The 55941-nt window shown below is 64.1% G+C and carries 56 protein-coding genes and 1 riboswitch (2 of these 57 cut by a window edge); of the genes, 30 read left to right on the top strand and 26 right to left on the bottom strand.

Features of this window, described 5'->3' with window-relative positions; genetic code table 11:
• From AOP77_RS02625 to AOP77_RS02610, 4 genes are all read left to right on the top strand, one after another.
• Nucleotides 1–2132: the 3' portion of a VanW family protein gene (locus AOP77_RS02625; RefSeq protein ID WP_062209004.1), read on the top strand. Its footprint begins 184 nt before the window's first position; only the last 2132 of its 2316 coding nucleotides appear in the window; its start codon lies beyond the left edge, outside the window; its stop codon occupies nucleotides 2130–2132.
• A gap of 101 nt (nucleotides 2133–2233) precedes the next feature.
• Nucleotides 2234–2554, top strand: coding sequence for a ferredoxin (gene fdxA, locus AOP77_RS02620; protein ID WP_061963898.1), 321 nt, complete (start codon nucleotides 2234–2236; stop codon nucleotides 2552–2554).
• An 11-nt stretch (nucleotides 2555–2565) separates the two neighbouring features.
• The gene (gene dapC, locus AOP77_RS02615; protein WP_062209002.1) at nucleotides 2566–3687 is read left to right on the top strand and encodes a succinyldiaminopimelate transaminase; all 1122 of its coding nucleotides are present in this window, start codon (nucleotides 2566–2568) and stop codon (nucleotides 3685–3687) included.
• 56 nt (nucleotides 3688–3743) lie between these two features.
• Nucleotides 3744–5036, top strand: a complete 1293-nt coding sequence (locus AOP77_RS02610; protein WP_062208999.1) for a citrate synthase — start codon at nucleotides 3744–3746, stop codon at nucleotides 5034–5036.
• Between the two features lie 252 nt (nucleotides 5037–5288).
• On the opposite strand, the gene AOP77_RS12445 is transcribed toward AOP77_RS02610, so the two are convergent.
• Both AOP77_RS12445 and dapD read right to left on the bottom strand, forming a co-directional pair.
• Entirely contained in the window at nucleotides 5289–6212 is a 924-nt protein-coding gene (locus AOP77_RS12445) for a hypothetical protein (protein WP_174435913.1), read from the bottom strand.
• Nucleotides 6213–6276: 64 nt separating this feature from the next.
• Entirely contained in the window at nucleotides 6277–7224 is a 948-nt protein-coding gene (gene dapD / locus AOP77_RS02600) for a 2,3,4,5-tetrahydropyridine-2,6-dicarboxylate N-succinyltransferase (protein WP_062211366.1), read from the bottom strand.
• Nucleotides 7225–7260: 36 nt separating this feature from the next.
• Here dapD and dapE point away from each other — a divergent pair, with 36 nt between their 5' ends.
• The 3 genes from dapE (at nucleotide 7261) to AOP77_RS12055 (ending at nucleotide 9475) form a co-directional block, all read left to right on the top strand.
• Complete coding sequence (gene dapE / locus AOP77_RS02595; protein WP_062208993.1) at nucleotides 7261–8355, top strand: succinyl-diaminopimelate desuccinylase; 1095 nt, start codon at nucleotides 7261–7263, stop codon at nucleotides 8353–8355.
• A gap of 69 nt (nucleotides 8356–8424) precedes the next feature.
• Entirely contained in the window at nucleotides 8425–9198 is a 774-nt protein-coding gene (locus AOP77_RS02590) for an LOG family protein (RefSeq protein ID WP_062208990.1), read from the top strand.
• 109 nt (nucleotides 9199–9307) lie between these two features.
• The gene (locus AOP77_RS12055) at nucleotides 9308–9475 is read left to right on the top strand and encodes a DUF3117 domain-containing protein (protein ID WP_084622196.1); all 168 of its coding nucleotides are present in this window, start codon (nucleotides 9308–9310) and stop codon (nucleotides 9473–9475) included.
• Between the two features lie 69 nt (nucleotides 9476–9544).
• Here AOP77_RS12055 and AOP77_RS02585 read toward each other — a convergent pair whose 3' ends face one another.
• Nucleotides 9545–9940: a hypothetical protein gene (locus AOP77_RS02585; RefSeq protein WP_062208987.1), complete on the bottom strand. Its 396-nt coding sequence runs from the start codon at nucleotides 9938–9940 to the stop codon at nucleotides 9545–9547.
• Between the two features lie 11 nt (nucleotides 9941–9951).
• Nucleotides 9952–10581 (bottom strand): O-methyltransferase, encoded by a 630-nt coding sequence (locus AOP77_RS02580; protein ID WP_062208984.1) that lies wholly within the window; start codon nucleotides 10579–10581, stop codon nucleotides 9952–9954.
• Nucleotides 10582–10701: 120 nt separating this feature from the next.
• Between AOP77_RS02580 and sigE the strand changes: the two genes are divergently transcribed.
• From sigE to AOP77_RS02550, 6 genes are all read left to right on the top strand, one after another.
• The gene (sigE, locus tag AOP77_RS02575; protein ID WP_062208981.1) at nucleotides 10702–11322 is read left to right on the top strand and encodes an RNA polymerase sigma factor SigE; all 621 of its coding nucleotides are present in this window, start codon (nucleotides 10702–10704) and stop codon (nucleotides 11320–11322) included.
• The gene (locus tag AOP77_RS02570) at nucleotides 11319–12170 is read left to right on the top strand and encodes an anti-sigma factor family protein (RefSeq protein WP_062208978.1); all 852 of its coding nucleotides are present in this window, start codon (nucleotides 11319–11321) and stop codon (nucleotides 12168–12170) included. Before sigE ends, AOP77_RS02570 begins: the two co-directional genes overlap by 4 nt.
• An 18-nt stretch (nucleotides 12171–12188) precedes the next feature.
• Nucleotides 12189–13568, top strand: a complete 1380-nt coding sequence (locus AOP77_RS02565; protein WP_062208975.1) for a S1C family serine protease — start codon at nucleotides 12189–12191, stop codon at nucleotides 13566–13568.
• Between the two features lie 5 nt (nucleotides 13569–13573).
• Nucleotides 13574–13906, top strand: a complete 333-nt coding sequence (locus AOP77_RS02560; RefSeq protein ID WP_062208972.1) for a twin-arginine translocase TatA/TatE family subunit — start codon at nucleotides 13574–13576, stop codon at nucleotides 13904–13906.
• Between the two features lie 77 nt (nucleotides 13907–13983).
• On the top strand, nucleotides 13984–14991 hold the full coding sequence (gene trpS / locus AOP77_RS02555) for a tryptophan--tRNA ligase (protein ID WP_152649741.1): 1008 nt from the start codon (nucleotides 13984–13986) through the stop codon (nucleotides 14989–14991).
• 3 nt (nucleotides 14992–14994) lie between these two features.
• Nucleotides 14995–16041, top strand: a complete 1047-nt coding sequence (locus AOP77_RS02550) for a YihY/virulence factor BrkB family protein (RefSeq protein ID WP_084622194.1) — start codon at nucleotides 14995–14997, stop codon at nucleotides 16039–16041.
• Between the two features lie 26 nt (nucleotides 16042–16067).
• On the opposite strand, the gene AOP77_RS02545 is transcribed toward AOP77_RS02550, so the two are convergent.
• From AOP77_RS02545 to sdhC, 5 genes are read right to left on the bottom strand one after another with little or no spacing between them, the layout of a single operon-like run.
• On the bottom strand, nucleotides 16068–16703 hold the full coding sequence (locus AOP77_RS02545; RefSeq protein ID WP_062208964.1) for a TetR/AcrR family transcriptional regulator: 636 nt from the start codon (nucleotides 16701–16703) through the stop codon (nucleotides 16068–16070).
• A gap of 39 nt (nucleotides 16704–16742) precedes the next feature.
• Entirely contained in the window at nucleotides 16743–17510 is a 768-nt protein-coding gene (locus AOP77_RS02540; protein WP_062208960.1) for a succinate dehydrogenase iron-sulfur subunit, read from the bottom strand.
• 12 nt (nucleotides 17511–17522) lie between these two features.
• Nucleotides 17523–19286, bottom strand: coding sequence for a succinate dehydrogenase flavoprotein subunit (gene sdhA, locus AOP77_RS02535; RefSeq protein ID WP_062208958.1), 1764 nt, complete (start codon nucleotides 19284–19286; stop codon nucleotides 17523–17525).
• Nucleotides 19283–19756, bottom strand: coding sequence for a succinate dehydrogenase hydrophobic membrane anchor subunit (locus AOP77_RS02530; protein ID WP_062208955.1), 474 nt, complete (start codon nucleotides 19754–19756; stop codon nucleotides 19283–19285). Before AOP77_RS02530 ends, sdhA begins: the two co-directional genes overlap by 4 nt.
• Nucleotides 19756–20130 (bottom strand): succinate dehydrogenase, cytochrome b556 subunit, encoded by a 375-nt coding sequence (gene sdhC / locus AOP77_RS02525; RefSeq protein WP_269078414.1) that lies wholly within the window; start codon nucleotides 20128–20130, stop codon nucleotides 19756–19758. The genes AOP77_RS02530 and sdhC overlap by 1 nt, the downstream gene beginning before the upstream one ends.
• Nucleotides 20131–20182: 52 nt before the next feature.
• On the opposite strand from sdhC, the gene AOP77_RS02520 reads away from it, so the two are divergent.
• From AOP77_RS02520 to AOP77_RS02480, 9 genes are all read left to right on the top strand, one after another.
• The gene (locus AOP77_RS02520) at nucleotides 20183–21340 is read left to right on the top strand and encodes a mannose-1-phosphate guanylyltransferase (protein ID WP_084622192.1); all 1158 of its coding nucleotides are present in this window, start codon (nucleotides 20183–20185) and stop codon (nucleotides 21338–21340) included.
• Nucleotides 21341–21487: 147 nt separating this feature from the next.
• Nucleotides 21488–22570, top strand: a complete 1083-nt coding sequence (locus AOP77_RS02515) for a BMP family lipoprotein (RefSeq protein WP_062208949.1) — start codon at nucleotides 21488–21490, stop codon at nucleotides 22568–22570.
• A 111-nt stretch (nucleotides 22571–22681) separates the two neighbouring features.
• Entirely contained in the window at nucleotides 22682–24196 is a 1515-nt protein-coding gene (locus tag AOP77_RS02510; protein WP_062208946.1) for an ABC transporter ATP-binding protein, read from the top strand.
• A complete protein-coding gene (locus tag AOP77_RS02505) occupies nucleotides 24193–25554 on the top strand; it encodes an ABC transporter permease (RefSeq protein ID WP_062208943.1) in 1362 nt (453 codons plus the stop codon). Before AOP77_RS02510 ends, AOP77_RS02505 begins: the two co-directional genes overlap by 4 nt.
• Nucleotides 25551–26855: an ABC transporter permease gene (locus tag AOP77_RS02500; RefSeq protein WP_062208941.1), complete on the top strand. Its 1305-nt coding sequence runs from the start codon at nucleotides 25551–25553 to the stop codon at nucleotides 26853–26855. Before AOP77_RS02505 ends, AOP77_RS02500 begins: the two co-directional genes overlap by 4 nt.
• Nucleotides 26856–26860: 5 nt before the next feature.
• The gene (locus AOP77_RS02495) at nucleotides 26861–27262 is read left to right on the top strand and encodes a cytidine deaminase (RefSeq protein WP_062208938.1); all 402 of its coding nucleotides are present in this window, start codon (nucleotides 26861–26863) and stop codon (nucleotides 27260–27262) included.
• A complete protein-coding gene (locus tag AOP77_RS02490) occupies nucleotides 27255–28580 on the top strand; it encodes a thymidine phosphorylase (protein WP_062208935.1) in 1326 nt (441 codons plus the stop codon). Before AOP77_RS02495 ends, AOP77_RS02490 begins: the two co-directional genes overlap by 8 nt.
• A gap of 263 nt (nucleotides 28581–28843) precedes the next feature.
• Nucleotides 28844–29701, top strand: a complete 858-nt coding sequence (locus AOP77_RS02485) for a hypothetical protein (protein WP_152649740.1) — start codon at nucleotides 28844–28846, stop codon at nucleotides 29699–29701.
• 60 nt (nucleotides 29702–29761) lie between these two features.
• Complete coding sequence (locus AOP77_RS02480; RefSeq protein WP_062208929.1) at nucleotides 29762–30841, top strand: adenosine deaminase; 1080 nt, start codon at nucleotides 29762–29764, stop codon at nucleotides 30839–30841.
• Between the two features lie 117 nt (nucleotides 30842–30958).
• Here the strand turns inward: AOP77_RS02480 and AOP77_RS02475 are convergent, their stop codons facing one another.
• A complete protein-coding gene (locus tag AOP77_RS02475) occupies nucleotides 30959–31273 on the bottom strand; it encodes a DMT family transporter (protein WP_062211360.1) in 315 nt (104 codons plus the stop codon).
• Nucleotides 31274–31284: 11 nt separating this feature from the next.
• Nucleotides 31285–31349, bottom strand: a riboswitch (guanidine-III (ykkC-III) riboswitch).
• A 208-nt stretch (nucleotides 31350–31557) separates the two neighbouring features.
• Here AOP77_RS02475 and deoC point away from each other — a divergent pair.
• Nucleotides 31558–32283, top strand: a complete 726-nt coding sequence (gene deoC / locus AOP77_RS02470; RefSeq protein WP_062208926.1) for a deoxyribose-phosphate aldolase — start codon at nucleotides 31558–31560, stop codon at nucleotides 32281–32283.
• A gap of 12 nt (nucleotides 32284–32295) precedes the next feature.
• Here deoC and AOP77_RS02465 read toward each other — a convergent pair whose 3' ends face one another.
• From AOP77_RS02465 to AOP77_RS02455, 3 genes are all read right to left on the bottom strand, one after another.
• Nucleotides 32296–33825 (bottom strand): HNH endonuclease, encoded by a 1530-nt coding sequence (locus AOP77_RS02465; RefSeq protein ID WP_062208923.1) that lies wholly within the window; start codon nucleotides 33823–33825, stop codon nucleotides 32296–32298.
• 226 nt (nucleotides 33826–34051) lie between these two features.
• Nucleotides 34052–35770 carry a phospho-sugar mutase gene (locus AOP77_RS02460; protein WP_062208921.1) on the bottom strand — a complete coding sequence of 573 codons (1719 nt, stop codon included), beginning with the start codon at nucleotides 35768–35770 and terminating at the stop codon, nucleotides 34052–34054.
• On the bottom strand, nucleotides 35770–36567 hold the full coding sequence (locus tag AOP77_RS02455; RefSeq protein ID WP_062208918.1) for a purine-nucleoside phosphorylase: 798 nt from the start codon (nucleotides 36565–36567) through the stop codon (nucleotides 35770–35772). Before AOP77_RS02455 ends, AOP77_RS02460 begins: the two co-directional genes overlap by 1 nt.
• Nucleotides 36568–36643: 76 nt before the next feature.
• Here AOP77_RS02455 and AOP77_RS02450 point away from each other — a divergent pair, with 76 nt between their 5' ends.
• On the top strand, nucleotides 36644–38050 hold the full coding sequence (locus AOP77_RS02450; RefSeq protein WP_062208915.1) for an NAD(P)H-quinone dehydrogenase: 1407 nt from the start codon (nucleotides 36644–36646) through the stop codon (nucleotides 38048–38050).
• Between the two features lie 87 nt (nucleotides 38051–38137).
• On the opposite strand, the gene efeB is transcribed toward AOP77_RS02450, so the two are convergent.
• The 6 genes from efeB to AOP77_RS02420 all read right to left on the bottom strand — a co-directional run bounded on the left by efeB (nucleotide 38138) and on the right by AOP77_RS02420 (nucleotide 45144).
• Complete coding sequence (efeB, locus tag AOP77_RS02445) at nucleotides 38138–39499, bottom strand: iron uptake transporter deferrochelatase/peroxidase subunit (RefSeq protein WP_084622188.1); 1362 nt, start codon at nucleotides 39497–39499, stop codon at nucleotides 38138–38140.
• A gap of 62 nt (nucleotides 39500–39561) precedes the next feature.
• Nucleotides 39562–40716 carry an iron uptake system protein EfeO gene (gene efeO / locus AOP77_RS02440; RefSeq protein ID WP_062208912.1) on the bottom strand — a complete coding sequence of 385 codons (1155 nt, stop codon included), beginning with the start codon at nucleotides 40714–40716 and terminating at the stop codon, nucleotides 39562–39564.
• Nucleotides 40717–40741: 25 nt separating this feature from the next.
• Entirely contained in the window at nucleotides 40742–41614 is an 873-nt protein-coding gene (gene efeU / locus AOP77_RS02435) for an iron uptake transporter permease EfeU (RefSeq protein WP_062208909.1), read from the bottom strand.
• A gap of 346 nt (nucleotides 41615–41960) precedes the next feature.
• On the bottom strand, nucleotides 41961–43763 hold the full coding sequence (locus tag AOP77_RS02430) for an acetyl/propionyl/methylcrotonyl-CoA carboxylase subunit alpha (protein WP_062211354.1): 1803 nt from the start codon (nucleotides 43761–43763) through the stop codon (nucleotides 41961–41963).
• Between the two features lie 182 nt (nucleotides 43764–43945).
• Nucleotides 43946–44482: a GNAT family N-acetyltransferase gene (locus tag AOP77_RS02425; protein ID WP_062208906.1), complete on the bottom strand. Its 537-nt coding sequence runs from the start codon at nucleotides 44480–44482 to the stop codon at nucleotides 43946–43948.
• A gap of 17 nt (nucleotides 44483–44499) precedes the next feature.
• Nucleotides 44500–45144: a Maf family protein gene (locus tag AOP77_RS02420; RefSeq protein WP_062208903.1), complete on the bottom strand. Its 645-nt coding sequence runs from the start codon at nucleotides 45142–45144 to the stop codon at nucleotides 44500–44502.
• A gap of 74 nt (nucleotides 45145–45218) precedes the next feature.
• Between AOP77_RS02420 and AOP77_RS02415 the strand changes: the two genes are divergently transcribed.
• The gene (locus AOP77_RS02415) at nucleotides 45219–45674 is read left to right on the top strand and encodes a hypothetical protein (RefSeq protein WP_062208900.1); all 456 of its coding nucleotides are present in this window, start codon (nucleotides 45219–45221) and stop codon (nucleotides 45672–45674) included.
• 60 nt (nucleotides 45675–45734) lie between these two features.
• Complete coding sequence (locus AOP77_RS02410; protein WP_062208897.1) at nucleotides 45735–46175, top strand: MarR family winged helix-turn-helix transcriptional regulator; 441 nt, start codon at nucleotides 45735–45737, stop codon at nucleotides 46173–46175.
• Between the two features lie 32 nt (nucleotides 46176–46207).
• On the opposite strand, the gene AOP77_RS02405 is transcribed toward AOP77_RS02410, so the two are convergent.
• From AOP77_RS02405 to AOP77_RS02395, 3 genes are read right to left on the bottom strand one after another with little or no spacing between them, the layout of a single operon-like run.
• The gene (locus AOP77_RS02405; RefSeq protein WP_062208894.1) at nucleotides 46208–46834 is read right to left on the bottom strand and encodes a SanA/YdcF family protein; all 627 of its coding nucleotides are present in this window, start codon (nucleotides 46832–46834) and stop codon (nucleotides 46208–46210) included.
• Nucleotides 46831–47094, bottom strand: a complete 264-nt coding sequence (locus AOP77_RS02400) for an acyl-CoA carboxylase subunit epsilon (RefSeq protein ID WP_236685732.1) — start codon at nucleotides 47092–47094, stop codon at nucleotides 46831–46833. Before AOP77_RS02400 ends, AOP77_RS02405 begins: the two co-directional genes overlap by 4 nt.
• Nucleotides 47091–48680 carry an acyl-CoA carboxylase subunit beta gene (locus AOP77_RS02395; RefSeq protein WP_062208890.1) on the bottom strand — a complete coding sequence of 530 codons (1590 nt, stop codon included), beginning with the start codon at nucleotides 48678–48680 and terminating at the stop codon, nucleotides 47091–47093. The genes AOP77_RS02400 and AOP77_RS02395 overlap by 4 nt, the downstream gene beginning before the upstream one ends.
• A gap of 37 nt (nucleotides 48681–48717) precedes the next feature.
• On the opposite strand from AOP77_RS02395, the gene AOP77_RS02390 reads away from it, so the two are divergent.
• Nucleotides 48718–49578, top strand: coding sequence for a biotin--[acetyl-CoA-carboxylase] ligase (locus tag AOP77_RS02390; RefSeq protein WP_236685731.1), 861 nt, complete (start codon nucleotides 48718–48720; stop codon nucleotides 49576–49578).
• Nucleotides 49579–49709: 131 nt separating this feature from the next.
• Nucleotides 49710–50081 (top strand): hypothetical protein, encoded by a 372-nt coding sequence (locus tag AOP77_RS02385; RefSeq protein ID WP_062208884.1) that lies wholly within the window; start codon nucleotides 49710–49712, stop codon nucleotides 50079–50081.
• A gap of 102 nt (nucleotides 50082–50183) precedes the next feature.
• On the opposite strand, the gene AOP77_RS02380 is transcribed toward AOP77_RS02385, so the two are convergent.
• Complete coding sequence (locus AOP77_RS02380; RefSeq protein ID WP_084622186.1) at nucleotides 50184–51713, bottom strand: DUF2252 domain-containing protein; 1530 nt, start codon at nucleotides 51711–51713, stop codon at nucleotides 50184–50186.
• Nucleotides 51714–51886: 173 nt separating this feature from the next.
• A complete protein-coding gene (locus tag AOP77_RS02375; protein WP_062208881.1) occupies nucleotides 51887–52582 on the bottom strand; it encodes an SOS response-associated peptidase in 696 nt (231 codons plus the stop codon).
• A 217-nt stretch (nucleotides 52583–52799) separates the two neighbouring features.
• Here AOP77_RS02375 and AOP77_RS02370 point away from each other — a divergent pair, with 217 nt between their 5' ends.
• The gene (locus AOP77_RS02370) at nucleotides 52800–53078 is read left to right on the top strand and encodes a hypothetical protein (protein WP_152649739.1); all 279 of its coding nucleotides are present in this window, start codon (nucleotides 52800–52802) and stop codon (nucleotides 53076–53078) included.
• A 912-nt stretch (nucleotides 53079–53990) separates the two neighbouring features.
• On the opposite strand, the gene AOP77_RS02360 is transcribed toward AOP77_RS02370, so the two are convergent.
• Nucleotides 53991–54914: a DUF2599 domain-containing protein gene (locus AOP77_RS02360; RefSeq protein ID WP_160300028.1), complete on the bottom strand. Its 924-nt coding sequence runs from the start codon at nucleotides 54912–54914 to the stop codon at nucleotides 53991–53993.
• A 443-nt stretch (nucleotides 54915–55357) separates the two neighbouring features.
• Here AOP77_RS02360 and AOP77_RS02355 point away from each other — a divergent pair, with 443 nt between their 5' ends.
• A complete protein-coding gene (locus AOP77_RS02355; RefSeq protein WP_062208869.1) occupies nucleotides 55358–55636 on the top strand; it encodes a hypothetical protein in 279 nt (92 codons plus the stop codon).
• A gap of 231 nt (nucleotides 55637–55867) precedes the next feature.
• Here the strand turns inward: AOP77_RS02355 and AOP77_RS02350 are convergent, their stop codons facing one another.
• Nucleotides 55868–55941 carry the 3' end of a hypothetical protein gene (locus AOP77_RS02350; RefSeq protein WP_152649738.1) on the bottom strand. Its footprint extends 745 nt past the window's final position, so the window shows 74 of its 819 coding nt (coding positions 746–819); its start codon lies off the right edge, out of view — the gene reads right to left on this strand; it ends in the stop codon at nucleotides 55868–55870.

Raw genomic sequence — 55941 nt, 5'->3', positions numbered from 1 at the left:
CCGAGGCGCCTACCGACACCGTGGTGTTTGCGCGCGTACCCGAGTTTTTGCGCTCCTCGGAGGAGATCGAAACCGCGGATGGCGAGGGTGAGGGCGATCCCGAGACGGACTCCGGCTCAGAAGCTGATGCCGCAGCGGATGCAGACCAAAATGTTGAGGTCGAAGACGGTTCCGATGACGAGACGGCCGCGGGCATCGCCGCCGCGGCGGTCGCTGCGGACCTCGCTGGAGAACAGATATCCGAAGCGGAACCGATCGACGGCGACGCCGACGCGGATATCGAGTCCGACCCTGTAGCCGAAGCCGAAGCCGAAGCCGAACTGGTCATCGACCGCGAGGACGCCTCGGCATCGGCGCAAGAGACGACGATGGTCATGGAGCCCGTAGGGCTCGATGCCGCTGACCGGTTCGCGGTGCAGGAGGAAACCGTCCTCGAGGCGACCGTGATCGACGAGCCGGTGGAGCCCACACCTAAGAAGCGTCGCAGGTGGCCCTGGATCCTGGTGGTGCTCGTGTTGCTGCTCGCTGCCGCATACTACGGCTTTGCGACGTACTTTGGCGATCGGGTTCCAGCGAACACCGAGGCTCTCGGCGTGGAGATTGGCGAGATGGACGTGGCGACCGCCACGAAGACATTGGACCAAGCGGCGAGTGCGTTGGAGTCTGATCCCATCACGCTGACCGCGGGTGGCGTCGGCACGACAATGATTCCTTCCGAGTCAGGTCTGAGTATCGACACCGGCGCGATGGTCGACGAGGCCACGGGCTTCACGCTCAATCCCCTCACGATCATTGCTCACTTCACCACTGGATCGGAGCTCGACCCGGTCGTGGTGGTCGACGATGACGCGATGGATGCCGCGATGAAGAGCGCTTCCGTGCAACTCGATACCTCCGCCAAGGACGCCACGGTGGTCATCACCGGCACCGTCGCTTCAGCGAACCCCGGTGAGCCGTCGGTCACAGTAGATCACGACGACACCGCGGCTAGGATCGAGAAGGGTTGGCCCGCGCAGGCCAACTTCGACGCCGCTGCGGCCATCGTCGACGCGAACATCTCTGACTATGAGGCGGACCGCATGGTCGAGACTCTCAACGACACGGTTCTCACTACCGCGGTCACCCTCACTGGGCCCAACGGAGATGTGACGCTCGAGCCCGATCAGTTCGCTCCGTTCGTGGCGGCCACGCCATCTGGTTCTCGGTTGGAGATCGTGGCCGATGGTCCTGCGCTGTCCGCAGCCATGCTCGAGGAGGACCCCGATCTTGAGAATGACCCGACCGATGCGACGCTGAAGTTCGACACGAGCCACAAGCTCGTGACCACCGAGAGCAAGAACGGCCGTGCGCTCGATCAGGACGCGATGGGTCCGGTGCTCGTGGACGCGACACTCGCTATTGATCGTGCAGCCCCCATCGCCTACAGCGAGGTCTACCCCAAGGTGTCGTCAACGGACCTGGGTATCGACGACTACAAGGAGGTAGTCTCCTCGTTCTCGACTCCGCTTACCAACGAACCCATCCGTACCAAGAACTTGGTGCGCGCCGCGGAGAAGGTGACGGGCGTGACCATCATGCCGGGCAAGGAATTTAACCTGGCGGACGTGTTGCTGCCCATCACCACCGAAGGTGGCTATTTTCCGGCGCACGTGATCGAGAATGGAATTGTGCAGACGGCGGTAGGTGGAGGTCTATCTCAGATGGCGACCACCACATTCAATGCTGGCTACTTCGCCGGTTATGAGGACATCGATCACCGTCCGCACTCCCAATGGTTCCCACGCTATCCCGCGGGTCGCGAGTCGACCATCTACACGGGCCAGATCAACATGGTGTTCAAGAACAACACTCCATACGCCGCGGTCATGAGCAGTTACGTTAAGGACAACCGGGTGTATGTCCAGGTGTGGTCCACTCCTTACTTCGAGGTGAAGACCAAGGCGTCGCCCAAGACCAACGTGGTGCAGCCCACCACCGTCGAGCTCGACAGCGACGAATGCCAACCGAGTAACGCTGGCGAGGCGGGCTTCACCATTACCAACACACGCACCATCTATCTCGACGGCGACTTAGTGGACACGAACGTCCTCAAGTGGACGTACAAGCCCACCAACAAGATCGTGTGTAAATAGGCGCGGCGGCGCGCCTCGCCCAGTACCAGGCTCCGCACCAAACGGCGCCCTATCGCTTGTATGATGGCGGTGTTCGTACCATCCAAGTAGGAGGAACCAAAGTGACATACGTCATTGCTCTGCCCTGTGTCGACGTCAAGGACAAGGCATGCATCGACGAGTGTCCCGTGGACTGCATCTACGAGGGCGAACGTAGCCTCTACATTCACCCTGACGAATGCGTCGACTGTGGTGCCTGCGAGCCGGTCTGCCCCGTCGAGGCTATCTACTACGAGGATGACACCCCCGACAAGTGGGCCGAGTACTACACGGCAAACGTCGAGTTCTTCTCCGAGATTGGCTCGCCCGGCGGCGCCGCGAAGATGGGTCTGATCGAGCACGATCACGACATCATCAAGGCGCTCCCGCCGCAGAACGGCTAACCGCCACTCACATGGGTCTTCATCCCGGCGCGCTCCCAGACTTCCCTTGGGACTCGCTGACCCCGTACATCACGCGCGCCTCGGCTCACCCCGACGGCATCGTCAACCTCTCCGTGGGTACTCCGGTCGACCCCACTCCCCAGGTGGTGCGCGAGGCCCTTGCCGCGGCGTCCGATGCTCCGGGTTACCCCACCACACACGGCACCCTCGCCCTGCGGGAGGCAGTGGTGGCGTGGTTTGCGCGTAGGCGTGGCGTGTCCGGAATTGATCCCACCGCAGTGCTACCCACGGTGGGTTCCAAAGAGTTCGTTGCCCTGTTGCCGGCGCTCTTGGGCCTCAGTGCGGGCGACATCGTGGTCCACCCCACGGCCGCGTATCCCACGTACGACGTGGGTGCCCGGCTGGCGGGGGCGACACCAATGCCCGCCGATGCGGTGGCCGACTGGGAGGGCAACCTCGCCGTCAAACTCATCTGGGTCAACTCGCCGTCCAACCCCACCGGTGCGGTGGCGAGCCGTGAGTACCTGGCCGATGTCGTGGCCGCCGCCCGCAGCATCGGCGCCGTGGTCGCTTCTGACGAGTGCTACGCAGAACTTCCCTGGGTTGAGCAATACGTGCGTGACGGTGTGGCTTCAATCCTCGACCCCGCCGTGTGCGGGGGCTCGCACCAAGGCCTGCTCGCCGTCTACTCGCTCTCCAAGCAGTCCAACCTCGCCGGATACCGGGCGGCGTTCACTGCCGGCGACCCGCAGCTAATTGCCGGGTTGCTCGAGACTCGCAAGCACGCGGGCATGATCGTGCCCGCGCCGGTGCAAGCGGCCACGGTTGCCGCCCTGTGTGACGATACTCACGTCGAGGTCCAGCGTGAGGTGTATTGGGCGCGTCGGAATGTTCTGAGCGCGGCAATTCGTGAGGCTGGATTCCGGATTGACGCGTCCGACGCGGGGCTTTATCTGTGGGCCACCAGAGATGAAAACTGCTGGCAGACACTGGATTTTCTGGCGGACAACGGCATCGTGGCAGCGCCAGGAGAGTTCTATGGATCAGCCGCCGCGAATCACGTACGTATCGCATTGACGGCGACGGATGAGCGCATCGACGCCGCGGCCCGTCGGCTCGCCAAAGCCAGGTAAACTGAGGCCAAAGCAAACGGACGAAGGCGCCTTTGGCGTGCACCCGGAGGTTGTTAATGGCACAGGTTGTAGACGCTCGGCTGATTGTCGACGGAAATTCACGCGAACTCGGTATCGAGCGCGCGACGATCGGCAATGACGGGCTCGCAATCCCGACCCTGCTGAGTGACACCGGATTGGTCACCATGGACCCGGGGTTCATGAACACCGCCGCGTGCGAAAGCGCGATCACGTACATCGACGGAGACGCGGGGATTCTCAAGTACCGCGGCTATCCGATCGAGCAGATCGCGGGGGGTTCCAACTTCCTAGAGACTGCATACCTGCTGATTCATGGCGAGTTGCCCAATGAGGGCCAGCTCAACGCGCTAGAGAACCGTGTAGCACGGCACATGCATGTTCACGAGGGCATCAAGACGTTCCTGAACGCTTTCCCGCGTGACGCGCACCCCATGGCGGTATTGTCGGGCTCGATTTCCGCACTGTCCACGTTCTACCCCGAGTCGGTGGGACGTGACGAGGAGCAGCTCGAACTGGCGACGGTCTTGCTACTCGCGAAGTCCGCGACCGTGGTGGCCTACCTGCAGCGTCGTGCGATGGGTGAGGACCTCATTGAGCCCCGCAAGGACGGCAACTACGTCGACGAGTTCATGCGCTTGGCGTTTTCACCCGCATCGGGTGAGCTCGACATCGACCCCACCATCCGCAAGGCACTCGACCTGCTGCTGATCCTGCACGCCGACCACGAGCAGAACTGCTCGACGTCCACGGTGCGCATCGTCGGTTCCTCTCAGGCCAACATCTACGCGGCGGTATCCGCAGGCATCGGCGCGCTCTCGGGCCCGCTGCACGGTGGGGCGAACGAGGCCGCGCTCAAGATGTTCGACAACATTAAGGCCTCGGGCGGCTCGGTCGAGCAGTTCGTCTCCGACGTCAAGAATAAGGTCGAGGGCGCGCGACTCATGGGCTTCGGCCACCGCGTGTACAAGTCATATGACCCTCGCGGGGCAGAGGTCAAGAAGGTGGCCGACACGGTTCTGGCTGACCTCGGTGGCAACAACGAGACCTTCGATATGGCCAAGCGCCTCGAGGAGATCGCGCTTAGCGACGAGTACTTCATCGAGCGCAAGTTGTACCCGAACGTCGACTTCTACACCGGGCTGCTGTATTCGGCCATGGGCTTTCCCACGCCGATGTTTACGCCGCTCTTCGCGCTGGGTCGCATGCCCGGGTGGATTGCTCACTACCGCGAGATGTTGAACGACCCGCGCACTAAGATTGGCCGTCCGCGCCAGATTTACACGGGCGAGACGGATCGCAGCTATACCCCGCTCGACCAGCGCGGCTAGACATTTCTCCTTTACCCACTTGGCGCGTCCGTTAGCGCGGCCCGCCTATTCGTTCAGCCCGGCTGAGGGGACGAGGTGACGCCCCACGCGGGTGTTTCACTGGATCGCCCTCCACGACGGGACACCGCGGGATGGTCTGTGGCTCAGTGGGGCGCCAGGTGTATCGGTGAGTCGCCAGGTGGCTCAGTGAGGCGCCATAGGGTTCCCGGCAAAGCCGTCACTCGCAGCGCGGGAGCAGTTCCGCAACCCGCACTAGTGTGGAGCCGTGCGGAGGGTAACGATCGCCCCGTCGTAGCCGGCCACGGGGGAGCCCTCTGCGGTGGGAACCTCCACGAGACCGTCCTCGCGGAGCCAGCCGGCCGCCTCGTAGGAAGACTCGATGACCGACTGTACCGAAGACACCGACACCGCCCACTCGCGCATCGACTGAGCTGAGAGCTGCGGCGTCTGCGCACTTTCACCATCGCCGGGACTTAGTCCCAGCACGGTGGAGTCGGAGTTCACGTCGAGGACCTCGACGGAGTAGGCACCTGGGCCAAAGTCCAGGTCCACGCGCTCGATGAACGCGCGCGCGGTGGTCGGATCCGCGTCGCCGATGTCGCAGTTCACCCGCCCGCCGTTTCCGGTGAGCGCGGACGCCCAGAGGCGGGACTCACCCTCGTGGTCGGCGTACGCATCGGGGAAGCCCGAGCGCTGGACCGCCTGCGCGGCCTCGGTCACCGGCAAGTCCTGCCAGCCCGACACCTTGATGAGTCCGTCGTAGAACTTATTGACCGAGTAATAGGGATCCAGGATCTCCTCGATCTCGCCCCAGCCCTGTGAGGGCCGCTGCTGGAACAGGCCCACGCTGTCTCGGTCGCCCCAGTCGATGTTGCGCAGGCTCGACTCCTGGATGGCGGTGGCGATGCCGATCGTCGCGGCGCGGGCGGGTAGGCCGCGCTCCACGGACACGGCGGCGATCAGCGCGGCGTTGTTGGTCTGCTCGGCGGTCAGGCTCGCGGTCTCATCGCCCACGGTGACGGAGCACCGGGAGGAAAACACGCGGTCGCTGTAGCGGTGCCACAGTTCGGGACCCACGATCACTGCGGTCACGGTAACCGCGGCAATGAGCGCGAGGACCACAAGCCCTCCGCCGCGGCGTCGGTTGCCCGCGCCGTCCCTACCGTGTCGCGCCAAGTCCGCCTCCAATTCCGTCTCTAGTGAACGCTTAGACGGACGCTTTGGTGCCCGCGACGACCGCCTAGTTTGCGTGGAGTGCGGCGTTGAGCTCCACGCCGTTGCCCTGGCGAGCCACGGCCTCGATCACGCCGCTGGTGGAATTGCGGCGAAAGAGGATCCCGTCCTTGCCAGCGAGTTCCTTGGCCTTGACCCATACGGGCTTGCCGTCGTCGTCGCTGACTCCCACCAGAAGCGCCTTGGAGCCCGCCGTCACGTAGAGCCCTGCCTCCACCACGCAGTCGTCGCCCAAGGGGATGCCCAGGCCGGAGTTGGCGCCCAGCAGCGAGCGCTCGCCCACCGTGATGGTCTCCTTGCCTCCGCCGGACAAAGTGCCCATGATCGATGCGCCGCCGCCCACGTCGGAGCCGTCACCCACGACGACGCCGGCAGAGATGCGGCCCTCGACCATCGAGTGGCCGAGCGTACCGGCATTGAAGTTCACGAAGCCCTCGTGCATCACGGTAGTGCCCTCGGCGAGGTGAGCGCCCAGGCGAACGCGGTCAGCATCGGCGACGCGAATTCCGGACGGCACCACGTAGTCGACCATGCGCGGGAACTTGTCTACGCCGTATACAGTCACGTGCTTACCTGCGGCGCGCAGGCGCAGTCGGGCGGACTCGAAGCCGTCAATGGCGCACGGTCCCTCGGACGTCCACACCACGTTGGTGAGCGCGCCGAAAACGCCATCCAGATTGATGCCGTGCGGGCGGACGATGCGGTGGCTGAGCAGGTGCAAGCGCAGGTACGCGTCCTCGACACTTGCGGGTGCGGCGTCGCAGTCGATCTCGGTGAAGACCACGGAGACGGTCACGTCGCGAAGGTGGTCAACGCGGGACGCACCCTCCAGCTCCGCGGGTACGCGGTGGTCAGCGGGCGGTTCGCCCAGGGTGGGCGACGGATACCAGGTGTCGAGCACCGTGCCGTTCGCGTCCGTCGTGGCAAGTCCGTATCCGTAAGCAGTGCGAGTCATGGGCATAAGGATACTGGGCATCGGTAGGGTGGCGGCATGACCTCCCTCGACCTGACCGCGCCCGTGGACGAAATCACGCGGCAACTGATCGATATCCCCTCCGTGAGCGGGGGAGAGGGCGCCATCGCCGATGCCGTGGCGACCGCCCTTGCCGAGTGCGATCACCTGGAAATCACTCGGGACGGCGACGCGATCGTGGCCCGCACCACCCTGGGCCGTGACCAGCGGGTGATCATCGCCGGGCATCTCGACACCGTTCCCATTAAGGGCAACGTGCCGTCGGTGCCGACGCTCGACGGCCTCGGAATCATTGGCCGCGGATCGGTGGATATGAAGGCGGGGGTGGCCGTCATGCTGTCGCTTGCGGTGGACCTCATCGAGCCCACCCGCGACATTACGTGGGTCTTTTATGACCATGAGGAAGTCGAGGAGACCAAGAACGGGTTGGGCCGACTCTCGCGCCGCCATCCGGAATTGATTAAGGGCGACTTCGCCGTGCTGTGCGAGCCCACCCAGGCGCAGATCGAGGGCGGCTGCAACGGCACTCTACGCATGGACATCGTGCTGCCTGGCAAGGCCGCGCACTCGGCGCGCTCATGGAAGGGCGAGAATGCGATCCACGCCGCCGCGCCGGTGCTCGCCGCGCTCGCCAGGTACGAGCCCCGCACTGTCGAGGTCGACGGACTCCAGTACCGCGAAGGCCTCAACGCCGTAGGAGTGACGGGTGGCATCGCCGGCAACGTCATCCCCGACCAGTGCACCGTCACGGTGAATTACCGCTTCGCGCCATCCCTGACCACGGACGAAGCCGTGCAGCACGTACGCGACGTCATCGCGGCATCGGGCGTGGGCGAGTGTGAAACCGTGGTGACTGATCGTGCTGACGCCTGCCGGCCGGGTCTCGACGCACCTCTCGCGCAGGGCTTCGTGGACGCGGTGGCGAGCACGGGTGCGCCCGAGCCGCGCGCGAAGTTGGGCTGGACTGATGTCGCGCGCTTCGGTGCGCTCGGCATCCCCGCCGTGAACTATGGTCCGGGTGACCCTGAACTCGCGCACGCGGACTTGGAGTGGTGCGCGATCGACGAGATCAACCAGTGCCGCGCTGGACTCGCGGCCTGGCTGACCAGCTAATCCACAGCATCGGGCGTCCCCGCGCCTGTCAATTAACCAGCGAAACCACAACCCACAGGGAGACGCACCATGAGTGAATATCGCAAGGGACCCGTGCTGCTGCGCGGCAAGCACGTTCCGCAGGACTCCTCGTCCTCGCGACTGCTGGACGACCAAGGGCGGGCCGACTGGCTCCACGGCGACCCCTGGCGGGTGCTGCGCATTCAATCGGAGTTCGTGGAGGGGTTTGGCGCGCTCGCGGAGGTGGGGCCAGCGATCTCGGTGTTCGGCTCCGCGCGCACCAAGCCCGGAACTCGGGATTACGAGATGGGAGAGACGGTAGGAAGGTTGCTCGTTGAGGCGGGATTCTCCGTCATCACGGGCGGCGGACCCGGCGTGATGGAGGCCGCCAACAAGGGTGCCTTCGAGGCAGGTGGAACCTCGGTGGGCCTCGGCATTGAGCTGCCCCATGAGCAGGGAGTCAACGAATACGTGAACCTTGGGGTGAACTTCCGTTACTTCTTTGCCCGCAAAACTATGTTCGTGAAGTACGCGCAGGGCTTCATTGTTCTGCCAGGTGGTTTCGGAACCTTTGACGAGCTGTTCGAGTCGTTGACCTTGGTGCAGACGCGGACCGTGACCCGCTTTCCGATCGTCCTGGTTGGTCACCACTACTGGGACGGGCTGGTGGACTGGCTGCGCAATACCGTGCTCCCCGAAGGCACTATCTCTGAGGCCGATTTCGAGCTCTTCACCGTCACCGATGATCCCGCCGAGGCAGTCGCGATTGTGCAGGACTACTCCGAGAAGCGTGCTCAGGAGCGGGCGGCTGCAGCGGCCGAACAAGAGGGCCAGGGAATGTAGCGGGAGTTCAAAGAATCACACTGATTTTGGAGTGCCCTCGCGTCCGCGTAGAATAGTGGGCAGACGCCGCGAATCCGCGGCGAGCGACTTCCCCAAGGAGACACACACGATGGCTGCAATGAAGCCCCGCACTGGTGACGGCCCCATGGAGGTCGTGAAAGAGGGCCGCAGTTACGTCATGCGCGTCCCGCTTGAAGGTGGCGGACGCCTGGTCGTAGAGATCACGGCTGACGAGGTCAAGGAGCTTGGCGCTGCACTTAACGGTGCGATTGCTTGAGCCTGTTCTTAGTTTGAATGGCACTAACCCGCGCAACCGCAAGGTGCGCGGGTTTTTGCATGCGCGGACCTAGTCGGTCGGCGTGGCCGCGATGAGGTAACTGGTCATCGAGATGACAGGCGCAGCCTTGCCTGCCGAGGCGAAGCGAACCACGTGGCTGAAGTGCGTGCGCGCGCCCGATGCGTGGGTCACCGTTCCAGATGCGCTCGCCGCGGGGCCGTGGGTGAGGAGTGATTCGAAACGAATTTCCGCGGCCACAGCGGCCGACGATGCGCGGGACTTGACGTGGTCGCCGCCCCGGATAGTTTGATCACCTACGAGCGCCCAGATGGCGTCACCGTGCAGGTAGGCATCGAGTACGGACGAGTCGCCGCCCGCAAGGGCCATGACGAGGTCGCGAACAATGGCCTTGCGAGGGGCATTGCCGCAGTCAGGTGGGTTGACGACTCGTATATCGGGGGTCATCGCGGGTGGCGCTAGTCCTTGATGGCGACCAGCAGGCCGTCGCCGGAGGGCAAGAGCGTGGGAGTCAGGCTGTCGTTGTTGCGGATCGCCTTCAGAGTCTCGCGAACGGCGGTGGTGTCAGCGTCGCGTTGTGCCGGGTCTGGCACGCGGCCGTGCCACAGCGCGTTGTCAATCACGAGCATGCCGCCGCTGCGCAGCAGGCGCAGGGCCTGCACAAGGTACGCGGGGTACTCCGACTTGCGGGCGTCGATCAGCACGAGGTCGTAGCCGCCGTCCGTCAGCCGAGGGAGAACCTCGAGTGCCCGCCCGGTGATCATGCGTGCGCGAGAGGGCGCGAACCCGCCCGTGGCAAGCGTCTGCTTGGCGGCTTTATGGTGTTCCGCCTCAACGTCGATGGTGGTGATGACGCCCTGCGGGTGCATGCCCCGCAACAGGTACGTGGTCGACACCCCAGCGCCGGTGCCGATCTCGACAATCGACTTGGCATTCATGGCTCGCGCGAGGATCTGCAATGTGCGTCCGGCGCCTGGCAAAACCGGCACGCATCCCAGCTCGTCCGCTGCGTCGCGCGCGCTCAGTAGAACCCGGTCTTCGTGGATAAAATCCTCGGCATAAGCCCAGTTCGCGGCCTCGTGAGTCATGGCACACCTCCTAGGGACATGATATGGGTCACACTCGACCAATCCCTCTTCCGCCGCGGTGCGAATCATGGGAACATAGAGGTACGTCCAACCGTTGAGCAGATTGTGAGGGAGGAAACCATGACTATTGCAGCCGTGCCAACAGACACCGCTATAAAAGACGCCGTTGTTTCATCCGTCACCGATGCCCCTGAGCTCGCCCCCGAGCTCACGTGGGAGCGCATCGTCGAGGAACACTCGGGTCGCGTATACCGTTTGGCGTATCACCTCACCGGCAACCAGCACGATGCTGAGGACCTCACGCAGGATGTTTTCATCCGCGTGTTCAACTCACTGTCGCAGTTCAAGCCGGGAACTTTTGAGGGCTGGCTCCACCGTATTACGACAAACCTCTTCCTCGATCGCATGCGCCGCAAGAAGCGAATTCGCTTCGATTTCATGGCGGACGACGACGCGGCTGTGTCCACGTCGGACAGTTTCGACCGCCACGAGCGCTCGGGCCAGCCGGAAGACGCGTTTGAGATGTCCCACTTCGGTGACGACATTGTGGCCGCCCTCGCCGACCTGCCCCCCGAATACCGCGCGGCCATTGTGCTGAGCGACATCGAGGGACTGTCGTACGAGGAAATTGCAGCCACACTCGGTATCAAGATGGGTACCGTACGTTCTCGACTGTCTCGCGCCCGCGCGAAGTTGCGTGAGTCTCTCGCGCACCGCGCTCCGGTGCGGGGTGGCGAGTGACGCAAAAGCACCTCGGAGAAAACCTTCACGACCTGCTCGATGGCAGGATGTCTACAGCCGACGCCGCGGAGGCAATGGCGCACCTCGAAGAGTGCGATGACTGCAACGCGCGGTGGACGGAATTACGAGAAGCTCGAGAAGCGCTCAACACGTCCAGTGCCGGCATCGACATGCGCTTTGCGCAGCAGTTGCTTGATCGCGACCGCATGGCGCAGATCGCCCAGGGCGAGTCAAAGCACCGCGCCCGTGCCGCTCGGGCCCGGCCGAGCCGACATCGCTCCGCCACTATTGCTTTCTCGATTCTGATCTTCGCCGCAGTTGGCGTGGGCGCCGCATATTATGCGGGCGGCCCCGATCAGGTTCCTCTTGAATTTGCCGCAGCCTCAGCAGAGGGTACGGCCCCAAATGTCGCGTATATGGGTCCGCAGGACATGCGTTCTGCAGACAATATGCGTGCGTGGGTCCATCCGGACTGGCAGGACAGTGGACTCGTCCCTATCGAAGCGAGGGTGGTGCGCGGCGACAGCGGCGCACACATGCTCGTTGCCTCGCTGCTCGCGGGAATCGACCCTGTGGTCGTGACCGAGCAGCATGGTGATCTGGTGCATGAGCGTGTGGCTGACTTGCCGCGTGCTGACGTGCCGGGCATCGATGTCTACATCGTTCGCCTCGAACCTGCTCAGCTCGTGTGGCAGACAGGTGACGTCGTGGTCTCCGTGTCGTGCAGTTGCGCGATGGTGACCCTCGAAACGGTGGCAGGCACCTTCCCCACAAACACTGAGCCCGGATTCTTAGATCGTGTCCACGCTGGGCTCGGAGCCTTTGCCGGCACACTAACCGGCAACTAGTCCCGAAAGGCCGTCCCCATGACTGACTCACCCTTTGCTCCACCCACTCCTGTGGGCGGTCAATCGCCCCGCCCTGAGGCGGGCGATGACTCGCAGCAGAGCAGCTCCGTTGTCACCGAAGCCTCGACACGCGAGGAGGTCGCTCCTACGGCCGATGCTGGAATGGCTGCTGATGCTGCGGCTGGTTCGCAGTACGGCACCGAGGTCGCGACCGCCCAGCCAGAGACCTTCCCTTGGGAGATGCCTCCCGCTGACGTTCCTCCCGTCGCCCCCAAGGCGCCAGTGGGACGAGTGCGCAAGCGCACCGTAGCCGCGATCTGCGTCGGCGCGCTGGCGCTTGGCATCCTCGGCGGTGCTGGCGGCGCTTGGGCGTACAACGAGTGGGGTCCGTCCTCCTCGTCGGTTGCGCTTCCCGCAGTCAACGGCACGTCCGTCGACCGTCCAGAGGGTTCGGTTGCCTCCATTGCGGCCGCTGTGATGCCGTCCGTGGTCTCGATCGAGACCGCCACGGCTCAGGGATCCGCGACAGGCACCGGCTTTGTGATCCGCGAGGACGGCTACATCCTGACCAACAACCATGTGGTCGACGGCGCAAACAACGACACTGTCAAGGTCCTCAAGTCGGATGGATCAATCGAGGAAGGCAAGGTTATTGGCACCACGCCCGAGTACGACCTCGCCGTCGTGAAGATTGATGAGAAGGGTCTCTCACCGCTCGTGCTCGGAGACTCTGACCAGGTCGTGGTGGGGGACGCGGCAATCGCCGTCGGCTCCCCGCTGGGCCTCGACTCCACGGTGACCACTGGCATCATCTCCGCGTTGCATCGCCCGGTTACCGCCGGGGACGGCACGCAGGCACCCGCCTACATCGACGCAATCCAGACCGACGCCGCGATCAACCCCGGGAACTCGGGCGGGCCGCTCATCAACTCTGCCGGCGAAGTGATCGGCATCAACTCTGCCATCGCGTCACTGGGCGGTTCGGCAACCCAGCAGGCCGGGTCCGTGGGCCTTGGCTTCGCTATCACGTCTAACCAGGCGCGACGCACTGCCGAACAGCTCATCAACGACGGCGAGGCCACATTCCCCGTGATCGGTGTGTTGCTTGACGAACGCTATAACGGCGAGGGCATCAAGGTCGTGGATGATTCCTCCGGAGTTATCGCGGATGGACCATCGGCGGCGGCTGGAATCGAGCCAGGCGACATCATCACCCAGATCGACGGTCGCCCCGTGACTCGTTCCGATGAACTCGTGGTGGCGATTCGCGCCAAGGCACCCGGCGACGATGTCGTGTTGACGGTCAAGCAGGGCGACTCGACAAAGGAAGTCACCGTGACGCTGGGCTCCAACTCTGAGGTCAACGTGGACGAACCGGCTCCCAACCCGTCAGAATAGGGTTCATGTTCTCAATCAACGGCGGGGAGTTGATAGTCCTGCTCCTGATCGCGGTCATCGTGATTGGACCGGAGCGGCTCCCCGAGTACTCGCGGCAGTTGCGTGCCTGGATCATTAAGGGACGCGACCTGCTTCGCGACGGGCGTGAGACGCTCGAGCGCGAGGTCGGCGGGGACGTCGATTGGGAGAAGCTAGACCCAAGACAATATGACCCGCGCACCATAGTGCGCGAGGCGCTGTACGAGCCGGCGTCCAAGCCGGCTCCGGTCGCGCGACCTGCCGCGAGTGTTCCGCTCGCGGCAGGGACGCCCGCTCCTTTTGACGAGGACGCCACGTAACCTAAGCATCGGCCGATGGTTTTGCGCCGTAGGCGATGCAGGGTGTCACCTCCCGCAGAACCTGGAAGAATGGCCGCATGACTTCACGCGTTTTCTCGGGCATGCAGCCCACTTCCGATTCCCTCCAGCTAGGCAATTACTTGGGCGCGCTCGCCCAGTGGGTCAAGCTGCAGGACACGCACGACGCGATCTACAGTGTGGTCGACCTGCATGCGCTGACCGTCTCTCCGGATCCCGAGGCGCTGCGCCGCCGCACCCGCGCTACCGCCGCCCAGTATCTGGCCGCGGGAGTCGACCCCAGCAGATCGCTTATTTTTGTGCAGTCACACGTCCACCAGCACGCCGAGCTCGCCTGGTTGCTCAGCACGTTCACCGCCTTTGGCGAGGCCGGACGCATGACCCAGTTCAAGGACAAGTCCGCGAAGCAGGGCGACGCGGGCACTACGGTAGGGCTCTTCACGTACCCAGTGCTGATGGCCGCTGACATCCTGCTCTACGACACGAATGTGGTCCCCGTAGGCGAGGATCAGCGCCAGCATCTCGAGTTGTCGCGCGACTTGGCGCAGCGCCTTAACTCGCGCTTTGGCGAGGGCACGGCCGTGGTGCCGGAGCCACATATCGTCAAGGACACCGCCAAGATCTACGACCTGCAGGAACCCACTGCCAAGATGTCCAAGACCAGCCCGAATGGCGTGATCGACCTTCTCGACGAGCCCAAGGTGGTCGCCAAGCGAATCAAGTCTGCGGCGACCGACAGCGACACCGTGATCGCGTTCGACAGGGCCAACAAGCCGGGTGTGTCCAACCTGCTCACTATCTACTCAGCGCTCGACGGGCGCAGCGTTGAACAGCTGGTCGCCGACTACGAGGGCAAGATGTACGGCCACCTGAAGGTGGACCTTGCCGAGGTCGCTGTGAACTTCCTGACTCCGATCCGTGACGCGACTCTCGATTGGATCGAGTCTCCCGACAAGTTAGACGCCGTGCTCGCCGATGGTGCTGAGAAGGCCACCACCCTCGCGGAGCCCATGCTCGCCCGCCTCTACGACCGCGTGGGCCTGCTCGCGCCCGCGCGACGCAGGTAGTTCATGAGGCAGCGCAGCTATATCCCGGGCAAGATGAAGCGCACCGTCGCGCTCGAGGAGGCGTCGGCGGTCGAGAAAGGCAAGGCCGCGCTCAAGGAGGCCAAGTCCCGCAAAGAGTGGTTCGACCGCACGCACCCAGGACGGATGCTCAAGCGCATCAGTGAGGGCAACGGCAACATCATTGCCGGCGGAATTGCTTACCTGTCGCTGACGTCTCTTGCGGCGGCCCTTGTCATCGGTGTGACAATCTCGACGTACCTCGTTCACTTCAATGCGAATTGGAACGAGGCCTTCTATGGCTTCATTGACGACACCATTCCAGGGGTGATCAAGCCAGACGGCCCCGATAGCGCTGGCCTGGTCGACCCCAACTCTCTCGAGCCGCAAACCCTGACTGGGATCGTCGGAATCGTGACGTTTCTCATTTTGATCAATACCGCCTCCCGCTACCTGAGCGCCATGCGCATCGGCTCTATCGCGATGCTGGACACTCAGGCGGGTTCGCCGGTCAAGGGCAAGTTGCGAGACTTTGGCGCGCTACTGGCGTTGTTGTTTTTGGTTCTCCTCGGTGCCCTTTTGCAGGTGGCCGCGTCACAGTTCTCTACCGTGATAGCGGGATGGGTGTCGGATCAGCAGTTGTCGGACTGGATCATTCGAGGCCCAGCCTTCGCCGTCGGTGTCCTGGTGGACATGGCTTTCGTGGCGCTAGCAATTGTGGTGCTGGGGCGCTATCGCGGCCCGCGGGTGCCACTGTTTTGGACTCTGCTTGCCGCCGCCCTCAGCATCGGAATCTTGCGCCAGGCGGTGTCGCTGGTGATCGGCGGCGTGAAGGACAACGCGGTGCTTGCCTCCGCGGCGTCCGTGATCGCGATCATGATCTTCGTCAACTTTGTCGCGAGGATCGTCCTCTATGCAGCAGCATGGCTCGGCACCCTAGCGCCGTCAGACGCAGGTCCGGGTGAGTTCAGTTCGACGGAGATGGAGTCCATTCCGCGGCGCGGGCACGGTGGCATAACGACGGCTCGCGCCACCCAGCGCGACCGTGAGTAACCACGCAATAGTAGGAATTTAGAACGCTAAGCGAGCGGTGCGTTGGAGCGGTGTACGAACGCGTGGAACTCCACTGCGTCCATGGGTGCCCCCGGAAGCTCCGTGCATTTGCCGTCGGCGCGGATTCCGTCGAGGAACATCACGAGCTGGCGACGCATGAGGCTGGCCTCACGCTCGGTGGGGTTGCCAACCATGCCGCCGAGCGAGAACATCATGAGTGCCAGGTCGCCACCCGTGACGCCTTGCCTTAGTGCGCCCTCGGCCTGGGCGCGCTCAATAAGGCCAGCCAGGCTGTCGGTGAACGAGCCACCAGGACGGTAGTCGGGGTCGATGTCGTACATGCGACGCATCACAGTCCGTAGTCCGGGAGCGTCCGCTAACGCGAACACGGCAGACTCCAACAGGGTGACAATCCTGTCCCAGGCCGTTGCTTCCTCATCGAGGGACTGAAGCGATGCTGCGAGCATCATGATGCCTCGGTCGTACAGCGCGCGGATCAAATCCTCGTGCGTCGGAAAGTGGCGGTATGCCGTGCCGATGCCCAGCCCCGTCTGGATCGCGAGCTCGCGCACAGTCAGGTCTGCATCTCGGACAGAGAGGATCTCGAACCCAGCGAGGATGAGCCGCTCGCGGTTCGCGACGGCATCTTTACGTTTCACCATGAAGCGATTCTAAGCGGCAAGTGTCCGTTTAAGTGACCGTTAGACAGCACCAGTATTGAGTGCCTTCTTGACCTCTGAAATGGCCTTGGTGACCTCGATGCCGCGGGGGCAGGCCTCCGTGCAATTGAAAGCCGTGCGGCACTTCCACACGCCGGCCTTGTCGTTGAGAATCTCGAGTCGATCCCACTCGCCCTCGTCGCGCGAGTCGAAGATGAAGCGGTGGGCTCCCACGATCGCCTGGGGGCCAAAGTACTGGCCATCGGTCCAGAACACGGGGCAGGAGGTCGTGCACGCGGCACACATGATGCACTTGGTGGTGTCGTCGAAGCGAGCGCGCTCCTCGGGGCTCTGCAGACGCTCCCGCTCGGGCGTGGGGCCGGATGTCATCAGGAACGGCATGATCTCGCGATAGCTCGCGAAGAACGGCTCCATGTCCACGATCAGGTCCTTCTCCACTGGCAGGCCCTTGATGGGCTCAATGGTGATGGGACGCTTGGGGTTGAGGTCCTTGAGCAACGTCTTGCATGCCAGCCGGTTCTTGGCGTTGATACGCATGGCATCGGAGCCACAGACCCCGTGCGCGCACGAGCGACGGAACGCGAGCGAGCCATCCACGTCCCACTTGATCTTGTGGAGCGCATCGAGGACACGGTCAGTGCCGTGCATGGTCAGCGTGAACTCTTCCCAGTACTCCTCGCCCGCGGGGTGATCGGGGGTACCGTCTGGGTCCATACGCTGAATGCGCAGGGTGACGTCAAAGCTCGGAACCTCGCCGGCCTTTGTGGGTGCCTCGGCAGTTGCAGTCATGGTGTCCTCCGCCTAGTACTTACGTTCCATGGGCTGGTACTTCGTCACGACTACCGGCTTGGTGTCGAGACGAATTCCATCCTTGGTCTTGTAGGCCATCGTGTGCTTCATGAAGTTTTTGTCGTCGCGTGTGGGGAAGTCCTCACGGTAGTGCCCGCCGCGACTTTCCTTTCGGTGCTCGGCACCCAAGATGACCACCTCAGCCAGGTCCAGCAGGAATCCCAACTCGACCGCCTCAAGCAGGTCTGTGTTGAAGCGCGCGCCCCGGTCGTGAATGGCGATGTTCTTGAACCGCGCTTGGAGTTCTCCGACCAACGTGTGCGCCTCGGCCAGTGACTCCGACGTACGGAAGACCTGAACGTTGCGATCCATGGTGGCCTGCAGCTCGCGACGGATGTCCGCCACGCGCTCTGTACCGCCGCCGCCCACGGTCGCGCGGAGCTTCTCGACCTGGTCGGAGACCAGCGCCGATGCGTCTGCCGGGAGGTCGTATCCCTCGGTGGTCAGCGCGTACTCGGCCGCGGCAATGCCTGCACGTCGCCCAAACACGTTGATGTCGAGCAGTGAATTCGTGCCGAGGCGGTTAGAGCCGTGCACGGACACACACGCCACCTCGCCAGCCGCGTAGAGGCCCTTGATGGTGTCGTGGTTGTTGCGCAACACTTCGGCATTGTTCGTGGTGGGAACGCCGCCCATCGCGTAGTGCGCCGTGGGGAACACGGGCACGGGCTCGGTGTACGGCTCGACGCCCAAGTAGGTGCGGGCGAACTCAGTAATGTCCGGCAGCTTCTCGTCGATGTGTGCGGGCTCGAGGTGGGTGAGGTCCAGCAGCACGTAGTCCTTGTTCGGTCCACAACCGCGGCCCTCGCGCACCTCATTGGCCATGGCTCGGGCGACGACGTCGCGCGGGGCCAGGTCCTTGATAGTGGGGGCGTAGCGCTCCATGAAGCGCTCGCCCTCCGAGTTACGCAGGATGCCACCCTCGCCGCGGGCGGCCTCGGACAGCAGAATGCCGAGCCCGGCCAGGCCGGTCGGGTGGAACTGGAAGAACTCCATGTCCTCGAGTGGGATGCCGCGGCGCAGCGCGAGCGCCATGCCGTCTCCCGTCAGGGTGTGGGCGTTCGACGTGGTCTTGAAGACCTTGCCGGCACCGCCGGTAGCGAAGATCACGGACTTGGCGCGGAAGGTGTGGATCTGACCCGTGGACAGTTCGTACGCGATCACTCCGGCGACGGCGACGTCCTTGCCCTCCGCTGACTGGGGGTCGTCGTTGAGGATCAGGTCCAGCACGTAGAACTCATTGAAGAACTCGACGTCCTGCTTGATGCACTGTTGGTACAGCGTCTGCAAAATCATGTGACCGGTGCGGTCCGCGGCGTAGCACGCACGGCGTACCGCGGCCTTGCCGTGGTCACGCGTGTGACCACCAAAGCGGCGCTGGTCAATTTTGCCCGCGGTAGTGCGGTTAAAGGGCAGGCCCATCTTCTCCAGGTCGAGGACGGCCTGGACGGCCTCCTCGCAGAGGATCTGCGCGGCATCCTGGTCAACCAGATAGTCGCCGCCCTTGATGGTGTCGAAAACGTGCCACTCGACGTTGTCTTCCTCGACGTTGGCGAGCGCCGCGGCCATGCCGCCCTGCGCCGCGCCCGTGTGGGAGCGGGTGGGGTACAACTTGGTCAGCACGGCGGTCTTGGCGCGCTGCGAGCTCTCGAGAGCCGCGCGCATGCCCGCGCCACCGGCGCCCACAATGACTACGTCGTATTCGTGTTCGGTCATCGAACATCCTCACAGAAGGTTGGGACGCCCGGTAGCAAATCACCCGAGGCGTCGAGGGGGCAGGGGTCGAAGGTGAAGATCACGAGCGAACCCAGCACCACGATGGTCGCGACGCAGGCCGTGAGCAGCGTCTTGAGCGTCTTGCGCATCCAGGTCTCGCGGGCGTAGTCATTGATCAGCAGGCGCATACCGTTGCCGCCGTGGATCATCGCGAGCACGAGCATCACGAAGTCCCAAATCTTCCACACCGGCGAGGCCCACTTGCCTGCCACAAACGCAAAGTCGATCTGGTTGACCCCGTCACCGCTGAACAGGTTAATGAACAGGTGCGTAAAGATCAGGACCAGTAGCAGTACGCCGGAGCCGCGCATGAACAGCCAGGACCACTGCTCGGCGTGGTTGCGCGAGCGACCCGAGCGAATGGGCCGTAGGGGTTCGACCACAGGGGTCGTTGCGTCAGCGGTACTCATTACGCACCACCAAACACGTGGGAAAGGTGTCGCGGCAGGAAGCCGATCATCAGCAGCGCGAACAGGCCCCACACCACCCAGACCAGCGCGCGCTGGTGCTTGAGCGCCCAGGGCCAGGTGTCGACCAAGATGATGCGGATGCCGTTGAAGGCGTGCAGCGCGATGGCGGCGACGAGGCCGGCCTCGACGATCCCGTAGATGGGCGTCTTATAGGTGCCGATCACGTCGTTGTAGGCCTCGGGAGACACGCGCACGAGCGCGGTATCGAGGACGTGCACCACAAGGAAGAAGAAGATTGCGACGCCGGTGGTGCGATGCACGACCCACATCCACATGCCTTCACGGCCTCTATACAGCGTTGTCGCGGGTGACACAGAAACTCCTTGGTTTACTCGGAACACTATCTAGCATCCTAATGTGGTCTCCATGACAGGCTCGCACAACATTCACCATGCGCCGGATTCTTCCTCGGCGCACTCGCTTCCCCACGACTCCAGCTCCAGCCCTGGCAGCGGGCCGGTCATCGATGATTTCATTGCCGTGATCCCGGCAGGGGGTGTGGGCTCGCGATTGTGGCCGCTGTCCCAGCCCCACCGACCCAAGTTCCTGCTCGACTTGCTCGGCACCGGCACCACGCTCCTTCAAGACACGGTGACTCGGCTAGCGCCCTTAGCGTCACAGACCATCGTGGTGACAGGACAGCGGCACGCCGATGCCGTGGCGGCTCAGGTACCGCAGGTTCCGGCCGCGAACCTGGTCGCCGAGCCCACCCCACGTGACTCGATGGCAGCGATCGCGCTCGCCGCCGCGATCATTCAGCACCGCCATGGCGACCGCATCATGGGCTCCTTCGCCGCTGACCACGTGATCGGCGAGCCAGACAAGTTCCGCGCGGCCGTGCGCATCGCGGTGTCCGCCGCCCGCACCGGCAAGGTGGTGACAATCGGAATCAACCCCACCGAGGCATCGTCCGCCTTCGGCTACATCGCCCAAGGCGCTGACTTGCCCGATGCTCCGGGCGCCTTCGCGGTGCGGGAGTTCACCGAGAAGCCGGACCCAGAGACGGCGGCATCGATGCTCGCCAGCGGCGGCTATGTCTGGAATGCGGGAATGTTTGTGGTCAGCACCGCTGTACTACTGGGGCACCTCGAGCGCCTGCAGCCCGGAATCTACGCGGGCGTGACGGAAATAGCGGCGACCTGGGACAGCGACGAACGGCAGGCTTCGCTCGAGCACGTGTGGCCCACGCTGACCAAGATCGCGATCGACCACGCGATCGCCGAGCCCGTCGCAGCTGCCGGGGGAGTGGCGGTCGTACCCGGCGCCTTCGACTGGCATGACGTGGGAGATTTCGACTCCCTCGCGGGCCTGCTGACGCCCGATGCCGACGGCGTCACGCGCATTGGCCGCTCCGCTGCGGTGGGAACCTTTGGGTCGAGCGGGGTGGTCGCGGTAGGCGGGACCAAAGCCCTCGCTGTAGTCGGCATCGATGATGTTGTAATAGTGGAGTCAGACGAGGCGCTGTTGGTGCTCTCGCGGGCGGCCGCTCAGGAGGTCAAGGCCGCCGCGGCCTCTGGTCTTTAGGGAAACTTGGTTAATTAGCGGGGCATTTGTTGCCGATTTGTGTCCGTCCTGAGACTGGCTGGGTGCGCGCGGGAAACATTTGCCCCGTAGCATTGAGATACGCACAAGCCTGGCGATCCTGGGCTCCAATCAAGTGAGGAAACACTCATGAAAAACGCAATTCGCATCGGTGCCGTTGTCGCGGCCTCGGCTCTCGCCCTCGCGGCGTGCTCGTCGGCTCCCGAGGAGACCACGTCTCCCGAGTCCACTGGCGCCGCCACTTCAGAAACGTCGGAGAGCGCAATGGCGTCCGTCGACTACAAGGCGTGCATGGTTTCTGACGCCGGTGGTTTCGACGACAACTCGTTCAACGAGTCTGGCTATGACGGACTGACGCAGGCGGAGACCGAGCTCGGCATTGAGATCAACACCGCCGAGTCGGCTGACGAGAACGACTTTGGGCCCAACATCGACGCGATGGTCGCGGATGGTTGCGACATGATCATTACGGTGGGCTTCCTGCTCGGTGACGCCACCGCTGCCGCTGCCGTTGCGAACCCGGACGTCAACTTCGCACTTATCGACTCGACGGTCGACCCCGAGGCTCCGAACGTCAAGCCGATCCTCTTCGAAACCGACCAGGCCGCGTTCCTCGCGGGCTACGTCGCCGCAGGAACGTCGGAGACGGGTTCCATCGGTACTTACGGTGGCATCAACATTCCGCCGGTGAGCATCTTCATGAACGGCCTCCTCGCGGGTGCCAACTACTTCAACTCTGAGACCGACGGCGACGTCAAGGTCCTCGGCTGGGACGGCGAGAACGGTTCCTTCGTCGACAACTTCGACGACGCGCCTAAGAGCCAGACCATCGCTGAGGGCATGCTCGACCAGGGTGCCGACATCATCATGCCTGTCGCTGGTCCTATCGGTGGAGCGGCTGAAGTTGCCATCACCGACAACGGCTCCGGTTGGTTCATCGGTGTGGACAAGGACTGGACGCAGAGCACTCCTGAGTACTCGGACATCATCCTCACCTCGGTGCTCAAGAACATCGGCAATGCCGTGTTCGACGTCATCAGCGCAGCTGCGGTTGACGGCACGTTCGACTCCACGCCTTACCTCGGTACGCTCGAGAACGAGGGCGTTGGCCTGGCTGAGTTGAACGCGGCAGTTCCCGCCGACGTCGCTGGTGCGGTCGACGGTCTCAAGGCTGGCATCATTGACGGTTCCATCTCGGTGGCCGTTTCCTAAGCAGTACCTGGGGTATTGACCCCGCCCGAGGGGCGTGCCGCGTGGACGTGGTGCGCCCCTCGTGCTTCACTGAGGGGTGGAAACGATGATGTGCATGGCAAAGGAGCTAGTGTGAAACTCGAGCTACGTGGGGTAACCAAGCGGTTCGGCGACTTCACCGCCAACGACGCGATCGACCTGGTGGTTGAGCCTGGAACTGTGCATGCCTTGCTGGGTGAGAATGGCGCGGGGAAGTCGACGCTCATGAATGTGCTGTTCGGCTTATATGACGCCGATGAGGGCGAGATTCTGGTCGACGGCAAGCCCGCCGGCTTCAAGGGTCCCGGCGATGCGATGGCTGCGGGCATCGGGATGGTGCACCAGCACTTCATGCTGGTCCACCCCTTTACAGTGGCCGAGAACGTGATGCTCGGTCACGAGGAAGTCCGCGGCCCAGCGAAGATGCTAGATCTCGCTGGAGCGCGCAAGCGAGTCAACGAGATCTCCGACCGCTTTGGTTTCCACATCGACCCCGATGCCGTGGTCGAAGATCTCTCCGTTGGCGCGCAGCAGCGCGTGGAGATCATCAAGGCGCTCTCTCAGCGCGCAGAGATTTTGATTCTGGACGAACCCACAGCCGTCTTGACTCCGCAGGAGACCGACGAACTGCTCGCCATTGTGAAGCAGCTGCGCGACTCTGGAACTGCGGTAGTGCTCATTACGCACAAGCTCCGCGAGGTTCAGGCAGTCGCGGACACCATCACGGTGATCCGCCGCGGCAAGGTAGTCGGCACGGCCGAGCCCACAGCGTCTCAGGAGGAACTCGCCTCCTTGATGGTGGGTCGCGACGTCAGCATGACGGTCGATAAGCCTGAGGCGAAGCCCGGCGAAGTGATGCTCGACGTGAAGTCGCTCACCGTACTGGACGAGCTGGGGAATCCTCAATTGCGCGGGGTCTCGTTCGACGTGCGAGCGGGAGAGATCCTGGCCATCGCTGGCGTGCAAGGCAACGGGCAGACCGAACTCACTGAGGCGATTCTGGGAGTGGTGCCCACCACCGCTGGCAGCGTCACCTTGGATGGCGTGACACTCACTGGCAAGAAGATCAAGCACACGCTCATGTCGGGAATCGGTTTTGTGCCCGAAGACCGTACGGAGGACGGCCTCGTGGCCGGCTTCTCCATTGCGAACAATCTCATTCTTGACGTCTACGACCAGGCGCCCTACTCCAAGGGCGGGGTGCTGAAGCCCAGCGTGGTTCGCAGCGAGGCTGAGAAGCATGTTGAGCAGTTTGACGTGCGCACCACGGGAGTGGATGCGCTTGCGAGCTCGCTGTCTGGGGGAAATCAGCAGAAGGTGGTGCTGGCACGCGAGTTGTCTCGCCCCCTCAAGTTGCTCATTGCCTCCCAGCCCACGCGTGGACTGGACGTCGGCTCCATTGAGTTCGTCCACAAGCGCATCGTCCAGGAGCGCGACAACGGCGCAGCGGTGATCATCGTCAGTTCCGAGCTCGACGAGGTGGTCGCGCTCGCTGACAGAATCGCAGTGATGTATCACGGCAAGATCGTCGACATCGTGCCGCCAGACACCGACCGCGACACGCTTGGCCTCATGATGGCCGGCGCCCACGAGGAGGATGCAGCGTGAGCGACGACGACAAGAACCCCACGACCCCGAAGGCTCCTCAGGGTAGCGACGTGACCTCGAGTGCCGACCGCCCCAAGAAGGCAGCCGAGTCCTCCGTGTTGGTGGGCGGCAGTGACGACGGTGGCGACGCGCCCACGCCGGGAGTCACCGGCGAGAGCGGCGAGGGCGGCGAGCCGACCACCCGTTCTGAGGACGCTCGGTCCATGCTCCGCCAGATTACGGAGAGCTCGACGCTCGTGGTCATCTTGGCCATCGTGGCGTCCTTGATCATCGGTGGCATCCTGATCATTCTTGCCTCAGAGGAGGTCCGGACCACGGCCGGTTACTTCTTCTCACGTCCGGGCGACATGCTCTCCGCGATGTGGAATGCGGTTTCGAGCGCGTACTCCGCGATGTGGAACGGCGCGTTTTTCAACGCCGACGCTGACTCTTTCTCAGGAATGATTCGACCGTTCATCAACACCTTGACCATGGCAACTCCCTTGATCTTCGCGGGACTCGGTCTAGGCATCGGCTTCCGTGCTGGGCTGTTCAACATCGGTGCGCAGGGGCAGATCATCATGGGCGCGACGCTCGGTGCGATGGTCGGCTTTATGTGGCACTTGCCTCCTGGACTTCACCTGATTGTGGCTGTTTTGGGTTGCGCACTCGGCGGTGCGATCTGGGGATTCATTCCAGGTATTTTGAAGGCGAAAACTGGCGCTCATGAGGTCATTACGACCATCATGCTGAACTACATTGCGCTCAATTTTCTTGCCTATCTCCTCACCCTCGATGCGTTCCAGCGTCCGGGAAGCGACAACCCACAGAGTCCCATTCTCGACAGCTCCTCGCAGTATCCGCAGGTCTTCGGAGCGCAGTACCCGCTCCACCTAGGGTTCTTTGTCGCGTTGTTTGCGGCATGGGGCGTGTGGTGGCTCATGGAGCGGTCGACTCTCGGCTTCCAGTTCAGAGCGGTTGGCGCCAACCCTTCGGCCTCGCGCACCGCTGGTATGAGCGTGGCAAAGTCCACGGTCCTTGTCATGGTGATCGCGGGTGCGCTCGCCGGTCTCGCGGGATCGGGGCAGATACTGGGGACACAGCCATCGTTGACCACCGGTATCGCCGCTTCGTTCGGCTTTGACGCCATCACCGTGGCGTTACTTGGAAGGTCGCGACCACTGGGGATTGTGTTCGCCGCGATCCTGTTCGGTGGATTGAAGGCATCAGGTCCTGCTCTGCAGGTGCAAGCTGGCCTGCCCATCGACATTGTGCTCGTGGTCCAGTCACTGATTGTGCTGTTTATCGCTGCGCCGCCTCTGGTGAGGTTCCTGTTCCGATTACCTACTCCTAAGAACGAGAAGGAGGTAGCGGTATGAGCGCCGTCGTCGAAGCATCGCAGGGGACCGCACCCGAGCCGTCCCCTGAGGATGCTCCAGTCACCGCCGCCAAGCGCTGGCGCACCCCAATCATCCTCGGAGTGGTCGCTCTCGTCTCGCTTATTGTCTTTGGGTTGGGCTCCAAGGCCGGAGAAACTACCTCGTTCTCTATCTCGCGCGCGAGCGATTTCTTCACTGTCGACACCTTTACGCTTCCCACACGCACCACCGCCATCGTCGCTTCGCTGTTAGCTTTAGCCCTCGCCGCGTACAGCGCATGGGCGGTCTCGCAGTCCCGGAAGACTGGCTGGTGGTTGCCGGTGGTGTTCGGCATCGCCGTGATGTTTGCCCTGTTGGCCTGGGCCGGTGGCGGTCGCGGGGCGACTGATATTCAGATCACGGGCTTGCTCACCGGAGCCGTGGTGCTCAGTGTTCCGCTCGTCTTTGGATCGCTCTCTGGTGTTGTGTGCGAACGGTCGGGAATTATCAACATCGCGATCGAGGGGCAACTGCTTGCCGGTGCGTTCCTTGCTGCGGTCGTGGGCTCTGCCACCGGCAACCCGTACATCGGCCTGATCGCGGCGCCCGTGGCGGGTGCACTGGTGGGTATGCTTCTCGCCTTGTTCACGGTCAAGTACTGGGTCAACCAGATCGTGGTTGGTGTGGTGCTCAACGTGCTCGTGATTGGTGTCACAAGCTTCCTCTTCGGAACGCTCTTGCGCGATAACGCGAACCTCAATCAAAACCTCGGAATGGCGGACTTGCCTATCCCGCTGCTGTCCAAGATTCCGATCATTGGTCCCGTGCTCTTCGACCACAACCTGCTGGTGTACTTGATGTATGCAGCCGTGGGTGTGCTCAGCGTGATGCTGTTCAAGTCTCGCTGGGGTCTTCGCGTGCGGGCCGTGGGCGAGCACCCCACTGCGGCGGACACCGTGGGCATCAAGGTCAATCGCACACGAGTGCGCAACACGATTCTCGGCGGCGCGCTCGCCGGACTCGGAGGCGCTTTCTTCACCGTCGCCTCAGGCCTCGCCTTCGGCAAAGAGATGACGGCGGGAACGGGCTTCATCGCGCTGGCGGCCATGATCCTGGGGCGCTGGCGACCCTCCGGTGCCCTCGCGGCATCGGTGATGTTCGGTTTCGCGATTGCGCTGAAGGACCAACTTGGCATTATCGGCTCACCGATTCCGTCGCAGTTGCTCGCCATGTTGCCCTATATCGTCACCATCTTTGCCGTGGCCGGACTCGTGGGACATGCACGTCCACCTGCGGCAGAGGGAATCCCCTACAAGAAGTGAGCGTCATGACGCACATCGATTGGGAGGCACTTCGCCACGCTGCGCGCGCGGTCACTGCCTCCGCCTATGTTCCCTATTCCCGCTACCCGGTGGGCGCTGCGGCGCTCACCGACGACGGCCGCATCATTGCCGGCTGCAACGTAGAGAATGCCTCGTACGGGCTCACGCTCTGTGCCGAGTGCGCAGTGGTCTCACAGTTGCACTCCTCGGGAGGCGGGCGCCTGATGGCACTCGCCTGCGTGGATGGCAACGGCGAGGTATTGACGCCGTGTGGACGATGCCGTCAGTTGCTTTTTGAGCACGGCGGTCCCACCATGCTGATTGACGCTGCGGACGGTCCCGTGACCGTCGACTACTTACTACCTGGGGCCTTCGGCCCCGACCACCTGGAGGTATTTCATGGCTGAGCGTCACGACGCGATTTCCGTCATCGTCACCAAGCGCGATGGGGGCACGCTGAGCGACGACCAGATCGACTGGGTGGTCGACGCCTACACGCGGGGCGTAGTGGCCGACGAGCAGATGAGTGCGCTCACCATGGCAATCTTGCAGCGCGGCATGTCGCGGTCCGAGATCGCACGCTGGACCGCGGCGATGATCGCGTCAGGGGAGCGCCTCGACTTCACGGATCTGGGTGTTCCTACGGCGGACAAGCACTCGACGGGCGGGGTGGGCGACAAGATCACGTTGCCGCTCGCGCCGCTGGTTGCGGCGTACGGAGTGGCAGTGCCGCAGCTTTCGGGTCGCGGACTTGGCCACACTGGTGGCACGCTCGACAAGCTCGAGTCGATTCCGGGGTGGCGCGCGGATGTCTCCAACGCGGACATGCGTCAGCAGTTGCTCGACGTGGGCGCCGTCATCTGCGCGGCCGGCGCACAGCTCGCGCCAGCGGATAAGAAGCTGTACGCGCTTCGTGACGTGACAGGTACCGTCGAGTCGATTCCCATGATCTCCGCGTCCATCATGTCCAAGAAGATCGCGGAGGGCACCGGCGCGCTGGTGCTTGACGTCAAGGTTGGCACTGGTGCGTTCATGAAGAACATCGACGATGCGCGCGAACTCGCACGCACGATGGTCGCGCTCGGTACTGACGCGGGCGTGGTGACCACGGCGCTGCTGACAGATATGTCGACCCCGCTTGGCCGCGGCATCGGCAATGCTCTGGAGGTCACGGAATCGGTGGAGGTGCTCGCCGGCGGCGGGCCTGCCGATGTGGTCGAACTCACGGTGGAGCTAGCGCGCGCGATGCTTGAAGGCGCGGGCGTCACAGGCGTCGATCCTTCAGAGGCACTGAAGGACGGGCGAGCCATGGACAAGTGGCGCCAGATGATTTCCGCCCAGGGCGGCGACCCGGACGCGCCGATGCCCACGGCACCGCACGTCGAGGAAGTGTGCGCGGATTCCGACGGTTTCATCACGCGAATCGACGCGATGGGTGCCGGCCTTGCCGCCTGGCGGCTCGGCGCGGGACGCGCGCGCAAGGACGATGTGCTCGACCTCAGCGCGGGAGTCTTCCTGCACAAGACGCTGGGCGACGAGGTGCGTAAGGGTGACGTCATCATGACCCTGCACGCCGAGTCCGAGGACAAGATGCCGCGCGGCCTGGCGGCGTTGTCGGAGGCCTGCGAGGGTGCGGGCACGGTAGAGATTGGCAGTTCCCCGGTGGACCGCCGGATCATCCTGGACCGTATTGGTGCGGAAGACGCTTCCGGTACGGGTCGCTGACGTAGGGGTTTATCGCTGGCCCGGGAGGACGCTTTCATCGCGGGCCACTAGCGTAAGGTTTGTCGCTCCTCGCGGATCTCTACAGGATGGGTTGTTATTTCATGGGTTGGTCGCTTTCCGCCTCCGGGGCACGCCTCGCTAACTCATTCGGTTTGCGAGGGCGATGGCGCTCGCCTTACGCAGTCTCGCACGCGGCCGGGGTAGCGCAGCGAGGATCTCGGGCTACGGGGGACACGGTGTTTGCGCGCGTGTACGAGGCGCGTATGTCCGCTTCTAGCCCGGCCGACCGCAAGGCGCTCGCCGCCTGCCGTGACCAGGTAGTGCTCGATGGCGCCGTCATCGAGCGAGCCGCAGCATCGGGCGCGCCTTTGGCGGCCATTGCCGCGCTGGCTGAGGGCTGGGATCGCCTTCCCGAGGGAACCCGCGACTTGGTTCGTAACCCCCTCGGTCGCACCACGCCGGGACCGGTGAAATGGGGCGACACCGCAGCAAAGCAGGTAGATCAGACCACGTGCGGCGCGGCGGTTATCGCTATGGAACTCATGATGACGGACCCGTTTGTGGCGCTGTGGGTCACCAGCGGACGGCTACTCGGCGACTATGTGCCGGCCGAGGTGGCCGCGATTGATGACTTTGGTCGGGGGCTGCGTTCCACCGAGCGGCGGTGGCGTGCGCTGCAGCGTTCGCTTCATGTCGCGACGTCTCGTCGCGCGGTGGCGGGGCTGCCATGGCCACGGGCGCTGGGAACTGCGCCATGGCGGGTAGACAATGTGACGCGAGTGGCCGGGCTGAAGTTTGCCACTGCGCTGCTCGATGACTCGAGCGTTGACGACGTGGCCGCGATGGTGGCCCATGCATCGGCCGCGCTACGAGAGGCAATTCCGGTACCGATGTACACGGGTGGCGACTCGCGCATGGGCGTGACGGCGATGGTGCCCCGCCACGTCGTGCTGCTGACCTCGGTTACCGATCACGTGTTTCTTGTTTACGAACCCTCGTCGGGCCAACTGCGGGAACTTCCTGGAGCGCTGTGGCTTGAGGACGGCACGGTGCGCCCAGCGCTCGGGCACTGGAGTCGGATCTGCTGCCTAGTGCTGCCAGTGCCGCGCAAGCGAAGTTAGGCGGGCGGCTGACGCAAGGCCGTTGGCCCGCGCGACTCACTTGGCTCCTACACTTGAGGCATGACACTTACAACTGACGAGATAGTTGCCCTGCCCAAGGTTTTGCTGCACGATCACCTCGACGGTGGCTTGCGCCCCTCGACCTTGATCGAACTCTCCGCCGAGGTCGGCCACGAGCTGCCCTCGACCGACCCCGATGAGCTTGCTGCGATCTTCGCGACCAACGCCGCATCGGGCGACCTCGTGCGCTACCTAGAGGCATTCGCGCACTCCGCCGCCGTGATGCAGAGTGCCGACAATATTCGTCGCATTGCGCGTGAGGCTGTCGTTGACCTCGCCGCGGATGGCGTGATTTACGCGGAGCTTCGCTACGCGCCCGAGCAGCACCTCGAGGGTGGACTCACCCTGCAGGAGGTCGTCGAGGCCGTGCAGGCGGGAATCGACGAAGGCGTCGCGGAGGCCAGTGAGGCGCGCCACACCATTCGTGTGGGTGCGCTCCTCGACGCGATGCGTCACCTTGACCGCTCGCTCGAGATTGCCGAATTGGCGCTCGCGAACCGCGGCCGATGCTGCGTAGGGTTCGACATCGCGGGCCCCGAGCTGGGCTTTCCCGTCGAGAACCACCGTGCGGCGTTCGAGTTGCTGCGCGACAACCACATGCCCGTCACGATTCACGCCGGTGAGGCCGACGGCGCGGAGAGCGTGGGCCAGGCGCTGGGACTTGGTGCGGCGCGTCGAATCGGTCACGGAGTGCGCGTCCACGAGGACATCGCGGACATCGACTCCGACGAGCCGACCCTGGGCGTAATTGCTCAGCACGCGCTCGACCAGCAGATTCCGCTGGAGTGCTGCCCCACGTCGAACGTGCAGACGGGTGCGGCGCCCTCGCTCGAGAACCACCCCATGCACGCGCTGCGTGACCTCGGTTTTGCTGTCACGGTGAATACCGACAACCGCCTTGTCTCCGGCGTTTCGATGAGTGGCGAGTTCGGCGAGCTCGTCAAGGTCGGTTGGACCAAGGAGGACCTGCTAGAGGCAACGCTGATCGCCGCCTGGGCAGCCTTCCTGCCGTACGAGGAGCGTGGAGACCTGGCCGAGCTGGTGCTCGAGGGCTTCGGCATCGACCTCGGGGACCTATAGCCAAGAGTTAGCGCGCGGACTCGCCTGCTAAACATCGTTGCACTGCATCATGGCGGTCGCTGAACTTCGGTTCGGCGGCCGCCATGATGCATTGTGGCGGAGGCGTGTACTCGCTCATTAGTGAGCGAGCTTGAGGCCGATGACACAGCCGACGATGCCGAGCAGCAGAAGTAGCTTGACCACAGAGAAAGCCTCGGCGCCAGTCACCATCGCGTATCCGGCAGTCAGCGAGGCGCCAATGCCGACCCACACGGCGTAGGCGGTGCCTACAGGAAGATCGCGCATGGCGTAGGCAAGCCCGGCCATGGAGGCGGCGAGCGCCACGAGGAAGACCGTGATGGGCACGGGCTTAGTGAAGCCTGCGGTCTTACTAAGGGCGGTTGCCCAGACGGCTTCGAGAACGCCGGAGAGAATGAGGATGAGCCAAGACATGAGGAACCCTTCGGGCGTCGTCTTGTCGCGTGCCGGGTACGTCACCACTCGTCCGGAAGCCTGTTTGGGGCTCTGAATTTATTCTCGCACGCGAGACAGGCGGTGGCCAGGGGTGGTGATCTTTCTCACCACCCCTGGCACGCATAGTGAGGATGAGATGTCGGTATTGGTGTTGCTGGCGTTCTCGCTCTGTGCGGCTCTGGGTGGGTTCCGCGTAGGCTAACGGGTAGATGCATCGCGTTCCCCGCCGGGGCTTCGTGTCGCGCACCGAACTGGAGGCAAACATGACTCTCACCCGCACCGAACTCGCACAGTATGTTGACCACACTCTCCTCAAGCCGGAGGCAACGCCCGCCCAGGTCGCGGCGCTTGTGGCCGAGGGCGCCGAGCTTGGCGTCTTCTCAGTGTGTGTCTCGCCCTCGATGCTCCCGTTGGAGGTTCCCATCGGGCTCGCGGTGGCTACGGTCTGTGGGTTCCCTTCGGGCAAGCACCACTCGTCGGTGAAGGCCGCCGAGGCGGCACAGTCCATCGCGGACGGGGCCGACGAAATTGACATGGTAATTGACATCGCTGCGGCCAACGAGGGTGACTTTGCGGCCGTCCAGGCGGATATCGCGGCTGTTCGTGCCTCGGTGCCTGAGGGCAAGATTCTCAAGGTCATCATCGAATCCGCGGCACTTTCCGACGAGGCTATCACCGGGGCGTGCCACGCGGCAGAGGCTGCGGGAGCCGACTTTGTGAAGACCTCCACTGGCTTCCACCCTGCGGGCGGCGCGTCCAAGCACGCGATCGAACTGATGGCCCAAGCGGTGGGTGGACGCCTGGGAATCAAGGCATCCGGCGGAGTTCGCACGGCTGAGGCTGCGCTCGAGATGATTGAAGCGGGTGCTACCCGGCTGGGCTTGTCCGGCTCGGCAGCAGTGCTCGACGGGTTGGATGAGATCAATGCAGGTGGATCCTCTTCAGACGGCACCGGCAACGCCAGCGCGGAGGACTCTTCGGGCTACTAGGTACACGGCGGCTCACCGACTCAGGGCGGCGCTGGAGTTCGTGACGCGTGTCTGCGGAGAGCGGGTCAGCGCGAGGTGCGCCTTGCCTCCGGGCCGAGGTGTGCGTGCTTTGTCCTGTATTCCGCGATCGGGCTCGCCTGGTTTCGTAATCCAGACCTGGCCGTCGTTTACCTCGATTTTCCAGCCGTCGCGGTGCACCCGATGGTGACATCTTGTGCAAAGCAAGACCCCATTCGCAAGGTCCGTCCGTCCGCCATCGCGATCCCACCATCTAATGTGGTGTGCCTCGCAGAATGATGGCGGGGCGTGACACCAACTACAGCCACCGTCCCGTTCCACGAGCGCGAGCCGTTGCGCAGGCGTGAAGAGTCTTCGGGTGCGCCCCAGGTCGAGAGGCAGCGACTTTCCGCCCATGGTGACGGGCAGAATCGCCGCGTCCACCGCCATAGCACGGAGGGTGCTCACAGTGATGGGGCTCGCAATCTCGTCGCACTCACCAAGCGCAAGGTCATCTTTCAGATCTTGCTCGTCGACGCGAACCACGACGGTCGTCTTCACTCCAGAGGTGGGCGTCTCGCAACCCATCCCGTGGAGCGCGAGCGCCGTGAGTGCGTCGATGCGAATCTGCCCGGCCGATCGTGCGTCGTCGATTCCTCGCCCTCCGTCCTCGACGCTTCTGCGTTGCTGGAAGGCCCAGCGAGTCTGCGCATCGACATAGGCTTTGATGGGCGCAGCACTGGCGGCGTCCATCCGTGCTGTCATCACGGTCATCCCGTCGGCATCTTCGTGAAAGTACAGCGCGCGATTCTCTCGGTGCAGCTTCTCCTTTGCTGCCAATTCCTTGGGAAAACGCCATGCGCGCTCGCGCTCGCAGACCTTGCGGAGCTCGGACAGCGAGAGGGTCTGAGCCTTCTCGACGAGGCGGCGTTCAAGTTCGGCCAGGTCAGTTCGAATCGAGTCCCGGTCAGCCTGGGAAAGGGGTGACCCACCGCCGTCCAGATGTGGATCGCGCGTTGCGGCTCGTTTCTCCGCCAACGACCGTGCGACTGCCTCTAGCGTGCGGGTGATAGATGCCGCGGCATCGGCGGCGATTGCTTGAGCCTGCAGCGCTCGCGCAATGTAAGGGAAGCGCGGCCCCGCTGACACCTCTCGTAGAGGTGCGGGAGGAACTTTCTCCGGGGGGCTTTGCCCAGCGAGCGCACAGAGATCATCGCTCGATGGCGGTAGCGGAGTCAGCGCGCGACCTGCATCGATCAGCTTGCTTGCTTCTGTGGGGGTGGTGCCCAACGTGTCCGCGAGATACTGCTGCGGATTCGAGAATCCCTCTTTGCGAGCCAATCCGGCGGCACCGAGTTCTGGCGTACTCCGGCGGGCGACCTCGCATGACATCCCGGCGGCCGCGCCGTCGTAAGACTTCTTGACGCGTCCCATCCCAGCGGTGTACTCGTGGAGCTCCGCGGATGTGAGTTCCGACTCCTCGCGGCCCTCGAATGCCCGCAAGGCTTCAACCTCGGCGACAAGAGTTCCCAGTGAAATGGTCATACTCACAGTCAACCACTGGGGGCTGACAAATGGTGTCAAAACATAGCAAATTGGGTTAAACGTGGAAAGATGTCGCAAAGGGGGTTCTGTGCACCACGGTGAGCGGTGAGCGGTGAGCGGTGAGCGGTAAGCGGTAGGCGGTAAGCGGTAAGCGGTGAGCGAAGACCGGAGAGCGGGAAACGAGCCAAAAGCAGTGCGCTGCACAAGTACAGCGCCCCAAATCCGCTTACAACCCCAACGCCCCACGCACGTCGGATTCAAGCTCGTCCATCGCAGTCGTTGCGGCATCGCGCGCCGCACGCACGTCGTCACCGTCCACCGACTGAATGACTTCGAGGTATGCCTTGACCTTTGGCTCGGTCCCGGAGGGGCGGATGATGACTCGTGCACCCGATGCCGTGGCCAGGTGCAGACCCGTCGTCCCGGGTAGCCCGTTCAGCCCGTTGGACATGTCGTCCGTCGCGGTTACAGGGGATCCGCCAAGCGTCGCCGGGGGAGCCTCGAGCAGTCCCGTCATCGTCTCGCCAATCAGCGACACGTCGGCGAAGCGAGCCGCAACCTGACGCGTCAGGTACACGCCATGTGCCCGAGCGAGGTCGTCAATGGCATCGGCGAGGGTGCGTCCCGCAGCCTTCAGTTCAGCGACGTAGTCGGCGATCAACACGGCAGCCGAGACGCCGTCCTTGTCCCGCACGAGGTCCGGAGCTACGCAGTACCCGAGCGCCTCTTCGTACCCGTAGACCAAGCCTTCCTCACGGCCGATCCACTTGAAGCCGGTCAGGGTGGCGCGATAGTCGAGACCGTGCCGCGCCGCAATAGCAGACAGCTGCTGTGAGGACACGATTGAGTTCGCCAGCACCCCGCCGGCCCGCTCGGACTCGCTCAAGCCGGACGCGACGCGCTCGCCCAGCAGCGAGCCCACGACGTCTCCGTGCAGCATCGTCCACTTGCCGTCGATGACGGTGGCGACGGCGCAGCGGTCGGTGTCGGGGTCGTTGGCGATCACCACGTCCGCGTCAATCGAGGTCGCCAGCGCTAGCGAAAGATCGATCGCGCCCTTCTCCTCGGGATTGGGGAACACGACGGTGGGGAAGTCGGGGTCGGGCTCGCGTTGCTCGGGCACGGAATGGAGGTCGGTGAATCCTGCCTGCCTCAGCACTGAAGTGACGGTTGCGTCACCCACGCCGTGCAAGGGAGTGAGGACGATGCGGATTGCCTCACGTTCGGTCTCGCGCCCAGTGGCCGGGCCAGCGAGTGCGGCCACCGAGGAGATGTACTTCTCGACGACGGAATCTTCGATCGTCGACCAGCCTTCGGTCGCACGCGCCACAGATTCAACGGTCGGCACGGCGGCGATGCGCGCCGCGATCTCCGCGTCATAGGGCGGCACAATCTGTGCACCCTGTCCGGAGTCGGTGACGACTCGTCCGCCCAGGTAAACCTTGTAACCGTTGTCCTGAGGGGGGTTGTGCGAGGCGGTCACCATGACGCCAGCATCGGCCGCAAGGGCAAGCGTCGAGTAGGCGACCAAGGGAGTGGGGAGCAGACGCGGCATCAGCATTGCGTCATGCCCGGCGGCCACCATGACGGCGCACGTGTCGACCGCAAAGTCATATGATCCGTGGCGTGCGTCGTATCCCACGACCACCCGGGCGGGGCCATCGATGCCGAGTCCCGCGAGCGCGTCAGTCAGGTACGTGGCGAGGCCGGAGGCGGCCCTCATGACGACGGCGCGATTCATCCTGTTGGGGCCCGCGCCAATGTGCCCACGGAGTCCTGCGGTGCCAAACTCCAGCGGTCCGCGGAAGCGATCTGCGAGGTCGACCCCGGCGGCGGAGTCTCCCGCAGCATCGGCGTCGAGAACGGCCCGCAATTCCTCACGCGTCGTGGGATCGGGGTCGTCCGCGATCCACGCCTCGGCCTGCTCCCGGAGCGAAGCGCTCATCACATGCCCTTCACAATCTCAGCAAGTAGCGCGGAGATTCGCGGCCCCGCGTCCCGGCCGGCGTCCAGCACCTCCTGGTGGTTGAGCTCCTCGCCGCCAATGCCGGCCGCAAGGTTCGTCACGAGGGATAGCCCCAGAATCTCCATGCCCCGCTCACGTGCTGCAATCGCCTCGAGTGCAGTCGACATTCCCACGAGGTTCGCTCCCAGGATGGCGGCCATACGCACCTCGGCGCGCGTCTCGTACTGAGGCCCGGTGAACTGCGCGTAGATTCCGTCTGGCAGCGAGGAGTCGACTGCCCGCGCCACCTCGCGCAGGCGCGGTGTGTACACGTTGGTCATGTCCACGAAGGTCGCGCCCTCGAGGGGAGTGACACCGGTGAGATTGATGTGGTCCTCAAGCAGGACAACAGATCCAGGCCCCACGTCGGGCCGCGTGGACCCACAGCCGTTGGTCAGCACTAGCTGCTTGCACCCGGCAGCCGCGGCCATGCGGACTCCGTGCGCTACTCGGACCGCATCGAGCGTCTGGTAGTAGTGCTGCCGCGCTCCCAGCACCAGCACGTGCTTGCCGTGGGGCGTCAGCAGCGACCGGAAGACCGAACTGTGACCGGCCACGGCGTGGGTGTCGAAGCCGGAGATTTGCTCCGCAGGAACCGACGCCACCTCTTCTCCGATGAGGTCGGCGGCGCCGCCCCATCCGGATCCCAATACCAATGCGATGTCGTGGTGCTCTACCCCGGTCGAGGAGGCGAGCTGAGCGGCTGATTCTGAGGCGAGTTCGAAGGCAGTGTCCATTCCCCGAGCGTAGCCGCTCGTAGCGGTCGATGCCGAGGCGGAGGCGCGCACCCGTAACGTGCGACACAATAGAAGCATGGCATCACGCGTCGTCATTATTGGTGGAGGTCCCGGAGGCTACGAGGCGGCAATCGTCGCTCGTAAGCAGGGGGCCGAGGTCACGCTCATCGAGCGTCAGGGATTGGGAGGCAACGCGGTACTGACTGATGTTGTGCCATCCAAAACCGTCATAGCTACGGCGGAGTGGCGCACTATCGCGGATCGCGCTCCGTCGCTCGGTATTCGCGACTCCGACGGTTCCGACACCGCTGAGTTCTCGGAGCACACCGTGGACATGGCGGCCGTCAATGAGCGCATCCAGAAACTAGTGCTCAAGCAGTCTTTCGATATCGCGCAGGCTATGGCCAAGAACGATATTCAGGTAGTCGAGGGGACAGGGCGCTTAGTCAGTCCCACCACAGTAGAGACCGAGAACGACAGCTTTAACGCCGATGCCGTCCTCCTCGCGCTCGGGGCTCGCCCGCGCACGTTGCCGACCTGCGAACCCGATGGCAAGCGGATACTCACCTGGACCCAGTTGTACGACCTCACAGAACTTCCCAGCCACTTGATTGTGGTGGGGTCCGGAGTGACAGGGGCCGAGTTCGCCGGCGCGTATCGGCTGCTCGGTAGCGAGGTCACGCTGATTTCTTCCGGCGACCGTGTCTTGTCGAACCAGGATCCCGAGGCATCCGCGCTTATTACTGACGTGTTCGCGAATCGTGGCATGAAGGTGGTGGGTGGCGCACGCGCGAGCGCGGCGGTCAGCACGGGCGATGGCGTCAAAGTTACGCTCTCAGACGGAACTGTCATCGAGGGTTCGCACTGCCTCATGGCGGTGGGCTCCATTCCCAACACCGCTGATGCTGGGCTAGAGGTAGCCGGAGTTAACCTCGACAAGCACGGCTACATCGAGGTCGACCGGGTCTCGCGCACCAGTGCGCGCGGCGTGTACGCAGCCGGAGACTGCACCGGAGTCTTCCCGCTCGCGTCAGTCGCCGCCACCCAGGGCCGCATTGCCATGGCCCACGCGCTCGGTGACGCGGTCTCTCCCCTCGACCTAGGTCACATCTCCGCCAACGTCTTCACGACCCCGGAGATCGCATCCGTGGGGGCGACGGAGGCGCAGCTGAAGGACCGCGGCATCTTTTACGAGGTTTCGCGCATGGACCTCGCGCGCAACCCGCGCGCCAAGATGCTTGGCATCGACCAGGGCTTCGTCAAGATCTTTGGTCACACGGTGACCGGACAGGTGCTTGGGGCGGTGATCGTGGGCTCCCGTGCCGGCGAACACATCTTCCCGCTGTCCCTTGCGGTGTCGCAGCATCTCACAGTGGATCACATCGCGGAGGCCTTCACCGTCTACCCGTCGCTCTCCGGGACCATTTCCGAGGCTGCTCGTCGCCTACACAACATGACCGATCCGCAAAAGGCGCAGGTTTAGCGGCGGCTGAACGCGACGAGTCGCGGAGTTGCCGCGGCCGATGCTGTGGCAGGGGTTCTCCGCTCAGCAGGCTGGCGTTTTTGTCGCCTAGGCGAACAGCGTCTGACCGATGTAGGCCCCTTCGGGGCCTAGGTCAGATCCCAGCGGGATCCCTGGCGGCACCGCGAACAGGGCCGAACCCGTGGTGCGCAGGTACTCGACGGTCATCAGGTCATCGCGCGCCATGCGCTCCTGAATAGGCACGAACTGCGTGCGCGGGTCCCGCACGTACGCCAGGAAGAACAGTCCCGCGTCCAAGCGGCCGAGGTTGTCGGCGCCGTCGGTGAAGTTGTAACCCCGGCGCAGCATGACCGCTCCGCCATTGTGGTCAGGGTGCGCGATCGCGATATGGCTGTCGGGGGCGATGAGCGGCTCGCCGTCGCGTCCCTCGCGCTTAAAGTCAGGGTCGGTGAACTCGCCGCCACCGGACAGTGGGGCGCCGCTGCCCTTGGTGCGGCCCACCAGTGCCTCCTGCTCGCCCAGCGATGTGCGGTCCCAGATTTCAGCAAGAATCCGGATGCGCCTGGCCACCAGGTAGGAGCCGCCGCCCATCCACGCCTGGCCATCCTCGGGCTCGGACCACAGCCACTTGTTGACCAACTCAGTCTCTTCAGCGCGCATGTTGTGCGTGCCGTCCTTGAAGCCCATGAAGTTGCGCGGGGTCACCTGGTCTGAGGTGGTCGACGACGTACGCCCGAACCCAAGCTGGCTCCACTTGATGGCGGCGGCGCCAAAAGCAATGCGCGACAAGTTGCGGATCGCGTGCACCGCAACCTGAGGGTCGTCCGAGCAAGCCTGGATGCAGATGTCGCCTCCCACGAAGGTGGGGTCCAGGGTGTCACCCGCAAACTTAGGAAGGTCGATGAGCTGGTCCGGTCGTTTGTCCGCGAGCCCAAAGCGATCCTCGCCGTCCTTCTCGAACAGCGTGGGGCCAAAGCCAAAGGTGATGGTCAACTTGGCCGCAGGCAGGTCGAGCGCCTCGCCGGTGTCGTCCGGGGGAGCGGCGTAGCTGCCGCCTGCGGCCCCAGTGCCGAGCTCCGAACCGGCCATCAGGGTTGCGGCCGCCTGCGACCAACGACGCAGCAGGGCGATGAGTTCGTCGCGCGACGACGCGGTGACGTCGAAGGCCGCAAAGTGCATGCGGTCCTGCTGCGACGTGACGATGCCGCTCTGGTGATCACCCAGGAATTCATAGGACGTAGTGGTCGTCGTAGGGGCCGTGCTGCGGCCCACGGCGAACCCCCCGGCGCCGGCTACTGCCGCGGCACCAACGACCGCGCCAGTGACGCCAAAGACCGCGCGACGTGACAGGCCCGAGCCGTGTGCGGCATCGGCCGCGTGGGCGTCGACTGTATCGCCGTCCGCTGCGTTAGCGGCGTCGGGCAACTCGGGCTTCTCGGCATCGTTCATGGGGTCATTGTTCCAAACGGGCGGGGCGTCGCGAACCACGTCGCGCAACCCCGCCCAGCGGGTTAGAGAACTGCGGCTGCGGTCAGGCGAGACAGTGGCTCGCCCAGGGCGTCAACGGCGCGCGCGAGTTCCTGGATTTGGTCGTCGGTGAGGTCCGTGTAGTAAGTGAATCCGTCTTCGACTGAGCCCTGCGCGGCAAGCAGCACCTGCACGTCGTCGAAGCGCGCGTCGAGCTCCGTCGCCAGGTCGGGGTCTGTCTGCTCGAGCACGGGGCGCAGCACGCCAAATGCGACCGATGCGCCATCGAGGTTTGCCTGGAAGTCCCACAGGTCGGTGTGCGACCAGGCTTCCTCTTCGCCGGTGATCTTGCCAGCGGCAACCTCGTCGAGGAGCTCCTTGGCGCCGTTGCCGATCTGGAAGGCGTCGATCTTGAAGTCCTCAGCATTGACGCGCTTGTTCAGTTCGGCGGTGTCAGAGACGAGGCGGTCGGTGAGCGCCTGGCGCTCCTCCTGGGTGAGCTCGTAGCCCTCCGCGGGCGGGAACAGGTTCTTCTCGATGTGGTGCCAGCCGGTCCACTCCTCGTTCTCCGCGAGGTCGGCCTCGCGCAGGTCCATGGACGGGTCCAGGTCGCCAAAGGCCTCGGCGACGGGCTCGATGCGCTCCCAGTGCACGCGGGTGTCCGCGTACATGTCGGCGGCCGCCTGGTCGTCGCCCGCGAGGTACGCGTCGGCGAAGGCGTCGGTCTTGGTCACGAGCGTCGCAACCTGGTCGCGAACATAGAGCAGGTACTGGTCGGACGCCGCCTGGAGCTGGTCGCCAATCTCACCGGTGGGGCCTACTTCTTCGCCTGAGTCGGTGACAGTGAACGCCGCCTGAATGCCCTCGCCCACCATGCCCGGTTTGCAGGCGGTGATGTAATCGCCCGGGGGAACCTGAGCGACGAGCTCGCGGGACAGGCCGGGGCCGATGTTCTCGACCTCGGTAATGATGCGCAGGCCGTCGTCAGCCAGCAGGTAGAACTCGGTGACGTCATCGCCGTCGTTGGTGACCTTGAACACCATTGAACCCGAGGGGGCCGTGTTGGTGGTCAGTTCGCAACTGTCGGAGGTCGAGGACACGTCGATCGCGCCGTCGACAGAAGAGGTGTCGTTGGACACGCAGCCGCTGAGGGCGAGCGAGCCGAGTACGAGCGCGGGCAGGACAAGACGGGCGTTCATGAGGTTTCCTTGGGGATTGGTGGTGTTAGGCGTTGGTGGTGAGGGGCGCGCCGGTCGCGGGCACCTTGGATTCGGACTTGACGGCGGGACGCTTGGGGCCACCGAATGCCATGCGCACAAAGAGCCACATGACGGGCACCACGTAGCAGACCCAGGCGATGGCCTGGAGCACGGTAGTGGCTGAGGAGAAGTTGAAGATGCCCTTCAGCGCGGTGCCGTACCAGGAGCTGGGCGGCACTTGGGCACTGACGTCAAAGGCAAGGTTGTTGAGGCCAGGCAGGATGCCGGCCTCCTGCAGGTCGTGGATCCCGTAGGCGAGCACGCCGCCCGCCACGATCACGAGGAAGACGCCGGTCCACTGGAAAAACGCGCGCAGGTTGAGCTTCACCGCACCGCGGTAGATGAGGTAGCCGAGGGCGATCGCGGTGATCAGACCCAACACCGCCCCCGTGATGGGCCCTGTGCTCGACCCGGCGGCCTCGATGCCGGCCCATAAGAACAGGGCAGTCTCGAGTCCCTCGCGGCCCACTGCAATGAGCGCCATGCCGACGATCGCGCCTTTGCCCACGGCGATGGCCTTCTCGAGGGCGGTCTCGAGGTTGGTCTTGAGGAAGCGGGCGGTCTTGCCCATCCAGAAAATCATCCAGGTGATCAGGCCCACGGCGACGATGCTGAGCGTTCCGCCGATGGCTTCCTGGGCCTCGAAGCTCAGTCCTTGCGGCCCGAGCGTGAGGATCGCGCCGAACGCGAAGGACACGACGATGGCGATGCCGACGCCGAGCCACACCTGGGGGAGGAGTTCGCGACGGTTTGTTTTCACGAGGTACGCGACCAAGATGCCGATGACGAGAGCTGCCTCGAGGCCTTCGCGCAGGCCAATCAGATAGTTCGCGAACACGGGGGCGCCTCTCGCAGCGGGGATGTCCAGATAAGGATTGCCTTACCTCATTACGGCGAGCGTATTAGATGGACGTACCCGTGTCAAAGAAAAGAAACGCCAGTGTTTCGTATATGCGCTGATCCCCGCAGCGCTCCCTGAGCCTCATTGGTCACTAAGAACGGGGTTCGCTCCGAAATCGACACGCAGTGACTGCAGCAAAGGGTGGGGCAATGACGCTTTGCGTCCCAGCGGTACCTGAGGACCGATCTTGGCGCCAACTCCGTACTCAGGTCCCACTAAGGCGCAACGGGAAAAGGGGCCGGGAGGAAGAAAATAGCGGGGGGAGGCGACAGGGCGTCGGGGACTAGGGGGCGGCGGGGCTCTCCGCTGTGTCGACGATCTCGCAGATAGCGGTGCCTGAGCTGACGGACGCGCCAACGGCGGCAGTAAGGCCACTCACGGTCCCGGCCTTGTGCGCGACCAATGGCTGTTCCATTTTCATGGCCTCGAGGACCACAATGAGGTCGCCTGCGGCCACAGTCGCGCCATCCTCGATCGCGACCTTCACGATGGTTCCCTGCATGGGGGACGTCAGCGTAGTACCCGATGCTGCGCGGGCCGAGCCTGCGGGCTTGCGTGCACCACGGCGCGTCGGCCCGGGCCTGCGCCCTCCGGCGCGACCGGCCTGGGCGAGTGCTGCAGGAAGCACTACCTCGAGGCGCTTGCCACCCACCTCGACGACCACGCGCTCGGTTGCCTCTGCCTCGTCGTCGTCCGCTCCAGCGGCTGGTGCCTTGCCCAAACTGGCCACGACATCGGCAAAGTCAGACTCGATCCACGTGGTGAAGACGCCAAAGTTGCCGTCGGCGGCGGCGAATTCAGGGGCGTCGAGCACTGCACGGTGGAAGGGGAGGACTGTCGGCATGCCCTCGACGATCATCTCCGACAGCGCTCGGCGGGCACGCGCGATGGCTTGCTCGCGAGTCGCGCCCGTGACGATGACTTTGGCAATCATGGAGTCAAAGTTGCCGGAGACGGTGTCTCCCTGGATGACGCCGGCGTCGACGCGCACGCCGGGACCTGACGGGAAGTGCAGGCGTGAGATGCGTCCGGGGGCGGGCATGAAGTTCGCACCCGGGTCCTCGCCGTTAATGCGGAACTCAATCGAGTGGCCGCGAGTGACGGGGTTGAGGTTCGAGATCGGCTCGCCCGCGGCGATGCGGAACTGCTCGAGGACCAAGTCCACGCCAGTGACTTCCTCGGTCACGGGGTGTTCCACCTGTAGGCGAGTGTTGACCTCGAGGAAGCTGATGGTGCCATCCGTGCCGACTAGGAACTCGCATGTTCCAGCGCCCTGGTAGCCGGCCTCACGCAGGATGTTCTCGCTTGCCTCGATAAGCCTGGCGTTCTGGTCGTCCGTCAGGAATGGCGCAGGTGCCTCCTCAACCAACTTCTGGTGGCGGCGCTGCAGAGAGCAGTCACGGGTCGACACCACCACTACGTTGCCGTGCGCGTCCGCCAGGCATTGGGTCTCGACGTGGCGCGGCTTGTCGAGAAAGCGCTCCACAAAGCACTCACCGCGACCAAAGGCGGAAATGGCCTCCCGCGTGGCCGAGTCGAACAGCTCGGGGATCTCTTCGCGAGTGCGGGCGACCTTGAGGCCGCGACCGCCGCCGCCGAACGCCGCCTTGATGGCCACCGGGAGACCGAACTCGTCGGCGAAGGCGACCACTTCATCGGCCGATTCTGCGGGGTCCTTGGTGCCAGGCACCAGTGGGGCGCCGGCGCGCTGGGCAATGTGACGCGCGCTGACCTTGTCACCGAGGCCCTCGATTGCCGCAGGGCTGGGGCCAATCCACACCAGGCCGGCGTCGATGACGGCGCGTGCAAAGTCAGCGTTCTCGGCGAGGAAGCCGTAACCGGGGTGCACGGCTTCTGCGCCCGAGCGATGCGCGAGCGCGATGATCTTGTCGATGTCTAGGTACGTCTCCCGGGCGAGCGCGCCACCTAGCGAGAAGGCGTCGTCCGCCAGGCGCACGTGGGGAGCCTCGCGGTCCGGGTTCGCGTATACAGCGATGGACCGAAGCCCAGCGTCTGCGCAAGCGCGAATGATGCGGACGGCGATCTCGCCACGGTTGGCGATGAGGACACTCGAGAAGGCAGGCACCCCGCCACGGTAGCGCGCGGGCGTCCGATGCGACGATCCCTGGCGGCGGTTCTCGCCAACTTTGGAAGCGAACATAAGGGCTCGCGGCATCACTTAGGGGAATCGTACAAAGAAATTGCGCTGAAATGCGCCCACGACGGCGTAGGTTGTGTGCCGTCCACAAAGGGGCGAGGTGGTGCCGATCAATTCCGGGCCGGAATCACGTGGTCCGATGCCTCCCAAACGCACTCTCCGTCGCGGATGAGGCCGGTGGGTCTCAATCCGAGGTTCGCGGCGACCCGCGCCGATGAGCGATGGTCGGGACGGATGGCGGCCCGGAGGCGCCGGACGTTCTGGGCGCGTAGCCACGTCACCATGGCCGCGGCCGCCTCGGTCGCTGCGCCGGCCCGCTGCGCGTGGGGGGCGACGAGCCACGCCAGGTCCGCGGTGACCTCCCCATCCGCACGCGTCAGTGTTGCCTGAACGTAGCCGATGGCATCGCGTGAGCCCGCAGCGCGCACGATCCAATTGAGCCAGCCAGCATCGTTGGTGGGCGAGTGACCCGCGCACTGTCGCTCGTAGCGCTCCCGCAGGGTATTGACGGTGGGTGGCTCCCCGCCCGTGTAGTCATAGAGGCTGAGTGGCGCGAGGACCACCGCCATCTCCTCTGCGTGGTGTACCGCAAGTGGTTCGAGTTCAAAGCGCTCAGTTGAGAGCGCAGACGCTTGGGGCCAGGTCATGGTGTGACGCGATATCCCTAGGCGTTGCGAAGCTCGTGGATCGCGACCCCGATCTCGAGTAAAAGTTCTCTCAGCAGTGGCAGACTCACGCCCACGACGCCGTGATAGTCGCCTTCGATTGCCGTCACATAAGGTCCGCCGATGCCGTCCACCGTGAACGCACCAGCTACCTTGAGGGGCTCGCCGGTGGCGACGTAGGCGTCGATTTCCGCGTCGCTTAGATCTGCGAAGTGCACCACCGTGGAGGAGGTCGCGCCAAGGGTTCCGGACGAGCCGTCGTCACGGTCGTCGATCAACCAGTGTCCACTGTGAAGGGTGCCGGTGGAGCCTCGCATGGCGCGCCAGCGCTCGCGGGCAATCTCGGCTGTCTGAGGCTTACCCAAGATCTCGCCGTTGATCTCCAGCATCGAGTCGCAGCCCAGCACAATCGCATCGGTGCCGTTGGTGTCCGAAACCTCCTGAGCCTTGGCCCTGGCCAAGGCGAGCACGGCATCGGATGGAGAAAGGTCTCCCAGGCCGGCGGCGTCGTGCGACGCGCGAGTCGCCGCCAGTACCGCGTCCTCATCCACGTCGCTGACGATGACGCGCGGGTAGATTCCGGCCGCGCGCAACGTGCTGAGGCGGGCAGGGGACTGCGAGGCGAGCACAAAAGAAATGGTCATGGTGGCGAGCCTAACGCCGGCACCGCCTCGCGCGTTAGGCTCTCGATGGACCACAACCGTGGAGGGGGTACGAGATGGCTGAAGTTACCCGTGCAACGCCGCGCCAACTCCTGCGCCGCGTCGGAGTCACGGGGCTCATCACGGGCCCGGTCCTAGTGTTTGTTGGCCTTACTGGAGCGGCGCTGGTCGCAGGGACCAATGCGGATAGTACGGTCTCCGCCCCGTCTCCGGTCTACGGCGTGGTGTTCTTTATGGTCATTGCCGCGCACGGCTTGATCGAACTCGCTGCTGGCGCAGTCGCGCTGTTCGCGGTGACCAAGCTCCCGGACACCTCGCGCCCGTACGGTGTCAATGACTTCCTGTCCTTCGCCGCGGTAGTGGTGACGTTCTTGGGTGCGGTCTTCCAGGTGGTGCTCAACGAGCCGCTGGTGGCGATGCTCGTGGTCGCCATGGCCGCCATCGTGTTGCTGACGACGTCGGCCACGCGCAAGGCTATGCGGGCCGCTGCAGAGGGCGTCGAAGCCCCCTAGCGCACGGCGCTGGCGAGGTCCATCTCGCTATAGTTTCTTGCAAACCGAAATGGGGACCTGATGGAGCGCGACGAACTGCTTGAGAACACGCTCGAATCGCTGGTGCAATTCCTGCGTGCCTCGAACCCCAAGCAGGGCGACTCCGTCGCGAAGGCCAACCTGACGCCGCACCAGTTCCGCGCGCTGGTGTTCGTGCTGGTCCATGACAACGCGACCACTACTGACCTCGCCGACTATGTGGGCGTTCACCCCAGCGTGGGCACAGGCATTGTGCAGAAGCTCGTGGGTCGCGGATACGTCACCCGCTTTGAAGACTCGCAGGACCGTCGCATCCGCCGACTGTCGCTCACTGAACACGGCCGCGAGTTCATCGAGGGCATTGTGGGGGCGGCTCGCGAGGGGCGGCGCCGTCAGCTCCAGGTGCTCAGTGAGGAGCAGCTCGCGCAGTTCGGTGACATCCTTGAGACGCTGCGTGCCGGGCTCCCGGCCGCGTCCAAGTAGCGCCGGGCGGCGAACCAGCCCAGAGCATCGGCCTACGTGGTGCCGTCGGGCACACGTCGTTGAGCGACGTCCAGAAAAGCCTTGACCGTCGCCGCCGTCTCCCGCACGTAGCCCATCGCGGTGTGCTCGCGGACAATCACGGGCGGGTATGCACCTTGCGCCGAGATGCCGAGGCGTTCGCACAGCCACACCGCACGCGGCAGGTGGAATTCCTGGCTGACGGCGATCGCGCTCGTCACTCCGTAGACATGCCGTGCCCGATGCGCCGACGAGTAGGTATCCACGCCGCGGGGGTCCGCGGTGATCGCCGATGCCGGGACGCCCATCTCGATCGCGACCCGGGTCATGACTGCCGGCTCGTCGTAGGAATGGGCGTGGATGCCGTCCCCGCTCATGATCAGGCTGTCGACTAGGCCGCGCTTGAACAGCTCGACCCCGGTCTCGACGCGCTCACGCAGGAATCGCGAAGGTCGGCCATCGGGCCAGACCCGGGCGCCCAGGATCAGCGCAGCATTGGCGTGCGCGAAGTCGGCCTCGACCGGCTTGACGCTGGCTGCGGTGGTGAAACGCGTGATGGCGGTGGGGAGGGCGACCGCGGCACCCAAGGCGAGCGCGGAACTACCGGCAATCCGTAATGCGGACGTACCGCGGTCGTTCATCGCAGTGAGTGGCGCCAGGCGGAGGCGCCGCGGCCCAGCGGGCCGTGGGAGCGACTGCCGCGCATGCTGCGTGCTCTGTCCATCCAAGCGGAGGTGGGGGAGCCGGGCTCGTCGTCCCCAGCATCGGCCGTGGAAGCGAAGGCGGCCATGCCCGCCACCAATGCCGCAAGCTCGGCGTCGTCGGGCGTGCCGCGCACCACCCGCATGCCTGCGGTCGATGCTGCGGCGTCCTGGTGGTGGTCGGTTGCGTCGGGCGTCACAGCGGGATGTTTCCGTGCTTCTTGGGGGGCATCGCGGCGCGCTTGGTGCGCAGTGCGCGCAGGGCACGTACCACCTGCTCACGCGTCTCGGATGGCTCGATCACGGCATCCACGTAGCCACGGTCGGCGGCGTCGTAGGGGTTCACAATCCGCTCCTCGTAGTCGTCGATCAGACCCTGGCGTTCGGTCTCGACGTCCCCGCCCTGCTCGGCCACTGTCGCGAGAGTGCGGCGCTGGAGGATGTTGACGGCCCCCGCGGCGCCCATGACGGCGATCTGCGCGGTCGGCCACGCGAGGTTCACGTCGGCACCCAGCTGCTTGGAGGCCATCACGATGTACGCGCCGCCGTACGCCTTGCGGGTAATGACAGTGACCAGGGGCACGGTGGCCTCGGCGTAGGCGTAGATCAGTTTGGCGCCGCGGCGGATGATGCCCTGGTGCTCCTGGTCCACGCCGGGCAGGAACCCGGGCACGTCCACGAACGTGACGACGGGGATGTTGAACGCATCGCACGTGCGCACGAACCGCGCGGCCTTCTCCGCGGCGTCGATGTCCAGCGTGCCGGCCTTGGCGAGCGGCTGGTTGGCGACGATGCCCACTGAGTGGCCCTCGACGTGGCCGAAGCCCACGACGACGTTAGGCGCGAACAGCGGCTGAATCTCAAAGAAGTCGCCCTCGTCCAGCACAGCTTCGATGACGGTCTTCATGTCATAGGGCTGGTTGGGGCTGTCGGGAATGATCGTGTCCAGCGCGGTGTCCGTGTCGGTGGACTCGAAGTCGGCCTCGTTCTCCCACGTGGGGGCGTCGGACAGGTTGTTCTGCGGCAGGAACTGCAGCAGGTGCTGCACGTACTCGATTGCGTCGGCCTCGTCATCGGCGAGGTAGTGCGCGACGCCGGACTTCTGGTTGTGGGTCTGGCCGCCGCCCAGCTCTTCAAACGTGACGTTCTCGCCGGTGACGGACTTGATGACGTCCGGGCCGGTGATGAACATCTGCGACGTGCCGTCGGCCATCACGATGAAGTCGGTGAGCGCGGGGGAGTACACCGCGCCGCCGGCCGACGGGCCGAGGATGATGGAAATCTGGGGGATGACTCCCGATGCTGCGACGTTGCGGCGGAAGATCTCCGCGAACTGGGTGAGGGCCGCGACGCCCTCCTGGATGCGTGCGCCGCCGCCGTCGGAGATGCCGATCAACGGGACGCCAGTGCGTAGCGCAAAGTCCTGCACCTTGGCGATCTTCTGGCCGTGGACCTCGCCCAGCGAGCCGCCAAAGACGGTGAAGTCCTGGCTGTAGACGCATACCTGACGGCCGTCGATGGTTCCGTGGCCGGTGACGACGCCGTCGCCGAATGGGCGGTTGTTGTCCAGGCCAAAGTTGCGCGAGCGGTGACGGTTGAGTGCGTCGAGCTCCACAAAGGAGCCCTCGTCGAGCAACATGTCGATGCGCTCGCGTGCGGTCTTCTTGCCGCGAGCGTGCTGCTTTTCCTGCGCGGTCGCCTCGGCGGTGGCCGATGCTGCGGTGGTCTTCTTGCGAAGTTCCTCGAGCTGGCTGGCGGTGGTCTTGCTTGGGCTATTGGTCGACACGTGTCCCCCTTGAATGAACTGCCAGTAGCCTAGCCCGGTGAGTACCCCTTCGCCTGCAGCCGTCGCCCATTCCCGCCGACCCCTTACTACTGAGGGGCTTTCAATGCTGGTGGGGGATAACCGCCCGCTGTCTCAGGTCAGGGTCGTTCCCACCTCTCCCTCTACTAACACTGCGGTGCTGGCGAAGGCCGAGGCGAAGCCGGACGAGTGGCCTCACATGAGCGCGCTGGTCGCGGATCACCAGACCGCGGGGCGAGGGCGCTCGGGTCGCCAGTGGCAGACTCCCGCCGCGGCTGCGTGCACTCTTTCCGTTGTCATTCGCCCCTCGGGTGTGAGGCGGGATGCGTACGGCTGGGCGCCGCTGGTGGTGGGCCTCGCGACCGTACGCGCGCTCAGGACCCTAGGTGTGGGCGCGATGCTCAAGTGGCCTAACGACGTAGTGGTTGAGGCCGGCGTGCGCGAGATTCCTGAGTGGGGCAAGTGGCGCAAGGTGGTGGGCATCCTGTGCGAGACGGTGCCCGGACAGGATGCGATTGTCGCTGGTATTGGCATCAATGTTTCTCAGGCCCCAGGTGAGCTTCCGGTGCCGCACGCGGCCTCGCTGGCCACTCTTGGCGCGACCAAGCTGGACCGCGTGGCACTGCTACGCGTGCTGACCGCAGAGCTGGCCGATGCGGTGGGCATGTGGGAGGGCACCGACGACCGCGGCGCGATTCCCGCCTCCGTGGGTGCCGTGTGCGCAACCATCGGCTGGGACGTCGCCGTGGACGTGCCAGGCGCTTCGCCGGTGAACGGCCGCGCGGTGGGCCTCAGCCCGCAGGGAGGGCTGTTGGTGGAAACCTCGTCTGGCGAGCGCCGCGAGATTCTTGCCGGAGACGTGCGCGTCCGCCGCGCTTGAGCGCTTGCCTCACCTGAATTGCATGCCTTCGCTACACTTCTCAAAACGTCTGATCCCCCAAGTGCGCGGCCGCAGTTTTGATGTGAACGACCAAGGCCCCGTCGTAGAGACCGAAGGAAGGTTGCGCGCTCATGATGACAACACAGCAGTTGGATCTCAGTTGGCATGAGTTCTTCTCGACGGACGACGTCACCAAGAAAACCCTCATCGCTGCCCAAGTGCGTGAAGAGAGCGACCAGTCCTGGCGGAGTTACAGGCTGGTCCTTGGTTCGGCAATCTTTCTGGCGGTGTTCGTCGCCGCGATAGGCATTGTGCCGCTCCTCATCTTTGGCTGGAGCGCGCTCGTGTTCCCGTTGATCGCTGTAGTAGCCCTAGGCCCCTTTGTCGTCGCGTTCTTTATTGTCATCCACGTCAAGATCAAGAAGCGCGCCGATCTGGTCGAGAAATACGCCACTGGGCTCGCTGATGCATTGCCGAAGCCGCAAGTCACTCCGGGGCTCTAGGTCGCGACGGGCGCGGGGTCCAGAGGCTTGCTGAGATCAGGTGCCCGGCGCGGTTGAGTACCGGCCGTCATGGCGGCTAGTTGACCAGGAATATCGCGTGGACTACGACTCAACCACCGCTTGGGCGGCGCGCATGCTTTCGGCTCCGCCGGCGTCCTCGTGCGAGGACAGCCGGTCATCCGCGATCGCCGCGACAAACGCGTCGAAGTCCTGCTCCGCTTGGTCCGCGTAACTCAAAGCGAACGCGCTGGTGGCCTTGTCGAACGCCGTTCCGCTCCCCAGGTAGGCACTCAGTGCGATGGCGTCTCCCGAGCGGGCGTGGGCCCGCGCCAAGGTCATGCCGCACCGTGAGGCATATCGCGACAGCCGCTTCCCGGTCAGCGACGACGGGTCCGGCGCCCATTTCATGTCGCGGAGTTGGCGCACGTAGTAGTTGCGCCCGGCAGGGCCGTCGATCCAGCCTAAGAATGAGTCGCTCGCGGCCTGCATGAGGCGTTGACCCGTGACCACTCGGTGTCCCTGTTTAGTAAACGCCGACTTCTGCGTGAAGGCTTCGAGTACGGAGGCCTGAGCCTGTTTGACCTGGAGGACCATCAGGTCGTCCTCGTCGCGTCCGCGAAGCAGCAGCACGAAGGCGAGCAGGCCCACGCTTCCCACCCCGACTACCTTGTGGCCAAAATCGACCACCTCGTAGCGCTTGAGAAGTGCTTGCCGGTCTTCCTGCAACGTCGCCCGGTACTCGTGGAACAGCGAGTTGATCACCGCGCGGAGGTCATCGGTCACGTCGATGCGCAGCAGGAGGGGCGGATCGTGGCGGAACTGTCGCTTGCCGTCCACGACCTCCGTGATCTTGGACACGGCGGACCATGCGTCACGCAGGCGAGCCTTGGACTCCGCATGCGCGACCTGCTGCTGTTCCTTGGTGAGCTTCTTGGCTTTGCGCGTCGCATCGGAGGCATCCTTGCTCGCGCCGAGAAGGGCATTGACATCGATGCGGTGGTACCAGACGTCGAGTTCGCGTCGCTCCGCGAACTTGGCGATGGATTGGCGGTACGAACTGCAGACCACCTCCGCCGCCGCGGCTCCGGCCTTGTTGGACATGCCATTCTCGCGGGCTGCCAGGATGAACGACGTCGCTAGGCGTTGGACGTCCCACTCGAAAGGCCCGGGGTGCGTCTCGTCGAAGTCGTTGACATCAAACACCAGCGACCTGTCCGGGGCGGCAAACACGCCAAAGTTGGACAGGTGGGCGTCGCCGCAAAGTTGGACGTGGAGCCCCGACCGAGGACGGGTGGCGAGGTCGGCCGCCATCACGAGCGCCGCGCCCCGGTAGAAGGCGAAGGCGCTGGTCGCCATGCGGGCGTGACGCACCGGAATCAGGTGCGCCACTCGCGTTGTCTCCTGGCTCATGAGCAGCGCGACCGGATCGGCTCTGTCTTGCGGCGACTGCCAGGCTCCAAGGCTGTGACGCGGGGTCTTGGTACGCGCCGCGCGGCCAACTGCCCGGCGTTCGTCCACAGTGGGATGGGGTAGCGCCTTCTGGCCCGATGCCTGCTGTGCGCGAGCGAGTATCTCCGGCTGCGCGACAAGCCCTATGTGCAGGGGGTCAGCTGCGGCGCTCTCGGTGTTCATCTCGTGACTCTCTCGGCAAGCAGGCCCCACGCGGGGGCAGGGCGGAAAAGACGGGACGGTGGAGCGGTTGTCACACGATTGTCTGATCGTATCTCCGCGACGACGGACCGGCGGATCGAGATCTTAAGTCGGATCCAAGCTTTGTGCTGTGGTCCCCCCACGCCGAACGGACCCTAGCTATCGGCGGGTTCCAGTAATTCTGCGGAATTGTTGCGGACATTGCCCACGGCCTTGCCGATGGCGTACCACTCGACCTTCTGGGCGGGCGCGGCGATGACGTCGAGCAGGGTGTCCTTGTCTGAGGCTGGGTCTAGCCACGCGTTGCGCTGATCGTCGGTAAGCATCACGGGTTGGCGGTCGTGCAGCTCGCGCATCTCGTCGCGGGCGGCCGTAGTGACGATGGTGCACGTAGCCAGCCAGGGCGCGTCATCGGCAGAACCCTTCTCCCGCCAAAACTCGTACAGGCCCGCAAAGGCGAGGGGGGCATCGTCCGGCGAGTGGATGTAGTGAGGCGTCTTGACGCCGCCCTCGGTGTGCCACTCGTAGTAGCCGCTTGCGGGGACCAGGCAGCGGCGCTTGGCGAAGGCGGACCGGAACGACGGCTTCTCCGCCACGGTCTCGCCGCGGGCGTTGATCATGCGAGAGCCCACGGACGGGTCTTTGGCCCAGGACGGCACCAGGCCCCATTTGGCCGTCTCGCCGATGCGCTGGCTCGGGTCGTCTTTGGACGCGGTCACCAGAATCACCTTTTGTGTGGGGGCGACGTTCCACGATGGGCCGAGGAGGCGCGCGTCATCGGCGAGAGTGGCGATCTCGAAGGCGTCGATCAGCTCTTGGTCGGACAGGAAGTTCGCGTAGCGGCCGCACATGAGTCCAGTCTGCCCTCCCTTCTCTACGTCCGCACCCTAAATCCGGGTTGCTACCAATGCGCTACGCACAAGAGCGGACCCGCAGTGCCGTTTTAGGGTGCGGACGTAGCGCTGAGTGGTGTGCGCGGGCTTAGTGCAGAGCCGAATTGTGCGTGAGCGCAGAGGTTATCCACAAACAAGATGCGAGGAACTGGTGGTTCCCCTAATGTCTATTGGCATGACCGCAGAAGCCGCCGTGACCATCGAGGCGCAGGTGCGCGACCAAATCCGCGAGCGCGGCGTCGATCCGTTGCGTGAGGCCGCGATGGTTCGTGACCTAGTAGAAGAGGCACTCGAGGCCTGGGACGAGCGGGCCTTGATCGGTGCGGTCGCGCCGGTGCATGACCGGGAGTCCACCGCGAAGTCGGTCATAGACAACGTAGCCGGGCTGGGGCCGTTGCAGCGCTACCTAGATGATCCGGAGATCGAAGAAATCTGGATTAATGAGCCAGGCTAGGTCAACTAGACATCTCTTCAAACAAGCGTGAGGTTGTTGGCTTTTCCTCGGTGGATCGCGGCCGCTCTAGTGGCGAGGTTTCGGACAAGATTGACCCGAGCTCTTAGGGTTTTGTGTCTCCGATCGCGTCCTGGCAACAATCGTCGCACTCACCGGCTAAGCCAAGCCGGGCGGCAGGTCATGCTGTCACCTATTCGTGCGGCAGACAATTTATCTGACCAGGAGAGCAATCGCTCGCATAGCGTCGAAATTTTCCTCATCTGTGAGTTGCTATCGTCACGGTCGACGGTGACGAAACGGAAAGCCGTATCGAGTGTAACGCCGCCACTCCCTCCGAGGTATGTAGTTGTTTAGGTGGTGGGGGAGTTGGGCGGGCTTCTTGGCGGGGTCGAGCTCTATGTGCCCTAGGCGCACCGAGCCACCAGTCTCGTCCCGTCAGGTAACGATCTTCCACACTTCCGCCTCCTGGCAGGGGAACTCTTCGCGCCCTGCGTGACACTTCCCCCTTTATCCGAAGAAGGCCCCGCTATCGGCAAAGCGCCGGCCCCACCCCGCAAAGAAGTAGTGGAACCGGCGCTAGCCTAGATCGCAGATGACGGGCTGTGGAAAGGGGTGGCCCTCCAAGTTCACGGGAGCCGCGTAGCCTTAAGGGCCCCAGCGTGGAGTGCCTTGCAAGTTAGGGCTTTCGCCGCATGCTCGTGAATAGTAGTGCCGCACCCAACAAACCGCATATGACTGCGGCCAGGATCCACGGCCAGGGACTAGGAACGGAGTCGCCGCTACCCCCGCTTTCTAAGAAAGCTACATCGTCCGGAGATAGCGTGAACCAACCTTTCACGAACAGGGCGACAGCGGCGGCAATCGCTGCGATGCCGAGAATTCGCAGGTACATGACAGCTCCTCTGGTCTTAATCACGGGTTGCACTCTTCCTGAAGCATGGTGGCGTATGACACATTGGGCCGCCAGTTGTCTAGATTCCACGATGTCTTGTTTGGAAAGCGTAAGCGAACTACATCAACGTGACAGTAGAACTGGTCGCGCATTGATGCGGTGTTTTCAGTGTTTCCGACCGTCTTGGCGACTACTTCCCCCCAGGCCGACTTACGGATGAGATAGTACCAAGCTGCGCCACCGGGGATGCTGTACGCTCCAGCACGACCCCACGTCGTGGGGTAGACCTGCAATGTTGTGCCACGGTAGGTGGAGTTGTAGACCCATTTGGTCTTGGAAATGAGTGCTTTGCCCAACCAGGGGTCCGCGATGATGGGGTAGGCGGTGTCTGCGTTGGGGTTGATGTGCTGTGTGACTATCGTGCCGTCCACCGTGAAGTTGGTGTCTACGTTCATCCCATTGGCGTCTCTAGCCCATGGCGTCGCCAGACCTGCCGCGACAGTGCCATCCGAGTTAAACGCGATCAAGGCGCCGTTTTCAAGGAGCTCGACAGTAGCTTCGGCGGGCAAGCTGAGTTCGTACGTCAAATCGTGCACGTCCGCCGAGTCTGCAATCGCGGCTTGGATTTGTGCCGATCCATCCTCGAGGGCTTCGACTACTACGCCACCGGTGTCCGAGGCCAAAGGGGCATACACCACGGTGCCGTCGGTAGCGACCTCGCCGGAATCGAGTTCCACATTCGTGGGCAATGAAATGCCGACCTCGCCAGTCCCATTGGAGACCACGACGTCACCACTCGCATCATGAGGCGCGTTCACCTCGGATTCGCTTCCTGACGCCGCGAACCCGTCCAGCGCGACTGGTTCGCCGTGGTCGGGCTGAACATCCGAAACCGTCGTCGCGATCATGTCGGTCTCGCCAAACTCTTCCGCAGCTGCACTCAAGCTTGCAGCCAGCATTAGGGGGACGCACATCGCTGCACCCAGCGCGAGCGCTCTAGGTCTGATCCTCATCATTCATTCGTGCTTTTCTCTACTTTGGCGCGCTGTTGCACCCTCGCCAAGCCAAGCGACCGCCCTTGGGTCGGAACGCTCGATACCCTTTGTACAGGAAGTCAACAAAAAATGACGGTGGGGGGCGCATGTTTTGGCAAATCAAAAGAGTGAAGTTGACTTCAGAAGACGCACCGCAGCGTTTGCATGGCTAGTGGCCGTATGGCGCGCGATCTGGCTTGTGATTAGTGTGCGCGTAGCTTTCCGTCCCCCGGGGCTCCGACACCGCCCACCTCTCCTGAGGGTGGGCGGGGTCGGAGCTTTGTTTCCTTTGGGGAGGGGGTTATCCACAGATAAGATGCAGGGAAGTCATGGTGCCCCTAGTGTTTTAGAGCATGACGGCTGAAGCAGCGGCGCGCATCGAATCGCAGGTGCGTGACCAGATTCGTGAGCGCGGTGTGGATCCGTTGCGCGAGGCGGAGTTGGTGCGGGCGCTCGTCGATGAGGCTCTGGAGCAGTGGGATGAGCGTGCGTTGATTGGTGCGGTCGCGCCTGTCACCGACCGCGAGGCAACCGCCAAGTGGGTGATGGACAACGTCGCAGGCCTAGGGCCACTCCAGAAGTACCTGGATGATCCAGAGATTGAAGAAATTTGGATCAATGAGCCAGGCTAGGTCAACTAGACATCACTTCTAACAAGCGCGAGATTGTTGATTTTTCCTCGGTGCACCGCGGCAACTCTAATGGCGAGGCTTCAGCCAAGAGTGACCCAAGCGTTTGGGGTCCGGTGTCTCCGATCGCGTCCTGGCAACAATCGTCGCACTCACCGGCTAAGCCAAGCCGGGCGGCAGGTCATGCTGTCACCTATTCGTGCGGCAGACCCATCGTCGATATGCAGGCGCGCGCTAAGGTGCAAGGGTCACCACTCGCGGAATCAGACCTGAGGCGTCGTCTAGAGGATCGGTCGCCTCAGCCATGA

Origin of the sequence: Demequina oxidasica, from assembly GCF_000975115.1 — a bacterium.
GTDB classification, from domain to species: Bacteria; Actinomycetota; Actinomycetes; order Actinomycetales; family Demequinaceae; genus Demequina; species Demequina oxidasica.
This window is presented reverse-complemented; position numbering and strand designations above follow the sequence as displayed.

What these genes read in the sequence shown, in the direction of transcription:
- AOP77_RS02410 (WP_062208897.1), top strand. Translation starts at nt 45,735, where the DNA reads ATGGAGCGCGACGAACTGCTTGAGAACACGCTCGAATCGCTGGTGCAA.
- AOP77_RS02450 (WP_062208915.1), top strand. Translation starts at nt 36,644, where the DNA reads ATGGCATCACGCGTCGTCATTATTGGTGGAGGTCCCGGAGGCTACGAG.
- efeO (WP_062208912.1), bottom strand. Translation starts at nt 40,716, where the DNA reads ATGAACGCCCGTCTTGTCCTGCCCGCGCTCGTACTCGGCTCGCTCGCC.
- AOP77_RS02580 (WP_062208984.1), bottom strand. Translation starts at nt 10,581, where the DNA reads ATGACTCACGAGGCCGCGAACTGGGCTTATGCCGAGGATTTTATCCAC.
- AOP77_RS02490 (WP_062208935.1), top strand. Translation starts at nt 27,255, where the DNA reads ATGGCTGAGCGTCACGACGCGATTTCCGTCATCGTCACCAAGCGCGAT.
- AOP77_RS02375 (WP_062208881.1), bottom strand. Translation starts at nt 52,582, where the DNA reads ATGTGCGGCCGCTACGCGAACTTCCTGTCCGACCAAGAGCTGATCGAC.
- AOP77_RS02495 (WP_062208938.1), top strand. Translation starts at nt 26,861, where the DNA reads ATGACGCACATCGATTGGGAGGCACTTCGCCACGCTGCGCGCGCGGTC.
- AOP77_RS02480 (WP_062208929.1), top strand. Translation starts at nt 29,762, where the DNA reads ATGACACTTACAACTGACGAGATAGTTGCCCTGCCCAAGGTTTTGCTG.
- dapD (WP_062211366.1), bottom strand. Translation starts at nt 7,224, where the DNA reads ATGACTCGCACTGCTTACGGATACGGACTTGCCACGACGGACGCGAAC.
- AOP77_RS02515 (WP_062208949.1), top strand. Translation starts at nt 21,488, where the DNA reads ATGAAAAACGCAATTCGCATCGGTGCCGTTGTCGCGGCCTCGGCTCTC.
- sigE (WP_062208981.1), top strand. Translation starts at nt 10,702, where the DNA reads ATGACTATTGCAGCCGTGCCAACAGACACCGCTATAAAAGACGCCGTT.
- AOP77_RS02585 (WP_062208987.1), bottom strand. Translation starts at nt 9,940, where the DNA reads ATGACCCCCGATATACGAGTCGTCAACCCACCTGACTGCGGCAATGCC.
- AOP77_RS02475 (WP_062211360.1), bottom strand. Translation starts at nt 31,273, where the DNA reads ATGTCTTGGCTCATCCTCATTCTCTCCGGCGTTCTCGAAGCCGTCTGG.
- AOP77_RS02355 (WP_062208869.1), top strand. Translation starts at nt 55,358, where the DNA reads ATGACGGCTGAAGCAGCGGCGCGCATCGAATCGCAGGTGCGTGACCAG.
- AOP77_RS02590 (WP_062208990.1), top strand. Translation starts at nt 8,425, where the DNA reads ATGAGTGAATATCGCAAGGGACCCGTGCTGCTGCGCGGCAAGCACGTT.
- AOP77_RS02485 (WP_152649740.1), top strand. Translation starts at nt 28,844, where the DNA reads ATGTCCGCTTCTAGCCCGGCCGACCGCAAGGCGCTCGCCGCCTGCCGT.
- AOP77_RS12055 (WP_084622196.1), top strand. Translation starts at nt 9,308, where the DNA reads ATGGCTGCAATGAAGCCCCGCACTGGTGACGGCCCCATGGAGGTCGTG.
- AOP77_RS02425 (WP_062208906.1), bottom strand. Translation starts at nt 44,482, where the DNA reads ATGACCTGGCCCCAAGCGTCTGCGCTCTCAACTGAGCGCTTTGAACTC.
- AOP77_RS02455 (WP_062208918.1), bottom strand. Translation starts at nt 36,567, where the DNA reads ATGGACACTGCCTTCGAACTCGCCTCAGAATCAGCCGCTCAGCTCGCC.
- trpS (WP_152649741.1), top strand. Translation starts at nt 13,984, where the DNA reads ATGACTTCACGCGTTTTCTCGGGCATGCAGCCCACTTCCGATTCCCTC.
- deoC (WP_062208926.1), top strand. Translation starts at nt 31,558, where the DNA reads ATGACTCTCACCCGCACCGAACTCGCACAGTATGTTGACCACACTCTC.
- AOP77_RS02420 (WP_062208903.1), bottom strand. Translation starts at nt 45,144, where the DNA reads ATGACCATTTCTTTTGTGCTCGCCTCGCAGTCCCCTGCCCGCCTCAGC.
- AOP77_RS02380 (WP_084622186.1), bottom strand. Translation starts at nt 51,713, where the DNA reads ATGAACACCGAGAGCGCCGCAGCTGACCCCCTGCACATAGGGCTTGTC.
- AOP77_RS02610 (WP_062208999.1), top strand. Translation starts at nt 3,744, where the DNA reads ATGGCACAGGTTGTAGACGCTCGGCTGATTGTCGACGGAAATTCACGC.
- AOP77_RS02465 (WP_062208923.1), bottom strand. Translation starts at nt 33,825, where the DNA reads ATGACCATTTCACTGGGAACTCTTGTCGCCGAGGTTGAAGCCTTGCGG.
- AOP77_RS02460 (WP_062208921.1), bottom strand. Translation starts at nt 35,770, where the DNA reads ATGAGCGCTTCGCTCCGGGAGCAGGCCGAGGCGTGGATCGCGGACGAC.
- dapC (WP_062209002.1), top strand. Translation starts at nt 2,566, where the DNA reads ATGGGTCTTCATCCCGGCGCGCTCCCAGACTTCCCTTGGGACTCGCTG.
- AOP77_RS02545 (WP_062208964.1), bottom strand. Translation starts at nt 16,703, where the DNA reads ATGGTGAAACGTAAAGATGCCGTCGCGAACCGCGAGCGGCTCATCCTC.
- AOP77_RS02550 (WP_084622194.1), top strand. Translation starts at nt 14,995, where the DNA reads ATGAGGCAGCGCAGCTATATCCCGGGCAAGATGAAGCGCACCGTCGCG.
- sdhA (WP_062208958.1), bottom strand. Translation starts at nt 19,286, where the DNA reads ATGACCGAACACGAATACGACGTAGTCATTGTGGGCGCCGGTGGCGCG.
- AOP77_RS02520 (WP_084622192.1), top strand. Translation starts at nt 20,183, where the DNA reads ATGACAGGCTCGCACAACATTCACCATGCGCCGGATTCTTCCTCGGCG.
- efeB (WP_084622188.1), bottom strand. Translation starts at nt 39,499, where the DNA reads ATGAACGATGCCGAGAAGCCCGAGTTGCCCGACGCCGCTAACGCAGCG.
- AOP77_RS02370 (WP_152649739.1), top strand. Translation starts at nt 52,800, where the DNA reads ATGACCGCAGAAGCCGCCGTGACCATCGAGGCGCAGGTGCGCGACCAA.
- AOP77_RS02530 (WP_062208955.1), bottom strand. Translation starts at nt 19,756, where the DNA reads ATGAGTACCGCTGACGCAACGACCCCTGTGGTCGAACCCCTACGGCCC.
- AOP77_RS02500 (WP_062208941.1), top strand. Translation starts at nt 25,551, where the DNA reads ATGAGCGCCGTCGTCGAAGCATCGCAGGGGACCGCACCCGAGCCGTCC.
- AOP77_RS02540 (WP_062208960.1), bottom strand. Translation starts at nt 17,510, where the DNA reads ATGACTGCAACTGCCGAGGCACCCACAAAGGCCGGCGAGGTTCCGAGC.
- AOP77_RS02405 (WP_062208894.1), bottom strand. Translation starts at nt 46,834, where the DNA reads ATGAACGACCGCGGTACGTCCGCATTACGGATTGCCGGTAGTTCCGCG.
- AOP77_RS02415 (WP_062208900.1), top strand. Translation starts at nt 45,219, where the DNA reads ATGGCTGAAGTTACCCGTGCAACGCCGCGCCAACTCCTGCGCCGCGTC.
- AOP77_RS02565 (WP_062208975.1), top strand. Translation starts at nt 12,189, where the DNA reads ATGACTGACTCACCCTTTGCTCCACCCACTCCTGTGGGCGGTCAATCG.
- dapE (WP_062208993.1), top strand. Translation starts at nt 7,261, where the DNA reads ATGACCTCCCTCGACCTGACCGCGCCCGTGGACGAAATCACGCGGCAA.
- AOP77_RS02560 (WP_062208972.1), top strand. Translation starts at nt 13,574, where the DNA reads ATGTTCTCAATCAACGGCGGGGAGTTGATAGTCCTGCTCCTGATCGCG.
- AOP77_RS02385 (WP_062208884.1), top strand. Translation starts at nt 49,710, where the DNA reads ATGATGACAACACAGCAGTTGGATCTCAGTTGGCATGAGTTCTTCTCG.